We start from the raw sequence: 57,503 nt of genomic DNA, 5'->3' as shown, positions 1-57,503 counted from the left end.
ACCGAGCTGCACGTGTTTGACGAAATCATTGTGCGCGATGCCATTGCGCGGGAGCTGAAGCGCGGCGGGCAGGCCTTTTTCGTGCATAATCGCATCTCCGACATCGTAGAGATGGCTGCCACCATTGTGCGGCTGGTGCCCAATGCCCGCGTAACCGTGGCCCACGGCCAAATGGAAGGCGAAGAGCTGGAAAAACGCATGATGAAGTTTGTGGAAGGCGAGTATGACGTGCTGGTTTCGACGAACATCATCGAAAGCGGGCTGGATATCCCGAATGCTAACACCATCATTATCAACCGGGCGCACCTTACTGGCCTCAGCGACTTGCACCAAATGCGCGGCCGCGTGGGCCGCTCGAACCGCAAGGCCTATTGCTACCTACTAACGCCGCCCGTAGCCAACCTGCCCGCCGACGCTCGCAAGCGCCTCAACACCTTGGAGGAGTTTTCGGACCTAGGAGCCGGCTTCAACGTGGCCATGCGCGACCTCGACATCCGGGGTGCGGGCAACCTATTAGGCGGCGAGCAGTCGGGCTTTATCAACGACCTAGGGTACGAGGCGTATCACCAAGTGCTTGACGAGGCCGTGCAAGAATTGAAGGAAACTGAGTTCCGCGACTTGTTTTTGGGCGAGGGCATGGGTGGCACCAGCCAGCAGCGCCTTCAGGTGGCCGCTGGCGCCCTCAATAGCGGGCCTAAGGAAACGCAAATTGAGACGGACCTGCCGGTGCTCATTCCGGACACGTACGTGAACAACGTGTCGGAGCGCTTGCAGCTGTACGCCAAGCTCGACCGCGCCCAGAAGCCTGAGGAGTTGGCCAAGCTGGTGGCCAGCATGACCGACCGTTTTGGCCCGCTGCCCGAGCAGGTGCAGGTGCTGGTAGATGTGGTAAAGCTGCGCTGGCTCGCCAGCAAGCTGGGCATGGAGAAAGTGACTCTGAAGCGCGATACGTTGCGCGCCTACCTGCCAGCCGGCCCGGGCACCGAGGCCTACTTCCAGGGCGAGAAGTTTGGGCGCATTCTCAACTTCGTGCAGACCCACCCGCGCACGGCCCGCATGAAGGAGCAAAAAGACAAGCTGCAGGTGAGCATCGACGGCATCCGGAGCGTGCAAATGGCTCAGCAGCTGTTAGTAGAGCTGGGCGCCGAAGAGGCTGTGGCCGCCTAGGTTGCCCCCACTACTGCCTACAAGCAAAAGCCCTCCTCCGCAGTGCGGAGGAGGGCTTTTGTTATTTAAAACCGTAAGCCTACCGCTTAGGAGCTACGTAGATGGTGCCGGTGCCACGACCCGGCTCGCCGGTGAGGGTGAGCCCCTCGGCAGTGGCTTGGTAATTGCCGCTACCATCGGCGGTGTAGAAGGTAAATTCAGCCTCGCCTTTGGAATCCGTTTGCAGGCTGGGGTTCCAGTAAATGGTGAGGCGACGGGGGTCCGACTCGGGGGCATTGAGCACGGGCGCGCCGTAGCGGGGGCGGTAAAACTCGCGGGCATCATAGTACCCTGGTAGTTTCACGACTAATAGCCCAGAATTGGTGTTAGTACCTGGCCCAGTGGGAGCTTTATAGTTCTTGTTGGCGCGCTTGGTGTAGATGGCAATAGCCCCACCACTGCCGCCAAAGATGGCAGCTTCGTTGCCCTTGAACACTTCTACAGCCTCTACATCGGTCGAGTTAATCGTATTTATGACATCAGCCTCTACCCGCTGGCCATCCAGAATAAATAGGGGCGTACCCGAGTTACGAATCTGAACGCTCTGGTTGGGCGGGCTGCCACTGATGGTGAGGCCCGCCACCCGGCCTTGCAAGAGCGAGAAAATCGGAATACCCGACTGCGCGGCCGGCATATCGGCAAAGTTGATGACTGTGTTGGCGACCACACCCGGAATCAGGCGGCGGGTATCGTTGGCCGGAATTACACTGCGCTCGCGCTGGCCAGTCACGGCTACGTCGGCCAGGCGCACATTGCGCAGGCCATCGTCGGGCATGTTTTGGAGCTCGGTCACGCGCTGCTGGCGGCTACGCTTGAGGTAGTCGGCTACGGCGGGCGTGGGGGTCGCAATATTGGGCAGGCCCGGCAGGGGTATGCCCGTGGTGGGGGCCCCTAGGTCGGGGCGTACGGTAACATTGGTGCCGCCGCTAGTGCGCCGCCCTTGCAGTGTCACCACGGCCGTGTCTTTGCCATCGAAGCCGACGAAGCTAAAGCGGCCTTGTGCATCGGTGGTGCCGGTGAGGACCTGCCGCACTGGCTTGCTTTCAATAAACGTGAGTTGGCTATTCGGAATGGGGTTGTGGCCCATGCCCGTGACCACTCCGCGCAGAGCTAGCGCCTGCTCGTTCTCATACTGAGGCGCAGGCGTAGGGCCAGCTAGCAGGTCCTTCCACACAAAGCGGCGCCAGCCTTGGGTAAGCAGCAGGTCGTCGAGGGCGCGGGCGGTTTCGGAGGTAGGGTTATTGAAGTAGTAGCCAGGCGCCTCCACGTAGCCAGCCAGGTCGGAGGTCAGCAGCAAGTTGGAGGCAATGTTGTCGGCGGTGGGGTCGAGGGTGGCAGCGCCCTGCTCGGCCACAGCCACCGAAAAGCGCGTGGTTACGGGCTGGCCGCTGGCGTCGGTCACCTGGGCTTTCATGAGTACGCGCTCGTGAATACCGTAGGCAGCTTTGTCGGCCGTGAGGGTGATGCGTAGCGCGGCCGGGCCATTCTGCACAAAAGCCAGGCGCTCGGCCTGAGGCTGGCTTTGGGCATTGAAAAGGGTGAAGTGCGCAATACCGCTCGGGTACTTCGACTTCAGCACGTGCCAGCTCACGGGCTTGCCGTCGGAAGAAAGCGGGCGCGGGGCCAACCCAATGATGTAGCCGCGCACCTCGGTGAGCAGCAGCGCCGGGCCGGGCGGGGTGGTGCCCTGGTAGCGCGCTTCTACATCAAAGGCATCGCCGCTATCTACCACGTGCAGAGAGTAGCCGCTGGGCTGCACGGCGGGCAACGGGTAGTCGGCAGTGGTGCCATCGGCCAAGGTCACGCGGGCGTGGTAGCGCTGGCCGGCAGCGGGTGTAAAACTGAAGCGGCCCATGCCTAGGTGCTGGCTTTTGAAGGCCGCGCCCACGGGTTTATTTTGAGTGTCAAGCAGCTGTCCACTAATGGTGGCGCCGCGCCCAGTGGCCGCCTGCGCCTTAAACCCCACCACCGCCGGCAGCCCCACCACTAGGTTGCCACCTTCGGGGAAGAACTGCACATCGACCTTGCCAGTTACTGTTTTTTGGGCAGCGGCGGGCCGGGTAGTAACGGCCGGGGCTGCGCCCCCACCGGCAACGTCTTTGGGTGCGGCAGGCCACACTTGCAGTTGGCGCTGATAAAAGAAATTCGGCCCCTGGTTGCGCATCCAATTGGTGTAGGCCCGCAGCAAGTAGGTGCCAGCCCGCAGCGTATCATCGAGCTCAATGTCGCCATTGGTGAGGCCGCCGGGTGCCACGCGCAGCGTGCGGCGGGCCACCAACTGGCGCTGCGGCGAGAGTAGCTCTACATACAAAATCTTACTCAGCGAGTCGGGCCGATGGCGCAGGGCATCTACTAGGTAGGCATTAAACCAGATGGTTTCGCCAGTGCCGTACACTGGGCGGTCGAGGTGCAGGTACACCTTCTCGGGCTTAACGGTGGCATAGAACGTGGCCACGCGCTCGGCCAGCACTCGCACGGGGTTATCGTCGAGGGGTAGGCGGAAGGCCGCCAGGCCACCTAGGGCCAGCAGCGGCGCCAGCCAGCGCGCCGCCCGGGCTGCACCTCGTTTTTTTATAGTAGGGAAAAACCTCATCATAACTAAAAGCCAAAAGCGAAGCCACGTAGAAAACGCCCCGCCACCCAAAGCAAGCATACACTCGCTCGCGTGGCGAAGCTATGAAGCAGAACCCGCTTGCCGGCACGGGCCTAACTGAAAGTGGCTCGCTGCGAATAGCAACGAGCCACACAGGGTACCTAGGGTGCCGTAACTCAAATTTTATAGCCAGTCGGGTCGGCGGGCGGTCGTTAGTCGCAGCCGTCGGGGCCGCAGGCGGGGCCATCGACTAGCATGGTGGGTTGGGCTTTGGGGTGGGCTTCGTCCCAGACCTTGGCCAGCACTTCGGCAAATACCTCGCTGGGCTGGGCGCCCGACACGGCGTATTTGTCATCAAACACGAAGAACGGCACGCCACGCACGCCTATTTGCTGGGCCTCGTACTCGTCGCGGCGCACCTCGTTAGCGTAGGTACCGGCCTCCAGGGCCTGGCGCGCGGCGTCGGCATCGAGGCCGATTTCGGCGGCCAGCTTCACCAAGTTGTCGATGGTATTGATATCCTGGCCTTCGAGATAATAAGCTGCAAAGAGGCGCTCCTTCATGGCGCCTTGCTGGCCTTGGTGGGCAGCAAAGTGAATGAGCTGGTGCGCCAGGAAGGTATTGGCCGGAATGGTCTTGTCGAAGTCGTAATTCAGGCCTACTTCTTTGGCAATCAACGTCATTTGGTCACCCATACGGCGGCCTTCGGCTTCCGACACACCTTTCTTCTTAGCCAGCGAGGCGTGGATACTTTCACCGGGCACGGGCACAAAGTCAGGCGTGAGCTGGAAGCTCTTCCACTCCACCTGCACATCGGCTTGGTGGCCAAACTGACCTAGGGCATTCTCAAACTTGCGCTTGCCCACGTAGCAGAAGGGGCACACCACGTCGGACCAGATTTCAACTTTCATAAGGGTAGGAGCTGGGGAAATAACTGAAAAAACACGAAGCCGCGGGGGCGGCGAAATGTTTGCTTTTCACCTGCCTTAACACGCAGCTACCGCTCAGCGTTCGGGCCCGCGGCCACTGACCAGGGCGCAACCTTCAACCTAGCCAGCCGGTAAGCCTAGGTAGCAATTTTCTTTCAAGAACTTACTTAACTCATGGAATATCAGAAATTAGGCTCCTCCGATGTTAGCGTTTCGCGCATCACCTTTGGTAGCTGGGCCGCTGGCGGCTGGATGTGGGGCGGCACCGAGCAAAACGACGCGGTGGGCGCCATTCACGCCGCCTACGACCTAGGCGTGACCAGTATCGACACGGCCCCCATCTACGGCATGGGTTTGAGCGAGCAGATTGTGGGCGAGGCTATCAAGAGCCTGCCTCGCGATAAGGTACAAGTACTCACCAAGTTTGGCATGCGCTGGGACGATAGCAAAGGTGACTTTGCTATGAAGACCAAGAACAACGATGGCCAGGACGTGGACGTGTACAAGTATGCCAGCCGCGACAGCATCATCAAGGAGTGCGAGGACAGCCTCAAGCGCCTAGGTACCGATTACATTGACCTCTACCAGCAGCACTGGCCCGACGTGACCACCCCCATCGCCGAAACGATGGAAGCCGTGCAGCGCCTCATCGAGCAGGGCAAGGTGCGCGCCGCGGGCGTCAGCAACTACTCGGTGGCCCAAATGGAGGAAGCCGAGAAAACTATTAAGCTGGCCAGCAACCAAGTACCCTACAGCATGTTGCGCCGCGACATCGAAAAGGACGTGGTGCCCTACACGCAGCAGCACGACCTAGGCATTTTGGTGTACAGCCCCTTGCAACTGGGCCTACTCACCGGCAAGATGAAGCCCGGCCAACACTTCGACGCCAGCGACCTGCGCAGCACCAACCGCTTGTTCAAGCCCGAGGCCGTAACGGCCGTAAACGACTTCCTGAACAAGCTGCGCCCGATGGCCGAGAGCAAAAACGCCACCCTAGGGCAGCTCGTGCTGCGCTGGACACTGGCGCAACCCGGTATCACGGTGGCGCTGGTGGGTGCCCGCAACCCCGAGCAAGCCACCCAAAACGCCAAGGCGATGGACGTGCAGCTGAGCTTTGAGGAAGTTGATTTTATCAACAAGCAACTGGCGAGCTTGCAGTTGCCGGGCTAAACTAATGGCTTTCTAAGAACGGCTGTCATGCTGAGTTTGCGAAGCATCTTCTTACGTCAAGGGCAGTAACCCAACGTGAGAAAATGCTTCGCAAACTCAGCATGACAGCCGTTTTAGGTGTTTGGCGAGGAGGCGTTTCTATTTTTGCCCCATGCCCCTGCCCTACCGCCGCCTCGTTGTTAAAATCGGTTCTAACGTCCTCACCCAAGCCAATGGCCTGCCCGATGAGGACCGCATGGCCCAGCTGGTGAACCAGATAGTGGGCCTGAAAAGCCAGCGCTGCGAGGTCATTTTAGTATCGTCGGGCGCGGTGGCGGCGGGTCGCAGCCTCATCACGCTGCCGCCTAAAGCTGATGCTGTGCGCAGCCGCCAGCTGCTGGCCGCCGTGGGCCAGGTAAAGCTGCTGAGCCTCTATGCCGCGCTACTGGCCCCGCACGGGCTACTAGGCGCGCAGGTACTGGTGACCAAGGAGGACTTTCGCGACCGCCAGCACTACCAGAACATGCAGAACTGCTTTCAGGAGCTGTTGCAGCAAAATGTCATTCCCATTGTAAATGAGAATGATGTAATTTCGGTCACCGAGCTCATGTTTACCGATAACGATGAGCTGGCAGGATTAGTAGCGAGTATGCTAAATGCCGACGCGCTGCTCATTTTGAGCAACGTGGATGGCATTTTTGACGGCGACCCGTCGCGGCCGGGGGCGCAGGTTATTCGGCACATTGCGCCGGCCGACACGGGCTTTGCCGAGTTTGTGACGGCTACGCGCTCGCAGTTTGGGCGTGGCGGCATGCTCACCAAGTGCTCCATTGCGCACAAGGTGGCCCGCCTAGGTATCAGCGTGCACATTGCCAACGGTAAAACGCCCGACATTCTGCCCGGCATCTTGGCCGAAACGGCCATCAGCACTTGGTTTCAGCCCAGCAAGCGTGCCTCGGGCACTAAGAAGTGGCTGGCCCACGCCCAAACTGCCCAAGCTACTGTGCACGTAAACTCCGGCGCCCGCGCCGCCCTGCTGACTTCTGGTCAAGCTACCAGTCTGCTGCCGGTTGGTGTAGTACGCATTGATGGCGATTTCCAAAAAGGCGACCTCGTGCGCCTAGTCGATGAACAGAATCATGCCCTAGGGTTCGGCCTAGCCGAGTACGGCGCCGACAAGGCCCGCGAGCGGCTGGGCCAGCATGGCCAGCGCCCGCTGGTGCACTACGATTATCTCTTTCTGACTGCCGAGGGCTAGCCACCAGAGTTGACCTGCTGGGCCAGAAAATCAGTCAGTAAGCCGACCTAAGGCGCGGGGTTAGGCAGCAGCGCCGTACTTTGTGAAGCGCTTGTTTCATCGCCTCATGACTGATTATTCTGCCTTTTTCGATGCTACGCAGCAAGCTAGCCGTGCCTTAGTGGCCGTAGCACCCGCTACCATCGATGCCGTGCTGCGCGACCTAGCCGACGCCACGGTGGCGCATACCGACTTTTTGCTGGCCGAGAACGCCAAGGACTTGGCGCGTATGCCCGCCACCGACCCACGCCACGACCGCCTGCGCCTCACGCCCGAGCGCCTGCAAGGCATGGCTCAAGACCTGCGCAACGTAGCCGGCCTGCCCTCGCCCCTAGGTGCCACCCTCAGCGAACAAACGCTACCCAACGGCTTGCAGCTGACCAAGGTGCGCGTGCCACTCGGCGTGGTGGGCATCATCTACGAGGCGCGGCCCAACGTGACGTTTGACAGCCTGGCGCTGTGCCTCAAAACCGGTAACGCCTGCCTGCTCAAGGGCGGCTCCGATGCCGCCGACTCTAATGCTGCGCTGCTAGCGGTAGCGGGGCCAGTGCTGGCGCAGCACGGCGTGCCGCTGGCCGCCGTGACCCTACTGCCACCCGAGCGCGCCGCTACCGAGGCCCTTCTCACGGCGGTGGGCTACGTCGATGTGGTCATTCCGCGGGGCAGCCAGGGGCTCATTGACTTCGTGCGCAAGAATGCGCGGGTGCCAGTTATCGAAACCGGGGCCGGCGTGGTCCACACGTACTTCGACGAAACTGGTGACCTAGGCAAGGGCCGCGCCATTGTAGCCAACGCCAAAACCCGCCGCGTGAGCGTGTGCAACTCGCTTGATTGCTTGCTCCTGCATGAGAGCCGCCTGGCTGACCTACCGGCCCTGCTGGCACCGCTGATTGAGGCGCAGGTGCAGGTTTTTGCCGATGCACCGGCCTATGCTGCGCTCAGCGGCGCCTATCCCGCCGAGCTGCTGGCCGAGGCCACCGAGGCGCATTTTGGCACCGAGTTTTTAGATTACAAGCTAGCCGTAAAGACCGTGCCCGACCTAAGCGCGGCGCTCGACCACATTGCCCGCCACGGCTCGCGCCACAGCGAGGCCATTGTGAGCGAAGACGAGGCGCACATCGACCAGTTTTTGCGGCTGGTCGATGCCGCAGCCGTGTACGCCAATGCCTCCACGGCCTTCACCGATGGGGCGCAGTTTGGCTTAGGTGCCGAAATTGGCATCAGCACTCAGAAGCTGCACGCCCGCGGTCCCATGGGCCTGGCCGAGCTCACCAGCTACAAGTGGCTGGTGCGCGGCCAAGGGCAGGTGCGGCAAGGCTAAGCAACCTAGGAAGACAACTCAGGCTCATTTGCTCATGAAACTGCTATTGTACTTGCTACTCAGCCTGGCGGCGCTACCGGCCCTGGCCCAGCGCCCCCCCGACCGGCGCTTGCAGCACGAGCTGGATAGCATTCGGGGCGAAGACCTACGGTATCGCAAGCTCATGGCTCGATTTCGGAAGGGCAAGGCCGACTCGCTGGCGACCGTGTTGCAGGTGCCAAAGGCACAGGTGTCTAGCTACGTGCTGGCCGCTATGCACCGCACCGACAGCACCAACCTGCGCCGCGTGGAAGACATCATTTGGCGCTATGGCTACCCAGGCAAGAGCCTGGTGGGCAGCCCTACTAACGAAGCTGCATGGGCGGTGCTGCAACACTCTGACAAGATTCCGCAGTACCTCATTTGGGTGCAGGGTGCCGCCGAAGCCGGCGAAATTCCCTACCCTCTCTACGCCCAGATGCTCGACCGCAAGCTCATGGACGACGGCCAGGAGCAAGTGTACGGCACCCAAACCACTGGCTACACCGTGCTCGACCACGCCACTGGCCGGCAGCATACCATTGCCTTCGTGTGGCCCATCCAAGACTTAGCGCACGTAGACAAGCGCCGGCGCCAAGCGGGCTTCACCACCACACTGGCACAGAGCGCCGCAGCCAAGGGCTTCCCGGCCCAGCCCGCTACCCTTGAGTATGCCCTTTGGCTTCAGCAGGAAGCCGCGCAGCTGGCTGCACAGCTTCGTTAATTAGCAGTAGTATGAGTACTAACACCTTGCCCTCTGCTACTTTCCGGGCACTGCTCGAAGCTGGTGGCCCTAGCTTCATGCCTACGCAGATACTTGTGGTGCCCGAGGCGGCGTGGCTGGCCGTAGGCGGCAAGGCCACCAAGCGCGTGGTAGCCACCCTCAATGGCCACGCCGTGCGCCTGGGTTTGCTGCCGCTGGAGGGCGGCGGGCGCTACCTCATGCTGCGCAAAGATTTGTGCCAGCAGCTAGGCATTGCCATTGGGCAAGACGTAGACGTGAGCCTGACGCCCGACCCGGACCCGGACCACGTGGACCTTCCCGACGAGCTAGCCGAAGCCCTAGGTGCCTGGCCCGAGGCCGAAGCGGCGTTTGCGCGGCAGAATGGGGCCATGCGCCGGGCCATAGCCCGCAAAGTGGCCGATGCCAAGCGCCCCGAAACCCGTGCCCGCTACGCCGTAGAGCTGGCTGAGCGCCTAGCGCACGGCAGCCATCCCTTTCGGGCCTAAAAGTCGTTCCAGTCGTTGATAGTCACGACTTGGCCGGGCCCGGTCACCGTGAACTTGCACTCCTCGAAGCGCGGCGCCGAGAGGCGCGGCTTCACGTTGTTGGAGAAGGCAAAGGGCTCGGTAGGAATCCCTAGAAAGTTTTTGTCGAGCTTGTCGTTGTTGTTCAGGTCTTGCGACAAGGCCACAGCCCACTCGCCGGGTGCCAGCGCCACCGGAATCGACAGAGTGCTCTTGCCATCGGGCCGCACGACCATGCGAATGGCCATTTGCCCGTCTTTCAAGAACTTGTCGGGCGAGTTGTAGAAGTTCAGCTTCACAATGGAGCTGGTCGAGGCCAAGGATGATACCACCACCGTTACGGTTTCGGTAGCGGGGGCAGCGGGCGGGGCGGCCGGCACGGCAGACCCCAGCGCGAGGCTACCCAGCAGCAGCGAAACAAGCGGTAATGCGTTCATGAAGGGCAATTTAACAAGGCTAGAAGTTTCGTACTAACTTCCGCCCCCCTGCAATTCGTTCCGCCCACCGGGGCGGTTGTTGTCCCACTCTCCCCCACCCACCCACGCCCTAGGTCCTATGCAAGCTTATTTTCGGCGCTTCCAGCAAATTGCGGAGGCTGGCACCTACCACGAGCTATCTACTTTACCCGTTCCAAAGCCCGAATTTTTTAATTGGACGGCCGACATCCTAGAGGGCTTGCACGTGGCCACGCAACCCGCTAAAGCGGCCCTGGTGCTGGCCGACGACGCTGGCCACCAAGAAATAACTTACGCCGAGCTGGCCGCCCGCGCCAACCGCCTGCTCAACTTTTGGCGCGGGGCTGGCGTGCGCCCCCAAGAGGCCGTGCTACTGATGGTGCCCGTGTGCGCCGAGCTGTGGGACACTTACATGGCGGGCATCAAAGGCGGGCAGGTATTGATTCCGGCCGCCAGTATTCTCACCATCAAGGACCTAGAATATCGTTTTGGCCGCCTGCTGCCCGCCGTGGTAGTGGCCGACCTCGACAACGCCGCCAAAATCGACGCTGCCGAGCAGGCCCTAGGTCAGACCATTCGCCTCAAGATGCTGGTAGGCGGGCCGAGCGTGCAGCGCCCCGGCTGGGTAAGCTTTGCGGGCACCGCCGGGCTGCCCGCCCACGCCGAAGCTGCCCCCACTCGCGCCGACGACCCGCTGTTTTTGTTCTTCACCTCAGGCACCACAGGTCTGCCCAAGGTGGTGACGCATACGCACTTTTCGTATCCCGTAGGCCACCTCAGCACCGCCGCCTGGATAGGGCTGCGCCCCCAGGATAGGCACTGCAATATCTCGCAGTCGGGCTGGGCCAAGTTCGCCTGGAGTAGCTTCTTTGCGCCACTCAGCGTGGGGGCCACGCTGGTGGTGTACCAGGGCAGTGGGCGCTTTGCGGCCGAGCCGCTGCTGGCAGCGCTGGCGCGAGAGCAAGTCACCACATTTTGCGCGCCGCCCACGGTACTGCGCCTGCTGGTGCTAGGAGACCTAGGGAAGTATAAGTTCAGCTTTCGCGAGTGCGTAAGCGCAGGCGAACCGCTTAATCCCGAAGTGATTGAGGCGTGGCAGCGCGGCACGGGCCAGCTCATCCGCGACGGCTACGGGCAGTCGGAGAGCACGGCCATGGTTTACAACCTGCCCGGTGCCCCCGTGCGCCTAGGTAGCATGGGCCACCCCTCGTTTATGTACGATGTGGTGATAGCCGACGATGAGGGCCACCTCCTGCCCGACCTAGCCGAGGGCCACATTGCCGTGCGCACCGATACGGGCCGGCCCAACGGCTTATTCACCGGCTATTTTGGCGAGCCCGAGCGGGCGGCCAGCGTGTTTCGGCACGGCCTCTACTACACCGGCGACAAAGCCTACCGCGACCCTGACGGCTACCTCTGGTTTGTGGGCCGCGACGACGACGTTATTAAATCGAGCGACTACCGCATTGGGCCCTTCGAGGTCGAGAGCGTGCTCGTCGAGCACCCCGCCGTGGTAGAAGCCGCCGTGGTGGGCTCGCCTCATGCCATCAAAGGCCACGAAATCAAAGCTTTCGTCATCCTTCGCCCAGGTTTAGACTCATCGGCCGAGCTAGCGCAAGAACTATTTACTTACTGCCGCGAGCATCTCTCACCTTACAAAATGCCCCGCATCCTGGAGTTCGTGTCCGAGCTACCTAAGACCATTAGCGGTAAAATTCGGCGCGTAGAGTTGCGAGCGCAGGAAGCTCAGCAACGGCGCGGGGCCGCTGGCGCAAGTGAGTTCTTTTACGAGAAAGGCCGTGGTTAACTAGCAGCGGCCAACTAGCTCGTTAAGAATATCCTCCCTAATGAATGTTCGCTTATAAAAGTTAAGCGAATGCACTAGCTTGTACCCCTCCTTAAGCAATTTTTGCGATGATTTTTCAATGTTGCGAATTGCCAGAAACCGCGCAAACCCTCCCCGATGATGGAATTCGTCAAACTCTACTAATATAATTTTTACGTCTACTTTATTTACTAATACGTCTTCAATAACAGTGTATTCAGAGCCTTCAATCTCCAGCTTCAATAAGTCGAGTTGCGAGTGCCCTAGCTCGCGCATAATATTTACGAGTGTATCTACGGGGGCCTCTATATACTCTTCGGTCTTCTGTAGATTAGTAATGGAATGCCCGGCGTAGTTATCTCGGGCCGGCACATAGAACTTGACTTTCTTCTTCTCATTCCATACACCAGTTCCACAGTACTTTACGTCAGTAAGCGCTTCAGAACTTATCGTGTACGCGTACCCAGTTTTATCCCTATCAGCATAGAATTTCTTGCCTGCCTCTACACTCTTTACTAAATCAGTGAAATGAGCCAAGGCGTATGGCATAGGGTCAAACACAAATACCTGTGAGTTGAATTTGGACGCTAGCTCTGTATCCAAAGAGATATCTGTGCCGGCTCCTACACAATAGCACACCGAAGCGCTGGTTAAATAGCTAGCCGGAACGTGATAGCCGTGGTTGACTGAACCGAGATATATCAAATCCTTAAACGGAATTACTTGCCGCTGGGCTCTGCTGGCTAAAGCTGATTTAACTAGTGCTTTTAATGGGTTCATCAGTATCTATTTATATATCACGGCTGTGTATAAAAGGCCCTAGGTGCTATTCTAAGCAGCGCACAAAGGCAAAGGATTGCGCAGCGTTAGCTAGCTCACAGAAGCCTTGTTAGCAAAAACATTACATAATGCCACACAGGAAATAAGCCACTCAAAAGAGCAGCTTATACTGGATTCAAAATTAAGTATAAATTACTACTTATCATTATACTATATAAGCAATAATGTTGAGCATATTTTACTCTTACTACTTGCTGCACAATCAAAAGCGCTAGGCTGCTGAAGCAATCTTAGCCAGTGAGTCAATTTAATAGTTGATTTAGCTTATGAGCAACTGATTTTAAGACAACAAAAAAGGTCCGCAACTACAGTTGCGGACCTTTTTTGTTGTCTTAAGCTGGCATCCAGGTTAGCTTTTCTTTTCGGCTACCGGAAACTTTTCGAGGATATCCTTAGCATTTCTGCTGAATTCGCTACCTAGGCGGCCAGCGTCATCGACCGGGTCAGCTACCGAACCACGCCACACCAGATTATTAGTGCGGGCATCGATGAAGTCAATTACTAGCGTGCCTTCGCGATACTGCTCGGTGCGAGGCTGGCTATAGTAAGCAGGCGTGTACCAGTAGCCATAGTTAATGGGCAAAAACCGGCCGCGATAGCCCACTGAGTAAGGATACGCGTAGCCCGGGCCGCCGTAGGTGTCGTACACCGTGCGCTCGGCTTTCTCCACAAAGGTGTGCGTCGATACCAAGAAGTCAGGGTTGGTTTCTACTTGCCGCAAGCCGCGCTTGCTAAGCTCGCTCGCGATGGCTTGCTTGATGCGGTCTTGGGTGATGGAGCTGCGCAGCAATGGGTTGTTGTCGCCATCGGTTTTTACTTCGGTGTCGGCAAAGTCAAAGGTGCGGTAACGGCTGAAGTTAACGTTAGCACGCTGCTCCACGTTAACCTTCGGAGCGCAGGCTGAGAGGCCGGTTAGTAGGGCCAGCCCGACGGCCAAAAGAATGTTTTTCATAACTGTAGTGAGAATTTTTAGTACTTAGCTTACTCCATTCGCTTGCAGCGGGTTGCCGGAGGTTAGCCCGAGAAGTACGGCTAGCTTCTGTTTCTGTTCATCTACAGCCGGGCTGCCGGCACGCCCTACTTCTACGCTTTTTTATTTTTATGGAAGGACTTACGAAGATTGAAGACCTCGGCATGCCGCGCGTAGTTATTGTGGGCGGCGGCTTTGGCGGCCTCGAGCTAGCTAAGTCGCTGGCTAATGCGCCGGTGCAGGTGGTGCTTATCGACAAGCAGAATTACCACGGGTTTTGGCCGCTGCTCTACCAAGTGGCCACCGCGGGGCTCAACCCTGACAGCATCGTATCGCCGTTTCGCAAAATATTGGGTGAACAGCAAAATTTTTACTTCCGCCTAGCCGAAGTCGAGTCCATCGACGCTACGGCTCAGGTAGTTGAGACGTCTATCGGACTGCTCCGCTACGACTACCTGGTGCTGGCCACTGGCACTACCAGCAACTTCTTCGGCGACGAGCAGATGGCCCAACATGCCATTGCTCTCAAGAATGTGACCGACGCCATTGAGCTGCGCAACACATTGCTTTCGCACTTCGAGCAGGCCCTTCAAATCGGCGACCAGGAGCAGCTCAACAGCATGCTCGACTTTGTGATAGTGGGCGGCGGCCCCACCGGCGTGGAGATGGCGGGCGCCCTGGCCGAGCTGCGCGCCCACGTATTCCCGCGTGACTACCGCGAGCTCGACCTCAAGCAGATGGACATCTACGTGGTGCAAAGCGGCCCGGTGCTGCTCAAGGGCATGTCGGCCGAGGTATCGGAGAAGGCCCGGCAGTATTTACAGGACCTAGGCGTAGAAGTGCTACTTGAGGAGCGCGTGAAATCGTACGATGGCTACACCGTTACGCTCAACTCTGGCCGGCAGCTCATCACGCGCACGCTCATTTGGGCGGCGGGCGTCACGGGTGCCCCCATCAAGGGCCTGCAACCCGAGGCACTGCTTAAGTCGAACCGCTACAAGGTAAACGAAGTCAACCGGGTAGCGGGCTATGATACCGTGTTTGCCATCGGCGACATTGCCCAGATGGCCACCGAAAAGTACCCCGACGGCCACCCGCAGGTGGCGCAGCCAGCCATTCAGCAGGGCCGCCACCTCGGCGAAAACATCATGCGGGCAGTGTCGGGCCTGCCCATGCTGCCCTTCGACTACTACGACAAAGGCACGATGGCCACCGTGGGCCGCCACCGCGCCCTGGCCGATGTTCAGCTCTTTGGCAAGCAATACCACCTCACCGGCTGGATAGGCTGGCTAGCGTGGAGCTTTGTGCACGTGCTGGCCCTAGTGAGCTTCCGCAACCGCTTTGCCGTGTTCATTACCTGGGCTTGGAACTACGTGACCCAAGACAAAGGCATGCGCTACATCATCGGTAAGGTGAAGGCCCCACTCGAAGAGCGAGAGGTGGATAAAGCCATCGTGTAAGCCCTAACAGGCTCCTTCCTTACTCACCACGCTAATGCCCAGCCTCCTTGCTGGGCATTATTTTTTTTACGCAGGTATTAACTTTATCTTACCTAATTTTCCTTCTTATAGTCAAGCAGTTAATAAACAAGAACTACCCCCTTATTGCTCAATCCAATCTTGGTTTAATACCGCGGTTAGTGTTCCTGGCCGTGGCTTCACCATTCAACAATTCTCTTTTTTAAGAATACCCTTTTTTTATTGAATGAGTACTGTTACTACCTCCGATTCCAATTCCTCGGCTCTGCGCCGCAGCAATGTTACTATCACCGGCCAAGGTAGCCCGGCACCCGCCATCGTGTTTTTGCACGGCCTAGGGTCAGACCAAACCAGCTGGCGCCGACTGGCTCCCGCCTTTGAGGACCGCTACCAAGTGTTGCTGCTCGACTTAGTAGGAGCTGGCAGCTCAGACCTAGCAGCCTACGACTATGCCAAGTATGGCTCGCTGCACGCCCACGCCGATGACCTGCTAGCTGTACTGCACGAGCTTGATTTGTATAACGTTGTATTTGTGGGCCACTCTATCAGCTCCATGATTGGAGTGCTGGCGGCCATCAAGGAGCCCAAGCGGTTTGGGCGGCTGGTGCTGCTGGCGCCCTCGCCGCGCTTCGTCAATGCTGAGGGCTACAAAGGCGGCTTCGAGCAGAAGGATATCCAGGAGCTACTGGCCGCCATGGAGGGCAACTACCACGGCTGGTCACAGGGCATTGCCCCGGTAATGGTGGGAGCCGAAAACCCCGAGCTGGTGCTCGAGCTAACCAATAGCTTTTTGCAAACGCAACCGGCCATTGCCCAGCACTTTGCCCGGGTTACGTTCTTCAGCGACCACCGCGCCGACCTGCCTTTCCTCACTACCCCTACCCTAATACTGCAGTGCGCGCACGATGTAATCGCGCCGCTAGCCGTGGGCAATTATATCAACGAAACGCTGGCCGACAGCCAATTGGTTGTTATTGATACGCCTGGCCACAGCGCCCACCTCTCAGCTCCCGCAGAGACCCTGCAGGAAATTGAGAAGTTTTTGCAAGTCGCCCCAGTTTTCGCCTAGGGCGTCAATAAGGTGTTAACACAGAGCCCTAAGCAGCCAGAACACCTGGCTTGCTTAGGGCTCTGTGCGTTACAGCCGCACACTGAAAGCTAGTGGCTGCACCACCACGCGCCCTAGGTAGCTACTGTAGGCCACCCGCACGCCCGCCTCAATGGGCGTGCGCAGGTGGAAAACATTGAACAAGGCCAGTAGGTCGGCGCCCACATTGCGGAAATCTTGGGAGTACACCTGCGCGGGCGTTTGGTTTGTGGCGGGTAGGCGGAGGTTGCCCTCAGCTATATCAAGGAAGGCTGTGGCTCGGAAGCGCTGCACGTAAAGCACCCGCCCAAACGTGAGGTGCGTGAACGCCAGCGGTAAGCTATAGTCGAGGCTAGCGGCCGCGAGGTTATCAAAGCTGATGTAACTGGTTTCGGCCCTAGGGTACGAAATAGCGGCTGTGAAACTGTATTGGTCTTGCTGCTGGTACTGGTAGCCGCCGCGCAGCCGCACGCTGTGGTGCCGGGCCAACCCGGGCAAATAAACACCCGCCTGCACGCCTACTTGGCTGGCTTGCAAGTTGGTAGCAAAGGGCGTGGTGCGGTAGGTAGCCAGCAGCGTAGCCCCGCCGCGCGGGGCCACGTCGCGGGTGCTCTGCTTGAGCTGGGTAGCGTAGGCCAAGCTAGTTTGCAGCGCGTGCAGCGGCAGGTTGGGGCCGGTTTCACTGCGGCGGCGCACGGGCAGGTCGTAGCCATACACCTGCTCATTGAGGTAATAGGCACCTAGGGTCAGGCTTTGTAGGTATTTCGAGCGCGTGAGCACCAATGGCAAGCGGGCGCCGGCCAGCACCCGCGCCACCCGCCACTGGTCGCGCTGCACTCGGCCCCGCGCGTCCACGATGCTGGCATCGCGCCCGCCGTAGCTGCTCTCCACATCGAGCACCGGACCTAGGCCCTGGTAGCTGAGCGCGCCGGTGGCGGCAAAGGTTCGCTCAGTTTGGTCATAGGTGAGGCCCGCAAAGGCCTGGGTGGTGCTCAGAAAATCCTGCGAGCGCACACCCACGCTCACACTATTGCCGGCCGGGCTTTGCACCACGCCGTAGCTAAAAATGCGAAACGCGTGCGCCAGCGGCCGGTAACGCCGCACCCCATAGCGCGGCCCCGCTGAGTCGGGCGAGGCTAACAGCTGGGTTATTTGCTTGGCAGCGGGCTCGCCTGCGGCGAGGCGCTCAGCGTAGGGGTCTGCGGGAGCGCTACGCTGGGCTGGCGCTAGCATAGCAATTCCCATCTCGCCAGCGGCGTGAATAGCCTCGTTAGCTCGGCCTCCACCACCAGGAACTAACCAAGTAGCTGTATTGAGCGGTGTCTCCACCACCCGCGCGCCAGTAGCTCGATAGTCGTGAAAAGCTAGGTGACGCCCATCGGGAGCTACTGCTGCGTGATAAGCTCCGTATGGTCGATTAGTGACTTGATAGGTTCGTCCAGCTGCTATCTCAACGGCGTAAATATTATCTACTCCCGACTGCGGCGAGTTGTACAGCACATAGCCGTCCCACGGCTGTGGATTTGTTATATTGATGTTGGCTACCGGCAGCAAGTTGGTTGCCGCGCCAGTAGCCACATCAAGGGCTTGCAAGGTTTTGCCGCCGGCGCTGAGTGTCACGGCTACTACGCGGCCATCGGGCAGCCAGCGCGGCTGCTGGTAGAAGTCGTTGCGCGGGTTGGGCAGCGTGTGCAGTACTTGGCCAGTCGTGGCATCCAGCACCACCAGCGTGTGGTGGTAGCTGGCGTCGGTGCGCACGGCTACCAGGCGAGTACCATCGGGCGAGAGCGCGGCGGCCGCGTAGCGCGTGCCTAGGGCCAGGCGGCTCACCTGGCCGGTACCTAGGTCCAGTATTTTCAGCTCCGAGTACACCTTCTGCCCCCAGCGCGGCTGCTGCCGAAACTCGGGCCACACCACCTTATTGCCCCCCACCGACAGCATCTCTGGGATGTTAATCTGGCCGAGCGTAAATACGCGTTTCTCCTGCCCATGCCGACCTAGGAGCACCAGCTTGGCAATGTCGCCCAACCCACTCTTTAGCGCCAGCACCGTGCTATCGTTGACATATTGCGGATATTGGTACTGCGTAAATATGCGCGTGCCCGCCTGGCCGGCCAGCTCGCGCACCGTCGTGGGCGCGGGCCGCGCCGCCTGCTCGGCCCGCCAGGTCGAGTCTAGCTCGCGCATGGTGCGCGCATACAGGTCCTCCACGCGCAGGCCGGTGGTGCGCCGCAGGCTGTTAGAAAAGGAAAATGGGTAAAACGGAAACCGGTAGTACTGGTCGAGCACGCGGCCCCACACTGCGGGGCCGTAGTGCGCCTTGGCATACGAGGTGAGGTAGTAGCCCAGCACGTACCAGTCGGGCACTAGGTCGCGAAATGAGCCATTCACTGCCTTCTGGTACGAGTACTGCCGCCCGCTCAGTAAGTTGGCTCGCAGCCCCAGCCCGAAATACGGGATGCGTCCGCGTCCGCTACGCGTGAGGGCTGTTTCGCTGCCTACCGCGTCGCCCTCAAAAAACCACTGCGGCACGCCCACCGCCGCCACGCCTAGGCCACCCTCGCCGAGCAGCGGCACCAGCACCTTGCCGAAGCCCTGGCGCGCCTTGTCGAACTGATTCACGTGCCGAAACTCATGCACCACCAGCCCGTCGAGCCAATCTACGGTACCTAGGGTTTGCCCCTGCTCGGGAGTTGTAAAGAACTCGGCGTGGCGCGGCAAAAAGGTCACGAATCCATTGCTCACCGTCGTCTGGTTTTGGAGCACCACCGCAATGGGCGGGGCGCTCACGCCCAGTGTAGCGCCGTTGGGCGCGTGCACGGCCTCTAGCCGCTGGGCCGTGCGCTGAGCGGCCGTGTCGAGCCCCGCCGGGTATAGCACCCGAAAGTGCGGCGTACGCACCTCCTGCCAGCGCAGGCCAGGCGGATTTTGGGAGATGATGGGCAGGCTTTGAGCGAAAGCCTTGGTGGCGAGCAGGAGGAGGGCGGGAAGCAGACGGCGCATAGCAGCCAGCAAATTACACCTTATAGTAGAGATGCCACGCTCAGCAAAGCAGCGCTTGACTAAGCCGACTACATGCAACTACTTTGCCTTCCTCGTGCTCCTCTTCTCATAAGCTTTTTTTGCCCGCTCTTTCCTTCTCTACCCTATGCGCCGTCTGCTACTAGCTACTGGTTTATTGCTTTTTACGCTGCCTGGCTGCCACTCCAATGAAGCTACTCCAGCTTGCTACTCGGGCGTAGTACTCGGCGAATACTGCTGGGATGGCGTTCTTATTCAAGTTGATAGGCAGTATCCAATTGGTAAGTCTATCGTAGCTGGCGCCACTGACCCCGACAGCCTCGGCAGCACCAATGTCATCGCCGCCCTCAACTCCTTGGGCAGCCTAGCGAAGCGCGGGCAACGCATCTACTTCACCTACGAGGAGTATACCAACCAGCCAATAGTCAATCGCTTTTGCACGGCCGACCGGGCTCCGCTGGGCGTTCCGCACCTCGTGCTGACCAATACCTCGGCCACGCCCTGCAATGCCTCTTTAGCTTCAGGGCATTAGTTTTCACCTGCTCGCTCCGCAGCCGGCCGCAGGTCGGGCGTGAAATACAAGCTTAGCTGCCCGGTGTGGTTGCGCTCAAAGACCACGCCGTCGTCGTGCTGCACAATCTGGTTGAGATAGCTGACCTCGACCGTCAGCGCATCGGTGAATTGAAAGCCTAGGCCGCCGTACAGACGGTTTTGGTTGAAGATATTGGCCTGCACATTCTTTCCGTAGCTCATAAACAGTTCGTCCGACGCCAGCGCATACAGCGCTCCGGGTTCGAGTTTAGTCCGGTTCAGCGCCAGCTTCAGCTGCGCCCGGTAGCGCGAGCGGTTCTCAAACAAGTATCGGTCTTCCCCTTCCATCCGCAGCCAGCGCTGGTCCTGAATAAAGCGGTGCGTGAGGCTGAGCCGGCCAAACTGCTGCCCCAGCGATACGAGCTGGTAGATGCGCCGCTCGAAAGTGCGCCCCACGTCGGGGTAGTCGCCGTAGGGCAACGAAAGCAGGTACGCCCCACCTAGGGTCACCAGCACTCGCTGGGGCAGGTAGTAGTTCACGCCCGCGCGGTAGAAATACTGCATCGGGTCGCTCAGGCCATTGGTGCGGCGGTACTGAAACTCGGTGTGCAGGCCCCAGCGCCCCGCTAAGCGGGCATCGCCGAAGTAGCATAGCCAGACATTGTGGTTAGTATCCCAAATGCGGGGCGCCGGGCCAGTGGTTTGCGCGTGCGCCGCAGAGCTTGCCAGCAGGCCACCTAGGGCCAAGTACCAATGCTTCATGGTGCCGCCTACGCCGTGCGCTTCAGCCCGATAATGCCGACCAAGATGCAGCCGATGTAGAAGACGTGCGCCCACTGAAAAGCCTCTTTCAGCACTAGCGTATCTACTACTTTGATGCCGACCAGGGCCATGCCCATCCAAATGGCGAAGGCCGTAGACGCAGGAATGACGTTGAGCGCCTTGGAGAAGAAAATGACGTTGCCGACACCAAAAGCCACGTAGCAAATGGCAGGCAACAACGCCAGGATACCCGCCGAGCCCGCAAAGAATTGCGACCAGTTGATGGCTTTAATATCCGCGATTTTCGTGTACTTAAGACTGTAGTTCCAGCATACTTCCATCACGGAAGCCAGCAACAGATACAGCCAAGCGGGGTTGAAATTAAAGCTCAAGAGACGGGGGTAGCAACGGGGCGGGAAGAATCGGCAGTAGCGGCCACAACGGGAGTACTGGGCTCGGGGTTGCCGCCGGGGCGCGGGGCGGGCACCGTTTCATGGGCCTCTTCAGGCACCTCCCAGCCTTGCAGCACCTTGGCGCCGGGCACCCGGTCGCCGAGCCAGCCTAGCACCCGCCAGCGCACACCGTGGTAGGTTCGGAATATGGCCGACTTCTCAGCCAAGGCTTTCTCATCGAAGCGCACCACTGAAAAAGCGTGCTGGCCAAAGTAATCCTTCGGAAATGCATAGGGCAGGCCCCAGCGCTGCGGCTTGCGGTTTTCGGGCAAGAAAGCGGTGCCAAAAATCCAGTCCCAAAAAGCAAATTTGGTCGAGAAGTTGGCGTAGTACACCTCCTCGTGGTCGGCGTGGTGCCAGAGGTGCATTTCGGGCCCGTTGATAACGTATTGAAGCTTACCCGATTTCACGTCGATGTTGGCATGAATGTACATGCCCCACACCGCGTCGATGAGCGCTTTGATGGGAACCACTATCGGGTTGGCACCTAGGAGCACGATGGGTGCAAACTCAATGGTTTGGTTGATAATGATTTCGACGATGTGCGAGCGCGAGCCCGCCAGCCAGTCTACGTGCTTGCCTGAGTGGTGCGCCTCGTGAGTGCGCCAGAAGAAGGCGCTGTTGTGCTGAAATCGGTGAAACCAGTAGATATAGAAGTCGTGGGTAATCACGAAAAACGCTACCTGGGCCACCACCGGCCAGTTGCTCACCACGTGAAACCGCGCCCCAAAGCGCGCCGCCAGTGGCGCGATGATGAAGCCGAAAATCAAGATTTGTAGAAAGTAGCTCTGTACCAATGTGTACCAGAACAAGTCTACAAATAGCCCTTCGCGGAAAAACGGCAGCCCCTTGCGATACGGGAACTTGCGCTCGAGCACCAGCAGCACCACTACCGCCAGCAGCAGGATGGGCGTGGTAATCATGGTGGTTCGCCCCACCGCGTCGAGGCTTTGGTAAAACTTGTTTATCGGCTCCAGCATAGCGTATGCGATAACGTAGTAACTCTGCCCCTAACTGCCTGCAGCAGGCGAATGTTCGCTTAGTTGCGAAAGGAACAGGATTTATACCTGATAAAAATACACAACGCCTGCCATGCTGAGCTTACGAAGCATCTTCTCATGTTTGACTTTGTAGTTCGAACGTGAGAAGATGCTTCGCAAGCTCAGCATGACAGGCGTTGTGGTAGCACTTCGATTAGGGCGCTACCTAGGCGGCCGTTACCTCGCGGCGCAGGCGGCGCAGGGGTTCCTTCTCGCTTTCGTACACCACTTTCACGCCGTCGCCGAGGCCGGCTTCGGTGTCGCGGATGTCGCGCACGAGCTTGGCCATGCCACCGGGCTCTACGCTAGCAGCGTGGTCCGAGCCCCACATGGCGCGGTCGAGGGTGAAGTGGCGCTCCACGAACGTGGCACCTAGGGCCACGGCCGTTACGGTGGTGCTCAGGCCAGTTTCGTGGCCCGAGTAGCCGATGGGCGTGCCGGGGAATTGGGCTTGCAGTGTCTGCACCATGCGCAGGTTCAGCTCGGCGGGCGGGCAGGGGTAGGCCGAGGTCGAGTGCGCAATCATCAGGTTGTCGAGGCCCACGTAGGCCACGGCATCCGTGATTTCCTGCTGGGTGCTCATGCCGGTGCTCAGCATCAGGGGGCGGCCGGTGGCGCGCACGCGGTCGAGCAGGGGCTTGTCGGTGAGCGAAGCCGAAGCCATTTTGTAGAGCACGGGCTGAAACTGCTCCATGAAGTCTACCGACGGCTCATCCCAGCACGAGGCAAACCAGTCGATGCCTTTGGCCTTACAGTAGTCGTCAATCACGGTGTATTCGGCTTGCCCAAACTCCGTTTTGCGCTTGTAGTCGATGTAGCTCATGCGGCCCCAGGGGGTGTCGCGCATTTTCTCCCACTGGTCTTTGGGCACGCACAGCTCGGGGGTGCGCTTCTGAAACTTCACCGCGTCGCAGCCCGCAGTCACGGCCGCGTCGATAAGCTGCTTGGCAATGTCGAGCGAGCCGTTGTGGTTGATGCCAATCTCGGCAATGATGTAGCACGGCTGGCCGGGGCCAATGGCGCGGTTCTTCTTGATTTGAACGACAGACATAAAAAGGTGGGGAGCAAAAAAGGTGGGGTGGTACTGAACAGAAAAGCAACCTAACAGCGCAAAGGTCTGGTAGTTTTGAGCCTCTACCCCGCACTGACGAAGTTGCCTATATTTTATTTTAATGCGCGGCTATTCCGAGCCGCGGTCCGGCACGGGCGCGCCGCCTTGGCAGCTGATAATGAGCTCGGCCAGCTCGCGAAACGCGCCCTGCCCGCCAAAAGCCTGGCAGCGGTAGTCAGCTGCCTCGCGAGCAAAAATGGTGGCATCGCCGGGGCAAGCCGCCAGCCCTACTAGGCCCAGAATGGCCACATCGTTGGTGTCGTCGCCAATAAAGGCTACCTGCTCGGCCGTGAGGCCTAGGCGGTTCAAAATCTCGGCCAGCAGCGGCGCCTTATCCTTGATGCCGAGGTGCAGCTCCGTGATTTTGAGCTTTTCGGCGCGCTTACTCACCGAGGGCGAGCGCTCGCCGGTCACAATGCCGGTTTCCACGCCCACGGCGCGCAGGCGCTCCACGCCCATGCCATCGCGGATGTTGAAGCGCTTGAGCACTTCGCCGCTTTCGCCGTAGTAAACGCCGCCGTCGGTGAGCACCCCATCGCAATCGGTGAGGACGAGCTTGATGCGGCGGGCTTTAGCTACTAAGTCAGCGTGCTTCATATAAAAACAGTCAAGTTAAATCTAGTTTAAAGGTAGTACCCGATAGGCAATGCGCTCGTAGCGCGAGCGTTGCAACGCCCGTATCACCCACCTAGGTAGCTTGTCAAAAAGCGAACCAAGCGGCACACCCACCGCCGAGTATCCGGTTTAAATAGCCGTCCAGCCGCCGTCTACCACGAGGTTAGCGCCCGTCATGTAGCCCGATGCATCAGAGGCCAGAAATACCACCGCGCCTTGGTAGTCGGTGGGCGCTGCCATGCGACCTAGGGGCGTTTTAGCGCTGTACTGCTTCACGAAGAAGGCATCTTGGCTGTTCTCAACGCCGCCTGGCGAGAGCGTATTCACGCGCACGCCCTTGTTGCCCCAGTAGGCAGCCAGGTAGCGGGTGAAGTTCACCACGGCACCCTTGCTCACTGGATAAGATGGTGATTTATAAAATGTTTGCTCGCCCGCTTCGTTGCGGTAGATGTTTTGGTCGGGCCCCACGATGCCGTAGGTGCTGGCCACGTTGATGATAGAGCCCGAGCCCTGCTCGGCCATGGGCGTGCCAAATACCTGCGCCGCCAAGAAGATACCCGTCACGTTCACATCGAGCACCTGCCGAAAGGTAGCGAGCGGGAAGTTCTCAAACTTGCTGAGGTCGGCCGCCATCGCCGGGTTCTCAAACATGTCGTTGATGGCCGCATTGTTCACCAACACGTCGATGTGCCCAAAATGGGTAATAATTTCATCACGCGCTGCGGCCAACGACTCGGGCGACGTGACATCCACTGCCAGCGGCAGGTGAATACTACCGGGCAGCCCAGCGGCCACCTCACGGGCCTTCTCGATGTGCAAGTCAGCTACAACTACGTTGGCGCCGGCTATGGCCAGTGCCTCGCAGTGCTTCTGGCCGATGAGGCCGCACGCGCCGGTAACGATGGCCGTTTTGTTGGTTAAGTCGAAGAAATTCATGGCAGTATCTTACCTAACGTATCGCCTCCCCCTAACCACTCTTTGGTAAGGGTAGAGAAGAGCTTAGTATGAGAAGTAAAGCTTATCTAAACAGTTATTATATCGCCCGGACTAGCCGCTTTAATTTTAGCAATAAGCTCTTCCCCATGCTCAATAGAATTGACCGTTACAATTAGCTTATTGGGCGCATTCTTTATGTCATTCATAACAGCTAAGTTGCCAGCCATCATTCTGCTTATTTTCAATGTCCCTAAAATTTTGGGTCTTGTGATTTGCATAAGATTTTGCTATTTCACTTAACGCTTGAATCGAAGCCAAAAGCTAGCTCCCTTCCCTAAGGCGAGGGAGCTAGGGGTGAGCTTTGCGTAGAATAAATTACTTCGCCTTCACCGGCGCAGCGTTCGTCACCTTTCGGAACACAGCCTCTACCGGCTCGCCTTCGAGGCGGCTGGCTACGTCGCCTTTTTCGATGGCGTCTTTCAGCAGCGGCAGCACGGCACGGTAGGCGTCTAGGGTCTTGGCCACGTCTTCGTCGGTGTGCGAGAAGCTCATGTTGTGGAAGCCGCCCCACAAGATGCCCTGCTTGAATAGCTCCTGCTGCACGAAGGCTTTCACTTCCAGCGGGTTGCCGGCACTGGCATCGAAAGTCACGATGCTGCGGCAGTCGTAGCCGTAGCACTTAGTGTAGCTGCTCAGGCCTAGGTCGGCGGCAATTTGGTTGTAGCCTTCCTTCAGCTTGTTGCCCTGGCTGGCCAGGAACGCGGGCACATTCTTCTCGCGCATCTCGCTGATAGTAGCGATGGTGGCTGCCAAGCTCAGTGCTTCACCGCCGAAGGTGGTGAAGAAGAATACGTCTTGCTCAAACAGTTGCAGCACGTCTTTGCGGCCGGTCAGCAGCGCGATGGGCATGCCATTGGCGCACGCCTTTGAGTACACCGCTAGGTCGGGCGTGATGCCGAAGTACTCCTGCGCGCCGCCGATGGCGATGCGGAAGCCGGTCCACATCTCGTCAAAAATCAGCAGCGTGCCGTTCTCTTTGCAGAGGCGGGCTACTTCGTGCAGGAAGTTGTCCTTAGGCGCGTCGAAGATGAAGGGCTCTAGGATAACGCAGGCCACGTCTTCGGTCAGCAATTCCTTGAACGAATCGAGGTTGTTGTATTCAAACGCGCTTACGAGGTCCTTGCTTTCCTGTGGAATACCCTTGTCGCGGCTCGTGGTGCCGATGTACCAATCGTGCCAGCCGTGGTAGCCGCAGCACAACACGTGGGGGCGGCCCGTGAAGGCGCGGCTCACGCGCACCGCTGCCGAACACACATCAGCCCCAGTTTTGGAGATGCGGATGCTCTCGGCGTTGGGAATAATCTCATGAATCAGCTCCGCTACCTCTACTTCCAGCTCGTGCATCATCGAGAACGTGATGCCGTCTTCGAGCTGCGCCTTGATGGCCTCATCGACCCTAGGGTAAGCGTAGCCCAGGCTTAAGGGACCGATACCCATTTGGTAGTCAATGTATTCGTTGCCATCGACGTCCCACACGTGCGCACCTTTGCCGCGCTTCACGTACTTGGGCGACGCGCCTTTGGTGTACTGACCCGGGCCCTTGGCCAGGGTCTGGGTTACGGGCGTCATGATTTTCTGCGCCCGAGCGTAGAGGTCGTCAGATTTGGGGAAATTCATAAAATTAGCAGATCAGCTAGAACGTTAAGAAACAACAACGTCTGTCATGCTGAGCTTGCGAAGCATCTATCACGTTTGGCTTTATACCTGACCGTGATAAGATGCTTCGCAAGCTCAGCATGACAGACGGGGGAGATACTATTCGGCAAACTGGTTTTCGATTACCTCAGTCCGCTCGTTGAAGGCGTTCGCCTTATCGCCCAGCTTCTCGCCAATGCGACGAGCAATGTGCTGGCCCGTAAAGCCTTCGTATTCGAGCACTTCGCTCAGGCGGCCTGGCTTGTACCACTTTTCCTTGAGTGCCAGCGGCAGCACTTTGGCAGTCAGCTCGTTTTCGAGCAGCAGCTCGGCCACGATGGAGTAGAGGCCACCAGTCTGAAAGTGGTCTTCTAGGGTCACAACGAGGCCGCCAGTTTTCACCACGTTCAGCACGGCGGCCGAGTCGAGCGGCTTGAGGCTGCGCAGGTTCACGAGGCCCACCGAGTAGCCGGCTTCGGTCAGCAAGTCTTTGGCGATGAGCGCTTGCTCGAACAGCATGCCGTAGGTGAGGATGGTTACGTCGTAGCCTTCGCTCACGATTTCGGCCTTGCCGATTTCAAACGGCGCGTGCTGGTAAGTGGCCGGGCGGGTGTTGACACGCACGTAGGCCGGGCTGGGCGAAGCCCAGATGGCGGGCAGCATGGCCAGCATGTCCTGCTCGTCGGCGGCGGCAAAAACAGTCATGCCGGGGATGCCGCGCATCAGCGAAATATCCTCGATGGCTTGGTGCGTCGGCCCGTTGCCATCGGATAAAAAGCCGGGCACAAACGAACTGATTTTCACCGGTAAGTTGGCAATACCCACGTCGGTGCGGATAAATTCAAACGCCCGCAGCGTGAGAAAGGTAGCCAGCGCGTGTACCACCGGCACGCGGCCGCGTAGGGCCAGGCCGGCCGCCGCACCTATCATAGTTTGCTCGGTGATGCCCGTGTCGATAAAGCGCTGCCCCAGCGGCCCCGGCAGGTTGCGGATAAGGGCGCGGTTTTCGGCTGTCATCACGATGAGCCGCTCATCGGCCAGCGCGGTTTCGTGGATAAGCTGTTCGTAATTCATATGGTATGTCATGCTGAGCCTGCGAAGCATCTTATCACGTTCACAGTGCTCGGTTACTAGCTAATTCTGGCGAAGGCAGCCGTGATAAGATGCTTCCTTCGTCAGCATGACAGAATGATAATTAACGGACGGTGAGGGTTTCGCTGGTGAGCGTGGTGGCTTCTTGGCTGTGCAGTTCCTTCAGGAGTTCCACTACCTCGTCGCTGCTGAAATTGCAGAACCAGCGGTCGGCGCGGCGCTCGATGCTGGGCAGGCCCTTGCCGCGCACCGTGTCGCAGATGATAACCGACGGCTTGGTGTCGCTGAAAGGCAGCGCTTGGAAGGCCTCTTCCAGTGCCACGAAGTCGTGGCCGTCGATGCGGCGCACTTCAGCACCAAACGCCTCGAATTTGGGGGCCAGCGGCTCCAGCGGAATCAGCTCCTCGGTGGCAATGTTGGCCTGGAAGTGGTTGCGGTCAACCACGAACGTCAGGTTGTTGAGCTTGTGGGCGCTGGCTACTAGTACAGCTTCCCAGCAGGTGCCCTCGTTCAGCTCGCCATCGCCAGTTATCACGATAACTTTCTGGTCTTGGCCGCGCAGGCGCGCATCGAGGGCTACGCCCATCGCCACGCTCGGCAAGTGACCTAGGGAGCCGCTGTGAAACTCCACACCCGGCACGTTCCGGTTGGGGTGCCAGTAGATGCTGTCGCTGGTCTTCAAGTGATTGTCCAGCCGCTCCTTAGGTATGAAACCTAGCTCGGCAAACACTCCGTAAAGCGCCGGCACGTCGTGGCCCTTGCTCAGGAAGAGGTAGTCGCGCTCGGGGTCTTGCAGGTTGTCGGGCCGCACATTCAGGAAGTCGGCGTAGAGATACACCAGCAGGTCGGCGCAGCTTAGCGAAGCGCCGGTGAAGCAGCCGCCATCGGTGCTGAGGCGCACAATGTGCTCGCGCACGCGCAGGGCGAGTTCTTTTAGCTCGTTTTGTTTTTCAGAAGTCATATCGCCTTTTCGCGTTTGTCATGCTGAGCTTGCGAAGCATCTTATCACATTCGCGGCGCTCGGATGGGTAACTAATTTCTGACGCTGGCAGCCGTGATAAGAGGCTACCAGTGTCAGCATGACAGGTGGTTTAGAGTTGCTTCGTATTGGCCGCGTCCACGGTTTTCAACTCACCTAGGTGGTTGCGGTACCAGTTCACGCCGGCCAGGTCGGCATTTAAGGCGTAAATGTCCGGCCTTTGTTTTAATAAAGTCAGCATGTCGTCCATCCCGAACCTAGGATTGGCAGGGTAAAGCGCTTCGTACACGGCTTTTATGAAGTCATAGTCGGCCGGATAATCGATGGTGAAGCGGTGCGACATGGAGTAGTCCAGCCCCGTTTCCCAAGTCACGTTGGCCAGCCGAAAGCGGTCGGGGTTTTCCCAAAAGAACGGCGTGGTGTGCTCGCGCTCCAACGGGCGCTGGGCCTCGCGCCACGCCGTTTCGAGGGCGGCGAAGGTCATTACTTCCACGTCGTTGCCGTCGGGGTACGTGGCGGGGTGCAGGTTGCTCACGAAGTCATACTGCCCCTTGGTGTCTTCATACACCCCTAGGACCTTGTCAATAATGGCGGGGTCGATGAGCGGGCAGTCGCTCGGAATTTTCACCACGGCCTCGGTCTCGCCAAAGTGCAGCGCAGCTTGGTAGTGGCGGTCGAGCAGGTCGAGGGCCGAGCCCCGGAACACCTCAATGCCGTGCTGCTCGCACAGCGCGGCGAGTGGGTCGTCGCTCGCTTCGTCGGTCGTAATCACGGCTACACGGCCGGCGCGGCTGGCCTGTTGCACCCGCTCTACCTGGCGCACGAGCAGCGGCTGGCCCACGAGGTCAAGGCTTACTTTGTCGGGCAGACGGGAAGAGCCACGACGGGCCTGAATTAGCGTGAGCATAGGCTATAGTATAAAACGTAACATAATTGGTACAAAGCGTAACGCGCACCGTTTATGGGTTCCTACCTAGGTGGTGGAGGCGGCTACGAGCTTAGGTTGGGCATTAGTGGGTTGGTATTGCCGCACAAACTCGGGACCGGTGCCTGCAAACTGACCGAACTGCCGGCAAATGTCGGCGATGCGCCGGGCGCTGGCCCCCCCATTTTGGATGGGTAGCTTGCGCTTAAGGTCCTCTACATCGAAGTAAGAATGCACCGGGATACCTAGGGCCAAGCCCACGTAGGCTACTGTGCTATACTGCGTTATGAGCTCTACCGAGTTGGCTATCATCTCCTCCGTATTACCACTAGTAAAGATGAGCGTGCCGGGCGGCGCGTACTTCTTTACTTCGGCGGTGGCGCGCTCCATGTTTTCGTTGGGGTGAAACTTGAAAATCATGGGCCGGCCGGCCGCGATGCGCGTGGCGTGCTTGATAAACTTCTTGCGGTTGTCGGGCCGGAAGGTTTCGCGCATGTCGGTGGTGGCCACGAGTACATAGCCCCGATGCGGAAACGAATTGTGGCGCAACTTCTCAATATCGTCGAAGTTGGGAATCCCCGTCACGATGAGCTTGTCCTTATCGACCCCGATTTTGGCGAAGTGCTCGGCGTAGCCAGGCGAGGCCACGCAGTACACGTCGCAGATATTATTCATCCCATTCAGCGCAGTGCTGATGGTGAGAATGGGAAAGTTGGTGAACTTCTTGACCAGCCGTGCCCACAGGTTGAGCGGGTCAGTCATGCCCTCCTGCACAAATACCGACTTGGTTTTAGCTAGCAAGTTCCAGGGCACGATGATGTCGGAGCAGCACACGATGAGGTCGTAGTCGTGGCCAAACACCCGGTTTTCAAAATCATTGCGCAGGCCGTGCTGGGCTAGGTATTTGTCGGCCTTCTCCTTGATGTGGCCCTGCACGATGGTCGTTTTCAGCAGCTCGTTGCGAATCAGCCATTCGTAGAAGCCGCGCATCCAGCCGTCGTAGTAGAGCTGGCTGAAGTACGGCTCGTACTCATCTTCGAGTAGCTGGGCCACGCCGTGCATCTGCGTGGTTTGGTTGGGCGAGCCAATTAAGTAAAGCGCTTTCTTCACTGAAAATTACGTAAAAGCAACGCAAAAGTACAACGCACCCCGCCCCCTTGGGCAGGGTGCCTAGTATAGGGTAGCCCTAGGTCTCTTCGCCAGTTATTGGGTGCGGTAAGTGATATTTCCCTTCAGCAGGCCAGCTGTTTTCACTAGCTCTTCCCAGGCCTTCGAGGCCCGGTCGGGGCGGCCTTCGCCGGGGTACACGATGGGCGTGGAGCGCCGGCTCGTCACCTCCGGCGCGAAGGCCCCAGTGAGCACAAACTGCCGGCCCTGCACGGCCCCCTCCACTATCACAGCGCCCACCTCCGACACGGGGCGGGGCTCGGTGCGCACGGTCAGCTGCTCGCGGTTGACATCCTTAATAGTATAGCCGCGGTTGACGAGGCCCTGCATGAGGGCGGTGAGGGCCACAAGACCACTATCGCGGCGCTGGATGAGAATGGCGTTAGCCTTTTTGGGAGGCAGCACAACGGGAACCTTGGCAGCGGGCGCAGCAGGCGCGGCCGGCGCCTGCTGCGCAAAGCCGACCACTGGCAATAGTAGCCAGCCAAGAATGAATAGGGATTTCATAACAACTAAGATAACGAAGGAAAGTAAGCTGGAGCGTAAGATAGAAACCGAAAGTTAGCTGGCTTGGCAGTTTAAAATTTGGCGCCTTACCTTTGTCACATCAATTCCTCATATTCTGAAGGATTGTTTTTATAAAGAGGCGTGGAGAGACTGGCTCGACGAAACGCCGGCAACCTCTAGCAGCGTGCTAGAACGGTGCCAATTCCTGGTCATATAAAAACAAGTTGCTTGCCGTGCGCCCTACCTCCTACCTCCGCTCGTCCCATGCCCACGCTGCTGCTTCGCTGCAGGCGTGTTGTTGTATGTCGGTCCTGGGCGTCTGTATGGCGGGCGGCGTAGCTGGGTGTTGAGGCAAACCTTTTCGTTTTTAGCGGGTTTACCACCTTCCCTAGTTGCGGCCGGCCCACCGGCGAGCAGCGCGGCAGCCTAATAGGCTTGCTGTAGCGCCGGGCTGGCGCTCCCGCTCTTTCCGCTGCCTTAGGCCAAGCGCCCGGCAGCCCTCCTATAGCCTTACTAGTATGGAATTAGCTATCCAGGAGCAGGTCGAGGACCTGCGCCGCTTTGTACCTGAGCATACAGTGCCCGAAACACTGGCCTTGCTGGCCGAGCGCTTTGCGGGCGCCGTATCGTTCTCAACGTCTTTTGGGTTAGAAGACCAGATACTTACGCATTTTATTTTTGAGAATAACCTGCCCATTCGCGTTTTCACGCTTGACACGGGCCGTAATTTTCAAGAGACGTATTCGACTTGGAATAAGACGCTGCTGCGCTACGATAAGCCCATTGAAGTAGTATTTCCACAAACGGCCAGCGTGGAAAAGTTGATGCGTGAAAAAGGCCCCAATAGCTTCTACGAGAGCATAGCAAACCGTAAGGAGTGCTGCTATATCCGCAAGGTAGAGCCCCTAGGTAGGGCTCTGGCTGGTCAGCAGGCCTGGATAACGGGCATCCGCGCTGAGCAGTCGGCAAACCGCCAAACTATGGACCCTGCCGAGTGGGATGCGGGCCACAACCTCATAAAAGTGCACCCGCTGCACGATTGGACGTGGGAGCAGTGCGTGGCTTTTGCCCAAGCCAATGGCATACCCGTCAATCCGTTGCACGCCAAGGGCTTCGTTAGTATCGGCTGCGCGCCCTGCACTCGCGCCATTAAGCCGGGTGAGGACTTCCGGGCCGGCCGCTGGTGGTGGGAGGAAGCTGCTGCCAAAGAGTGTGGCCTACACGCTACTACTGGTGAGCACCAAGGCTTTGACCCGGTGGTAGAGGCGATAAAAGAATAAACACCAATCATACCGTTTGTCGTGCTTCGCTACGCGCCGCATGACAAACGGCTTTATATACGCAAAGTGTTTTAATCCAATGGATTATTTAGATAGATTAGAAGCCGAAGCCATTCACATTATGCGCGAAGTGGCGGGCCAGTTTGAGCGGCCGGCGCTGCTGTTTTCGGGCGGCAAAGACTCGATTGCCCTCACGCGGCTAGCTGAGAAGGCCTTCCGGCCGGGCAAGTTTCCGTTTCCGCTAGTGCACGTGGACACGGGGCACAATTTCCCCGAAGTGCTGGCTTTCCGAGACAAGCTGGCGGCCGACCTAGGCGAAAAGCTGATTGTGCGCAAGGTGGAAGACACCATTCGGGAGCGCGGCTTAGTAGAGCCGGGAGGCAAATACCCAAGCCGCAACCCGCTGCAAACGTACACGTTGCTCGACGTGATTGAGGAATTTGAGTTTGATGCCTGCATCGGCGGCGCACGGCGCGACGAAGAAAAGGCGCGCGCCAAGGAGCGCATCTTTTCGGTGCGCGACGACTTTGGGCAGTGGGACCCCAAGCGCCAGCGCCCCGAGCTGTGGAATATCTACAACGGCCGCATCCGCAAGGGCGAAAACGTGCGCGTGTTCCCCATCTCGAACTGGACCGAGCTGGACGTGTGGAACTACATCCAGCGCGAGAACATTGCCCTGCCCAACATCTACTTCACCCACGAGCGCGAGTGCGTGGTACTGCCCAGCGGCCAGCTCCTAGGTCTGAGCGAGCACATCACGATTGACGAAGACGACGAAATAGTGACCCGCAATGTGCGCTTCCGCACCGTGGGCGACTCGACCTGCACCGCCGCCGTGGAAAGCGACGCCGCCACGATTGACGACATCATCCAAGACATTCTGGTCGCTAAGGTGAGCGAGCGCGGCGCCACCCGCCTCGATGACAACCTGTCGGAAACGGGCATGGAAGACCGCAAGCGCAACGGATATTTTTAGAAAGCGGCTGTCATGCAGCGCGCAGCGAAGCATGACAGATTATAATCAGATACAATGGACTTACTACGATTTATCACCTGCGGCAGCGTTGACGACGGCAAGAGCACGCTCATTGGCCGGTTGCTCTACGACAGCGACTCGGTATCGCTCGACGTACTGGCGACGCTCGAAAAGAAGCGCAATGCTACCAACAGCGACTCGGTAGACCTAGCGCTGCTCACCGACGGCCTAAAGGCCGAGCGCGAGCAGGGTATCACGATTGATGTGGCACACAAGTACTTCACTACGCCGCGCCGCAAGTTTATCATTACCGACGCGCCGGGCCACGTGCAGTACACCCGCAACATGGTGACGGGTGCCAGCAACGCTGACCTAGCCATTGTGCTGGTCGATGCCCGCCAAGGCGTGATAGAGCAGACGCGGCGGCACACGCTGCTGGCCTCGCTACTGGGCATTCGGTACTTCGTGCTGGCCGTGAATAAAATGGACCTAGTAGGCAATGACGAGGCCGTTTTCCAAAAGATAAAAACTGACTACGACGCCATTGCGCAGCAACTGCGGCTACCGCACGTTATTGCCATTCCGCTGAGCGCATTGAATGGCGACAACGTGGTGCGCCCTTCGCGCAACCTAGGTTGGTACGGTGGCCCTAGCCTGCTTCAGCACTTAGAGAGCGTGCCTACCGTGGCCGATGCCAACCCGCACGAGCCGCGCTTTCAGGTGCAGTATGTTATCCGACCCCAAACCGAGGAACTGCCCGATTACCGCGGCTACGCGGGCCGCATTCAGAGCGGCGTATATAAGGTAGGCGACAAGGTACGGATTCAGCCTTCGGGCCTAGAAACCAGCATCGAAGCTATCGAGGTAAACCAGAAAGAAGTGCCCAGCGCCGAAGCGCCGCAAGGCGTAATTCTGCGCCTACGCGACGATATCGATATCAGCCGAGGCGATTCTATCGTGCCGGTCCACACGCACCCGGCTGTGGTGCGCGAGTTTGAGGCCACGCTCTGCTGGATGGACGAGCGGCCCCTCAAAGCTGGCCGCAAGCTGCTGGTGCAACACCATTCGGCAGTGGTGAAGGCGTCAGTAGCCGCCATCCTGCAAAAGACCAACATTGAGACCTTCGAGAGCGTGGGCACCGACGAGGCCAAGCTAAACGATATCGTGCGGGTACGCCTCAAAACGGCCGTGCCGCTAGTGGTTGACGAGTACCGCTCGAACCGCCAGACCGGTGCGTTCATCTTGGTAGATGAGCAAACGGGTAGCACGCTGGCCGCTGGGCTGGTAACAGCGACTGATGCAGAATACTTTACGCAAGAACTGGCGATTGAGCCAGCGTTCTCTATCTAGTGCTTAGTTGTTAGGGTTTGGTGCTTAGCAGAATATTCCCAAGCACCAAGCCCTGACAACTAAATACCAACAACTACTCACTAAGCCCTAATAACTAAGCACTATCATGCTCCCTACCCTACCCGCCAACCTCGACGAAGCGGCGTTGCAGAAACTCACGGCGGGCCTCTCGCCGCAGCAGCTCGTGTGGCTGAGCGGCTACCTCTACGGCCAAGCCACGAGCGCGGGCGACGGAGTAGCGGCCCCAGCCGCAACGGCGGCCCCGGCAGCCGCCCCAGCTGTAGAGAAGCTGACCATTCTCTACGGCTCGCACACCGGCAACGGCAAAAAAATAGCCCAGCAAGCCGCTGAGGCCGCCGCCGCCAAAGGCCTCAAGGCCGAGGTGCGCGACATGAACGACTACCCCACCCGGCAGCTGGCGCAGGAGCAAAACCTACTCGTGATAGTGAGCACGCACGGCGAGGGCGAGCCGCCCATGTCGGCCGAGGAGCTGCACACCTTCATCAATGGACCTAGGGCGCCCAAATTGCCTAAGCTGCACTATGCCGTGCTGGCCCTAGGTGATAAAAGCTACCTGCAATACTGCCAAACGGGCAAAGACTTTGACCAGAAGCTGGCCGACCTAGGCGGCACCCGCCTGCTCGACCGCCGCGACGTGGATGTGGCCTTCAAAGCCCCTGCCACGCAGTGGATTGAGGACGTGCTGCAACTGCTAACAGCAGGCGCGGCCCCGGCAGATGCAGCTACTGCTGGCGCCACGGCCGCCGTGGTGGCCGAAGTAGTCACCGAGTACACCGCCGAAAATCCCTGGCCAGCCAAGGTGCTCGAAAGCATTCAGCTCAACGGCCGCGGCTCGGACAAAGAGACGTATCACATCGAGTTGGACCTGGCTGGCTCGGGCCTGCACTACGTGCCCGGCGATGCCCTAGCTGTGGTGCCCGCCAATCACTTGCCACTGGTGGAGGAAGTGCTGCTGGCCGCCCGCCTCAGCGATACTACCGCCGTGCAAGTGGAGGGCGAAAGCCTACCGCTGGCCGCTGCCCTGGCTACCCACCGCGAGCTAACCGTGCTAACCCGCGACGTACTGGAGCGCTACGCCACCCTAGCCCCGCATGCGGGATTGCAAGAGCTGCTGGCCGACTCGAACCGCTTGCAACCCTACCTCTACGGCCGCGATGTGGCCGACTTGCTCACCGAGTTTCCGAGCGAGCAGCTCACCGCGCAGGCCCTGGCCGATGTGCTGCGTCCGCTGCCCAGCCGGGCATACTCCATTGCGAGCAGCCTGCTGGCGCACCCCGAGGAGGTGCACCTCACGGTGGGCGCGGTGCGCTACGAAGCGTTTGGGCGGCAGAAGCACGGCGTGTGCTCGTCTTTCTTGGCCGACCGCGTAGCGGTGGGCGATACAACACGGGTGTACGTGCAGCAGAACGAGTACTTCCGCCTGCCGCAGAACGGTGAAACGGACATCATCATGATTGGCGCGGGCACGGGCATTGCGCCGTTCCGCGCCTTTGTGGAGGAGCGCACCGAGCTCGGTGCGGCTGGTCGCAACTGGCTGCTATTTGGCAACCCGCACTTCACCACCGACTTTCTTTACCAGGCCGAGTGGCTCCAGCACCTCAAAAAAGGCACCCTGAGCCGCCTCGACGTGGCCTTCTCGCGCGACCAGGCCAAGAAAATCTATGTGCAGGACCGCCTGCTCGAAGCTAGCCGCGACGTATTTGGCTGGCTCGAAAACGGCGCGCAGCTCTACGTGTGCGGCGATAAAAACCGCCTAGGTGGCGCCGTGCAAACCGCTCTCACCCAAGTGGTGCAGAAAGAAGCCGGCCTCTCGGCCGACGATGCCGCCGCCTACGTGAAGAACCTGCGCAAGCAGCGCCGCTACCTCGAAGACGTGTACTAATTATCTGTTGTGCAGTGCGGAGCGAAGCACCTCGCATGCTATGCTTCGCTCCGCGCTGCATGGCTAGCGACACGCCTACGCCACTCTCTCCCTACCCATCTCCCACCCACTCTAACTCATCCCTCAACGACGGGCGGGAACCGACCCCGCACCCCATCTCATGCAACCCGTTTTCCTACTGAATCTACTTGCCACTTGCTGCCTTACCGGGAGCTGTTGTTGTTGAAGGCCGCTGCCTGCCTCACGTTTAGGTGGGGCTACTCAACTCAATTAGTGCAAGTTACTTCCGTATGAAACTAAGTTATTCTACTTTTTGGCTGCCCGTGGTGGTGGCCGCCGCCAGCGCTACGCCGGTGTTTGCCCAAACCGAATTGATTGCCATTAGCGGCGTAGTGCGCGAAAAAGGCAGCCAGGAAGGGCTACCGGGCGTGAGTGTTAGCGTGAAGGGCGGCAGTGTGGGCACCCAAAGCGATGTCGATGGCAAGTTTGCTTTCAAGGCCAAGCTGCGCTACCCATTTGTGCTGGTGTTCAACGCTATCGGGCACGACACGCAGGAAATAGAAATTGCCAGCGCGCAGCAGCCAATTTCGGTGGCGCTGGAGTCGAAAGGTGTGCTCACGAATGAGGTCGTGGTATCGGCCTCGCGGGTGGAGGAAAGCCGGCTGAAATCGCCGGTGGCGATTGAGAAACTCGACATTCGGGCCATCAAGGAGACACCCGCGCCGAGCTTTTACGACGCGCTCGAAAGTGTAAAGGGCGTACAGATGCTCACCAGCAGCCTCACCTTTAAAGTACCGAATACTAGGGGTTTTAATATCCCTAACAACTTCCGCTTTATGCAGCTCGTGGATGGCGTGGACATGCAGGCGGCCACCCTAGGGGTGCCGCTGGGCAATGCCATTGGGCCGACCGAGCTCGACATTGCGAGCGTGGAAATCACGCCCGGTGCGGCCTCGGCCTTGTATGGCATGAACGCCATCAACGGCATGGCCAACCTCACTACCAAGAGTCCCTTTACTTACCAGGGTCTCAGCGTGTACCAGAAAGTGGGCGTGAACCACGTAGACGGCCGCGACCGCGACCCGAGCGTGCTCACTGAAACTGCTATTCGCTGGGCGCAGACCCTAGGTACCGATAAGCGCTGGGCCTACAAGGTGAACCTCGACTACCTGCGCGGCACCGACTGGCTGGCCAACACCCAAACCGACCAGAACACGGCGGCTAACCCCGCCTTCCCTGAGCTATCGGGCGCGTTCAATCCCGCCGCCGACCTCTGGAACCGCTACGGCGACGATGGCAACTCGGCCCTAAACGTGACGGCACAATACCAGGGTAGAAGCCAGCGCTTTGTGGTCACGCGCACGGGCTACTACGAGCGCGATTTGGTGAATCCTATCGTGCGCAACATCAAGGCCGACGCTAGCCTGCACTACAAGCTCACCGACGACCTAGAGCTGAGCTACGGCTATCGCTTTGGGTTGATGGATGGGGTGTTCCAGCGCGGCAATAAGATTCAGCTCGATGGCGTGACGGTACAAAACCACAAGCTGGAGCTGCGCGGCAAGGACTTCACGGTGCGGGCCTACACCCTGCTGGAGAATACGGGCAACTCGTACAACCTTAACCCGCTGGCGCTAAACCTAGACCTCGAAAACGGTACCAATACCGTGTGGGGCAACAAGTTTGGGGCCGCGCTGCAAAGCCAACTGAATGCCGGTACGGCACTCGCCCCGGCGATGGCAGCTGCCCGCGAGGCAGCCGACGCTGGCCGTGCTGTGCCAGGCACGCAGGCTTTTAATGACTTGAAGGCCAAAATTATCAGCACCAACAACTGGGATAGCGGGCGCACCATCACGGGTGCGCCTATACCGGGCGGGGCGGCCCTTTCGCAGCACAGCCGCACCTACCACACCGACGCCGTGTGGAACCTAGGCGACCGCATCAAGTTCTTGAACGTGCTGGTGGGTGCCGATGCGCGCATCTACCAGATTATTCCGGATGGCAACAACTTCGTAGACTTTAGCCTGCCGCTGGCCGAGCGCAATCAGCCCGGCGGCAATTATGTGTACTACAAGAAGTTTGGGGCTTTCGCGCAGGGCACCAAGCTACTGCTAGAAGACAAGCTAAAGCTGACCGCCTCGGTGCGCGTGGATTACAACCCCGAGTTTACGGCCAAGGTCAACCCGCGCCTAGCCGCCGTGTACACGGTGGCCGAGAAGCACAATTTCCGCGCCTCGTACCAGAATGGCTGGCGTTTCCCATCGCTGTTTGAGGCGCTGTCGTTCGTGAATAATGGCAACGTGCGCCGCGTGGGCGGTCTGGCCCGTGTGAACGAAGGCCTGAACTACCTCCAAAACTCGTACACCCGCACTAGCATCGACCGCTTCAACACGGCCGTAAACGCTTACGTGGCGGCCAACCCGACACCGGGCCTCACTACCATCCAGGCCGCGAGCGCGGCGGCCGTGCGCCCCGAAATTCGCGGCATCCTACAAGTGGCCAACTTAGCAGTAGAGCAACCCGAGCAAATCAATGCCTTTGAAGTTGGCTATCGCAGCGTATTGTTTGACAACCGGTTATCTATTGATGCCGATGCTTACTACAATATCTATTCTGGCTTCTTAGGTCAGGTCGAAGTGAGCGTACCTAAGGATGGCAGCAACAACCAAGTGGCCGTGGGCACCGATGCTGCCGCAGTGGCGGCCTTGCTTGACTATCGCTCGGCCCGCCAGGACCGCTATCGCGTGTATACCAACTCGCGCCAGAACTACAACAGCTACGGCTCGACCCTAGGCCTGACCTACAACTTCTTCCAGAAATACACCGTTGGCGGCAACGTCAATTACAACGCTCTTTCCAAGAACACCGAACCGGACGTGTTCGTGACCGGTTTTAACACGCCCAAGTGGGCGGGCAGCGCCTCTTTTGGCAATCGTGAAATTGTGCGTAACCTAGGCTTCAACGTGGTGTACCACTGGCAAACCAGCTTCCTCTGGGAAAGCCCACTAGCTAATGGCATTGTGCCGGCTTTCAATACTTTAGATGCTCAAGTAAACCTGCGTGTGCCGACCTTGAAAACGACTATTAAGCTCGGCGCGACAGATATTTTCAACCGGCGCTACGTGCAATATGCGGCTGGGCCGACCTTGGGGGGATTGTATTACGTGACCCTGACGTTTGACAATACCGTGCTGCACTAGCCTGTAACCCCACCTCGCTTCTTACGCGATATCCTTCGGGAGAGGGAGAGCCGAACTTCTTCGATTAGAATATTTATAAGCAGTTTATTTTCAAATCATAAATCTCAAAAAACCTTATTCGCGTCAGGCTGCCCCTCTCCCGGAGGGGAGGGGCCGGGAGTGGGGTCCATCGTTACTATGTCTTCTATTCCATCCAACCACTCCGAAGTAGAGCACGTCAAGATAGCCAGCCGCTACCTGCGCGGCACGCTCGCCGACAGCCTGCGCAACGGCATCACGGGCGCGCTCAACCCCGACGACACGCACCTCATCAAGTTTCACGGCTCATACCAGCAGACGGACCGCGACCTCGAAAGCGAGCGCAAGCGCCAGAAGCTAGAGCCGCTGTACTCGTTTATGATTCGGGTGCGGGTGCCCGGCGGCGTGGCCTCGGCCCGGCAGTGGGCGCGTATGAATGAGCTGAGCGATAGCTACGGCAACGGCACCCTGAAGCTGACCACGCGCCAAACCTTCCAGCTGCACGGCATCTTGAAGCGCAACTTGCCGGCTGCTATTCAAGGCTTTAATGAGGTGACGATGGACAGCATTGCGGGCTGCGGCGACGTGAACCGCAACGTGATGTGCAACACCAATCCGCACGAGTCGGCGGTGCACCAGCAGGTGTACGACACGGCCGTGGCCATCAGCGCGCACCTCACGCCGCGCACGTCGGCCTACCGCGAAATCTGGCTCGATGGCAACCTGCAGGAAACTACCGAGGCCGTGGACGACGAGCCGGTGTATGGCAAAACATACCTGCCGCGCAAGTTTAAAATCGCGCTGGCCGTGCCGCCTCACAACGATACTGACATCTATGCCAACGACATCGGCCTCATTGCCATTGAAGAAGACGGCCAGCTCGTGGGCTACAACGTGGCCATCGGCGGCGGCCTCGGTATGACGTTTGGCATGCCCGAAACCTACCCGCGCCTGGCCGACCTCATCGGCTTTGTGGCGGCAGACGATGTGGTGGAGGTCTGCGAAAAGCTCGTGACCATTCAGCGCGACTGGGGCAACCGCGAAAACCGCAAGTTCTCGCGCTTTAAGTACACCATCGACCGTGTGGGCCTGCCCGCCGTGGTGGCCGAGATGCACCAGCGCCTAGGCTACGCCCTGGCCCCGGCGCGCCCCTACCGCTTCACCAGTTCTAGCGATTCCTTTGGGTGGTCGGGCGCGCCCGATGGGCTGTCGCACCTGACTTTGTTTGTGGAAGGCGGGCGCGTACTCGACCGGCCGGGCTACGGCCTGAAATCGGCGCTGGCCGAAATCGCGAGCTTCCACACCGGCGATTTCCGCCTGACCGGCAATCAGAATCTTATCATTGGCAATATCGAGCCGGCGCACCGCTTGCGCGTGCAGGAAGTGCTCGAAAAGCACGGCGCCGCCCCCAAAGCCGAGCAGCTCACGGCCATTCGGCGCGACGCGCTGGCTTGCGTAGCCCTCAATACTTGCTCGCTGGCCTTCGCCGAGGCGGAGCGCTATCTGCCCACGCTGCTCGACAAGCTCGACACGGTTATCCGCGCCCACGGCTTGGCCGAGGACAGCATTTTGATTCGCATGACGGGCTGCCCCAACGGCTGCGCCCGTCCCTACCTCGGCGAAATTGCCCTGATAGGCCGCTCGCTGGGCCGCTATAATCTCTACCTAGGGGCCAGCCACCACGGCGACCGCCTCAACAAGCTCTACCGCGAAATGCTCGACGAAGACGGTATCCTGCGCGAGCTCACGCCGCTCATCGCCGCCTATGCCACTGACCGTGAAACGGGCGAATCGTTCGGCGACTTCGTAGTGCGCACCGGCGTGGTGAAGGCCACCGTGGTCGGCCTGGATTTCCATGCTTAACTAAGTAATCTGTCATGCTAAGCGCAGCAAAGTGGTAGAGATACTTCAACTCCGCTATGCTGCGCTCAGCATGACATACTATTTAAATTTCTGCATCTTACTTATCAAATTAAGAGCTACTTATGCCAACCGACCTGCTTACGCCCGCCCCAGCTATTGCTGAAGCTGCTGCCCCCGCAGGCGCGGCCGTGCCGATATTTCTTGACCTCGACCAGCGGCGCGTGCTACTGGTCGGTGGTGGCGCCGAGGCGCTCGCCCAGCTCAGCACCGTACTCAGCGACCACCCCACAGCCTGTGTGACGGTGGTGGCCCCCAAACTACTACCCGACCTGCAAGCCCTTACCCAGCGCCACCCCCAGGTACAGGTGCTGCGCCGCACCTTTGAGCCCACCGACCTAGCCGGGCACGACTTGGTACTGGTAGCTACCCCCGATGCCGAGCTACACGGCCGCGTGAGAGCTGGCGCAGCCGCCCGCCGCCTGCACGCCGTGGCTGCCCTAGGTCCCGCCGAGGAGGCCGAAGCCACTACCTACTGGCGGCGCGTGGCCACGTGGGCGCTATTAGCCTTTGCGGGATTTCTGGTGCTCAATATCCTGTCGTATTACTTCACCTGGCAGCAAGCCTGGGAAGTGGCGCGCAGCTCGGGCACTTTCTATACGTTTGTGGCAGTGGGCTTTATCGCTCAGATGATAGACGGCATGCTGGGCATGGGCTACGGCATCGTGTCGGCCATCAGCCTGATGACGCTGGGGCTAAACCCAGCATCGGTGAGCGCCAGCATTCACACGGCCGAGATGTTTGCCAGTGGCGCCTCGGGCTATAATCACTACCGTTTCGGCAATGTCAACAAGAAGTTATTCAAGGTCTTGGTGCTTCCTGGCGTGGCCGGCTCCGTGGCCGGGGCGCTGCTACTGGCCCGCCTAGGTGAGCAGCACGTAGCTTACCTCAAACCGGTGTTGGCGCTGTACCTGCTCATTCTGGGCGTGCGCATCATCAGCAAAGCCATTAAGAAGCAGACGCAAGAGCGCAAGAAGGTTAAGAATGCTGGCTGGCTGGCCAGCGCGGGGGGCTTCCTCGACTCGTTTGGTGGGGGTGGCTGGGGGCCGCTGGTCACGAGCACGCTCATCGCCAATGGCCGCACGCCCAATTATGTTATCGGCACCGTGAGCTTGGTCGAGTTTTTCGTGACCTTTGCCAGTGCCATCACCTTCTTCTCTGTCTTAGGCTTCAAGCACTGGCAAATCGTGCTAGGTCTCATTGTGGGCGGCGTAGCCGCTGCACCGCTAGCTGCCCGCCTCGCCGGCCGCCTACCCACCCGCTGGATGTTTATCGGCGTGGGCGCCATGGTCATCTTCTGGAGCCTCTGGACGCTACGCAAGCTGCTGTAGCTTTATAACAACTTACTACTAATTAGCACCGGCCACTCATAGCCGCACTACCCTGGCTATCTGCCGCTGCGCTCCTTGCTGCACTTGCACAAAGTATAAGCCAGGCGCCCACTGCGCAGACTCGGGCAGCCCGATAGTGCTGGTGCCGGCGGGCAAGGCGAGTGCCCGCTGCCCTAGGCTGTGCCCTAGCACGTCGGTGATGCGAAGCTGGGCTGGGCCAGCAGTAGCCGCGCGCACCACCAAGCTTAGTGCCTGGCCAGCAGGCCCAGCCGTTGGCAAAGCGGTGACGACCAAGTCTACGGCGGGCACCATGAGCACCCGCACGGCTGAAAGCACGCTAACACCATCGGCATCGACCTGCCGCAGGCGGTAGTAGACCTGTGCGGCGGCATAGCGGGCTAGGTTAGCATCACGAAACTGGTAGGTGTGCCGCTCAGAGCTGGTGCCGGCGCTTGCCGCCCGGCCTAGCGCGGTGAAAGTGCGGCCATCTGGGCTACTTTCTACTTGAAAGTAAGCGCTCTGTTGCTCCGAGGCTGTCGTCCATCGCAGTAAGCCATCGCCGCCCTCTAGCTGGGCGGTAAAGTCTGTTAGTGTCACGGGCAGGGGCGCTGCCGATTCAAAAACCAACGAAAACCGAGTGCTTGTGGAATACGTCCCGCCTGTATTGGCGGCGGTCAGCGATAAGGAATAGGTGGTGCCAGCAGCCAGTAGCTGGCGCGTTTGCTGCTCGGCATCAACTAGATATATTTTGGCAAAACTGAAATTTTCCAGCCGGCCCACCAGCAGCGTGTAAGGCCCGTACTGCGGCACGCCAACAAACAAGTTGACTACCTGCGAAGCCGTGAGCGCGGCATAGGGCAACCCATTAACTGTTAAGCGTCGCCCATTTTGGGTAAGGCTGTTTAGGTTTAGGCCGTTGCCGCTAGGTGGCGTTGCATCGTATTCGTCGTCAAAGCCTGTCGTTGCTCCTTCCTGCGCATAAATGTAGGCCTGGGCCGGAACCCGGCTGCTAGCGTCTTGCAAATCGAGGCGCAGCAGCGGCGCTTGCGCCCGGGCGGCCAGCGCCAGCAGGCTCAGCAACACCGCCCACAGTTGAGCGCTTCCTCGGATATTTCGCATACTCGTTGGGCTTCTTGCTGACACCGACCTAGGCTCCCCGCAGGCCGGGCCAGCGCAGTAGCGGCACCAGCACCATCACAGGCAGCGGCGACAAAAGCCCATGCAACAACCGACTAGCCAGGGCCGTGAGCAGCGGTAACCCGCCCACGTGGCCCAATAGCAGCAAAGCCACGCTTGCCACTCCGATACCCCCGTACAGCCGAAACCCCCACCGCCATCCCTCGCCCGCTGGCAGCAGCGCTACCAGCAAAGCTAGGCTTAGGGCTACGTAGCCAGCGGCAAACAGCAGTGCGGAAACCACGCTATGGGGCTGCTCCATGAGCGCGCGCATGCTGCTGCCGGCCACTTTATCTAGGTACGTAGTGGCGGGCAACATTTGGTTGACCCACCGCCAGCCAGCATCCAGCCACGTGTAAAGCGCTTCCTCATACAGGCGGCTGCTCAGCAGCAAGGCCAGCAAAACAGCGCTCACCGCCAGCCGCGCCGCCGACAGCCCCCCTAGGGCGTGGGCGAGCCCGGACCCAGGGGCTGGGGGCGGGCTAAGCTGCTGCATACGTACTTGCTGGCAGGCGGCTACTGGTAGCGCCGCGCGTGGCCCACCACATCCAAAGGGCAAAAATGCCGGCGTAGACTACCGCCGTGAATGTGTAGTGATGGTTGAAATCGGCCGATTGATAGTGGTAGTACTTGTTGAGGCTCAGCGCGATAATACGCAGCACATTCAAGCTGTAAATCAGTAGCAAACCTAGCGGTACGAACCATAGCTTGCGCCTGGCCGGCCCCGGAAATGCCACGATAAACCCGCTAAATAAGGCGTAGAGCACCAGCCCATTGCATGGATGCCAGATAAACACTACCGGTTGCCCAGCCAAACTGATAAGCGGCTGCACCCCGCCCGACAACGTGGCTGCATAGCCCAGCAGCCGCAGTCCAGCCACGCTCACGGTAGCTAGGTTGTGAGTGAGCGCCGCATCGAGGCGGCCGTCGGCCGCCAAGTAGTGCTCGTAGCCCAAGAACCAGAGCAAATAGAGCCCACTAGCCAGCATCGCAAAGCGAAGCAGTGGCGAAGAGGTGCGGGACGAGGAAGGCGGCAGAGTCGGTGACATGTGCAGAAAGGACCGCGGCACCCGGGGTCACAGCCAGTTGAACAAGCAAATAGCCGAGTAGCTAGCCACCAGTGCGGCAGCTAGTTACTCGGCGAAAATGAGAAAGCTAGGCGCGGCGACGCAACCGGCGCACCGCATACATCGCACCGCCAGCCAGCAGCACCGATAGGCCGCCATCGATAGGCGCCCCGGTGGGGGTAGGGCCGCCTGACCCAGGCTGAGCATGGCTAACCAATGCAAACAGAAGCAGTGCGACTAGGGGTACAAAGCGGAGCATGGCAGTTGTTTTAAGAAGGTGAAGATGAGAATGTAAATAAAGCAATAAAAAATGATAAAAAATGCGCGGTAACTATTCGGTAACGAGTTCTTTATTGCTTCCGCTTCTTATGGCATGCTCGTGCTTACTCACTTAGTATTATTGAAGGGGCGCAGGCGGTTGATGCAAGAGGGCGAGACAAGTTGCAGCGGCCACCGCAACTTGTCTCGCCCTCTTGTAAAATGGATTAAATAGCTAATTACGTGCTCAAAGAGAAGCCCTAGGCATCATCTTTTGGGCAGGGCATCCAGCACCAGCACTACTTCCTGCCTAGGTGCTAGAGGCTGGGCGGGTAGCGTGAGGCGCTGATTTTGGGCAGTAAAGTCGCCGAGTTTCACAAATTGCTGGCGGCCGGGCGCGAACGTCTGGACCCGCAGCTTTTGGGCGGTGGCAACGCCAAACGAGATGGGCGCGCGGGTGGCCGTGGGGCTGTCGTTGAGCAGGTAAATGAAGTATTTATTACCGCAGCGCATGCCGAAGCTTTGCACCACGCCGGCCTGCACCGCGAAGGGCTGGAACTGCCCCCGGCTAGCGGCCAGCATTTGGTCGCTGATGGTACGGACGGCCCGGAAGTAGGGCGTCATCTTTTGGTCGTCGAAGAGTTCCCACCACCATGTCATGGGCAGCACGGGCGTGGCGCTGAAGAGGCCGTACCAGAGTCCGCGCCGGTAGTCGTAATTGAAATCGGTGGCGTAGGTGGGGTCGGCGTCTTCCCACCGAAAGCCGAACTCGCCTACCACGTAGGGTTTGCCGAAGTTCTGGATGTAGTCGGGGTAGATGGCCGGAATCTTCTCGGTGTGCTTGTAGATGTGCTTCTGGTTGAAGTCGAGGTAGGGTATCGAATTCATCCCTAGGATATCGCGGTGCGAAATACTGGTCGTGACCAAGTGTTGGTACGGGTCGATGTCCTTGAGGTAACGGCTCATTTCGGCATGCCAGAGCGTGACGGCGGCGTGCGGAATCAGTAGGCTGTCCTGCTGCGTAAATACCGCATTATCAACCTCATTGAAGAACTCCCAGGCGGCAATGTTGGTGCTGTAGCCCCAGCGCGCCACCACGTAGCGCAGCTTGTTCTTGTATTTCTGCTGGGCGGCGGGCAACGTGAAAAACTCGGTGGGCGTGCGCGCCGGGCCGCCGTTGGCTTGGTTGTAGGAGCTATTGCGCCAGCCGCCCTGCTCCATGAGGTGGCCGTGCCAGTCGAGGGTGAGCATGAAATACAACCCTAGGGAGTCAGTGAGGTGCACCAGCTCGTCCATGCGCCGGATGGCGCCGGGGTGGAAGTAGTCGGTGGAGTTGACGTAGCGCTTGGTCGAACTCACCTTTTGCCACTCCAGCGGTAGGTTCCAGTAGCACATCCAGGTGCGGAAGAAGTTGGCGCCATTCTTCGCCAGCGTCGGCAGCAGGTACTCATAGGTAAACTTTTGGTTTTCAAACGAACGTGCTTCCCAGCCCACGTTCTCCCCCACGCCCCGAAACAGCTGCCCGTTATCAAAGCGGAAAGTGTACAGGTCGTTTTTGTGCAGAAACCCTGGCCGCTGGCTGGCCGCCACCACGAAGCGCGTAGGAGCCGACTCCTGGGTGCCGGCCTTGCGCGTGAGGCGGAAGCGGCCGGTGTAGGCGCCCGTTTGGCGGGGCGCAAAGCGTACTTTCCACCGCGAGCCGGTGCCTTCGTTGTGGTCGAAGTAGCCGGGCACCACCACCGGCTGGCCGTTGGGAGCGGTCAATACCAAATCCAAGGTCACCTCCTGCTGGTTGTAGGGCTGCTTATACTGCTCGCTGAGGGCAATGTCCCATTCGGTTTTAACGTATTCGCGCGGGGTTGGCGTGGCGAGGCTGATAGCGCCGAATGGTTGCTGCGCATAGCTCGCCCCGGCCGCTAGCAGCAGCCCGAGCAGGGTGGCCCATTTTTTCATGGTTATAGTAGTTGAGTTAAGGGCTCATCGCTCGCAGGACCCCACCCCCGGCCCCTCCCCTCCGGGAGAGGGGCCGGGGGTGGGGTCCTATGCCTAACCAGCTACCACTTCGGCAGCTCGTCGCGCGTCAGCACCCTAGGGTCGTTATAAATGCGGCGGATGGTTTCGACCGAGTTTTTCTCCTGCACCAGCTCGGCCCAATCCATGAAAAATACCCAGCGCGGCTGCTGGGCCAGTATTTCTGGTGTGGGCAGCACGGCGCACTCGCCAATGGCCATCGGCTTCTGGCCCACAATGGGCCGGATGTAGTCGTACCACGACTGGTCGTAGCCTTTGTCGTAGACGTCAAAGGCGAACACATCCCAGTACTTCTCGCCGGGGTTATACTGGGCAAAGTCACGGCTCATGTCCTGCATGTCCCAGACCCAGATAAGGTTAGTGAGACCTTTGGTCTTGGCGAGATAGTCGTGGGTGATTTGGTAGAGGCGCGCCGTGCCCTGCGGGCCCGGGCGCCCGCCCCACCAAAACTTGCCCTGGTTCATCTCGTGCAGGGGCCTGAACAGCACCTCTACTTTCTTGTCCTTCAGGTACTGCAAGTACACGGCGATATCATCCATGCGCGACTTCCAGGTCTTGTTCAATGGGGTGCCATCGGTGATAAGCTCTTGCCACTGCGCATCGGTGAGCAGTTGGTTGAGCAGGCCGGGGTCCCAGCCGCAGGGCTCGCCCGAGGCGGGCGGGCAGGCGTGCCACATGATATTCACGGCCGCCCCCTGCCGGTACTGGCGCTCGGCTTCCTTCACCATCTTCCAGCGGTTGTCGATGTTTTCTTGCTGAAACAAGAAATCGCCGCTCCACAGTGCGGGGTACTTGCCAGTGGTGCGATAGATATAGTCGGTCCACTTCGTGGGCTCGGCGTTGGGCTCCTTGTTGTGCTGGCCCGCCAAGGTTTTGGTGCCCGAAATGCGCTGGAGATAAGGCAGTACCTTGGTCGATTGGGCGAAGGCCCTAGGTGCCGTTAGCAGCGCGGCGCTCAGCAAAGCGAGGTGAAGAGGTCGAAACATAAAAGGAGAAAAAGGGCGACCTAAGGGGCTATCTCAAGCAATTAAAGACGTTTGTCATTGCGAGCGTAGCGAAGCAATTGCATCCGAATGGCGCGGCCGAACAAGTGCGATTGCTTCGCTGCGCTCGCAGTGACAAACGTTTTCAGACGGGTGAAAAGTAGCGCGGCCCAGAAGTCCGCGCTACGGCCACATAGGCTACTTCTGCAACGTATACCAGAAGAACTTAGCGCCGCCCAGCTCCTGCTTAGCGCCGCTGCCGTTCCAGTCGATGTCGTAGGGCTGCACGTTGAACGAGAGCTTGAGCTGCGACTTATCAGCATTGAACTCCAGCGGAATGGTCTTGCTCTGGCCGGTGCCAGGGTTGAAGGTCAGCGTATTATCGGTGAAGTCGCGCAGGAACGTACCGGAGCTTTTAGGTAGCCGGCGAAACTTGTAGTTGAAGTCGCTGCCACTGGCCTGCTTAAAGTCGCCAAATGCGGCATCGGTGCCCGCGTTGTTGGTGAAAGTACCCGTCAGGTTGCCGGTGGCGGTGACGCCCGTCACGGCGAAGGTGAGGGTGTTATCTAACTCTTTGGCAGCGTCGGGCATATTACTGGCGGCGCTTTTGGTGCCGTTCCAGCCCCAGCTCTGGCCCTCGCCGATGAAATACTGGAACATCAGGCTGCTCACCTTCCAGGTGCCGTCTAGGTCCGACTGGTAGTCCTTGACCTGCACCACCCAAGGCCGCGTTTCGCCCGATTCGGAGGTGACCATATACACCGCCCGGTTGCGGCCGGCTGCGAAATTGGTGATGCTACCCGAGCCCGGCGACACGGTGGCCTTGTACGAGGTTTCGATGGTCGGCGTCACCTTCGAGAGGTCGGTGCCTTTCACCACATACACCGTCACCTTGCTGGTGTCGGCGGTAGTTCGCGCAATTTCAGCCACCCCAATCTGACCCTTATCAAGGGTGAAGGACGTGATAGCGCGCTCGTGGCTCTGGATGCCGTCAAACGGGTCTTGCTTGCAGCTACCCAGCAGGCCCAGGCTCGCTAGCGCCCCCAGGCTTAGGAGTTTAAAGTTCTGATTCATATACCTAGGGATGCAGTTAGAGGAGAGAATTCAGGTCAACTTCGCGGCTCGGGATGGGGAAGTAGTAGGCGTCGCCAGTGATGGTCTTGCCGTACTTCTGCACCAGTACCGATTCCATTTTGTGGCTGCGGCGCAGGTCGAAGAGGCGGTTGCCCTCGAAGCACAGCTCCCAGGCGCGCTCCTGTATCACGGCGTCGAAGAAGGCCGCGGCGCTGAGCCCCGGCGTGAGGGCACCTAAGCCCGCCCGGGCCCGCACCCGGTTGATGGCCGCGTAGCCCTCGGTGGTGGGGCCGCTGGCCTCGGCCAGCAGCAGCAGCACGTCGGCGTAGCGCAGCACGGGGGTGTTGGCGCTGGTTTGCTCGCCCACCTGGCCGGGGTCGATAAACTTGCGGGTGAAGGGCCGGCTGTAGTCGTTGATACCTAGGGTGGTCGTTTTGTTGTTTACCGTTACCTGGTTGGGTATCAGGTCGGTCTTGCGCTTGTCGGCCGGGTCAAAGCTGTTGTAAAGCGCTGGCTCGGTGATGAAGTGGTTGTAGCCTGACTTCAGCGCCGTGCCATCATTGAGGGTGAATACCGCCCCGTCGATGTAGGGAATGAACATCAGCGGCAGCTTCGAGAAGTTGCCCTCGGTGAGGCCGCTGCGGTCGGTGGCTACGTCAAAAATGTGCTCGGGCCCGCTCTTTTTGGTCACGTCAAACACGGCTTTCAAGTCCGAGTCGAGGCCGTAGCTGGTGTTGGTCGTCACGTTGGTGGCCATGGTTTTGGCCTCGGCGTAGAGAGCAGCGGCGTCGGTCACAAACTCGTAGCCCGGCACGCCGGTGTTCTTGCCCGAGGCCAGGGTGGCATCTACTTTGGCGAGCAGACCCCAGGCGGCCACTTTGTTGGCGCGGCCATCGCGGCGGGTCACGTCGGTCATGGCGATGGCCTTCTTCAGGTCATCGGTGATGAGCGCGTAAATCTCCTGCATGGTGCCCTTGGCCGCATTGGTCTGGCTGAGCGAGGTGACGGGCGTGGTGTGCAGCGGCGCGGCCCCAAACAGGCGCACCACATTGAAGTAGTGCAGCGCCCGCAAGAAATACGCCTCGCCCACCAGCTGGTCGCGGTTGGCCTGGGCCATGGCCGTGATGCTCGGTACGTTGCCAATCACGGCATTAGCGCGATTGATGCCGATGTAGGCGTAGCGCCAAGTGGTGGTCAGGTCTACGTTGTCGGCCCGCACGGCCAGGCGGTCAAACTCGAAGTTGCTGGCGCCGGCGTCGGGCTTGAGGGTGATATCCTCGGTGGGCAGCTCGGTGATGGTGATGAAGCCGCGCGAGTAGTACTCGATTTCGGGCAAGATGGCGTAGGCATACACCAGCGCCGCGTTGGCGTCCGACTCGGTTTTGTAGAAGTTGGTTTGCGAGATGAAGCCGTAGGGCTCCTCCTTGAGCGAGCAGGCGGTGGCGAGCCCGGTGAGGGCCACGGCCAGACCTAGGGTTTTGAGAAATTGCATAGCGCGAGGGTGGGAAAAGCCGTTGGATTAGATACCGATGTTGACGCCCAGCGACAGGGCCCGCGGGCGGGGATAGGCGCCACCGGCCTGGCCGTTGGCTTGCACCTCGGGGTCGTAGCCGGTGTGGAAGCCCGTGAAGGTGTAGAGGTTATTGCCCGAGAAGTACACTCGCAGCGTCTGCACCCCCTTGATAATGTTCGACTTGAAGTTGTAGCCGATAGTCACGTTTTGCACCCGCAGGAACGAGCCGCTGGTCACGAACCAATCGGAGCCGTAGTAGGCGCGGTTAGAGTTCACGCTCGGGAAGGCGTTGGTGGGGTTGTCGGGCGTCCAGCGCTGGAGCTGGCGGCTGGGCGAGAACTTGTTGAAGTCAAACACGTCGTTGCCGTACACCCCGTAGAGCTGGGCCCCTAGGTCGAAGCCCTTGAACCGCAGGCTGGTATTGAAGCTGTAGAGAAACTTGGGGTTGGGGTTGCCGATGATGGTGCGGTCGGCTTCCGTGATTTTGCCGTCGCCGTTCAGGTCCACGTAGCGCAGCTCGCCGGGCTTAGCCATGTCGCCGGTCAGGCCCGAGGCGCTGCCCTCATTGGTGTTCTGAATCACACCGTTGGTGCGGTAGCCGTAGAACACGTTGACGGGCTGGCCCACGATGTAGGCATTGAGGGGCGAGCGCAGCATCTCGATGGTGGCGCCGTTCCACACGAAGTTGTCGGCCCCTAGGCTCACCAGCTTGTTGCGGTTCAGGGTGAAGTTGCCGCCCACGCTCCACTGCACCGGCCCGTTCAGGATTTCAGCGTTCAAGCCCAGTTCTACGCCCTGGTTTTCAATCACGCCGTCGTTCACCCACACCCGGTCGTAGCCCGACGAAGGCGTGATGTAGCTCTGGCGCAGCAGGTCGCGGGTGCGCTTGTAGTAGTAGTCGAGGCTCACCGTAAAGCGCTGGTTGGCAAAGCCTAGGTCGAGGCCGGCGTCGATTTGCGAGGTCGTTTCCCACTTCAAGTCGGGGTTGGGCACGCCCTCCCAAATTTTGTTGTAACCATCGTAGGCAAACACGCCGGGGCCGTAGCCCGTCTGGAAGGCGCCGCCGGTGTAGTAGCGGGCCAAACCCAAGCGGTCGAGCGTCTGGTAGGGGCTGATGCCCTGGTTGCCGGTGAGGCCGTAGCTTACGCGCAGCTTGGCTTCCGAAATGCTCGGAATGGCTTTGATAAATTCTTCTTCCTGCATTTTCCAGGCCAGCGCGGCCGAGGGGAAGAAGGCCCACTTGTTGTTGGCGCCGAACTTAGACGAGCCGTCGGCGCGGCCGGTGAAGGTGAACAGGTAGCGGTCGCGCAGCGAGTAGTTGAGGCGACCTAGGAAGGAGTTGAGCAGCGACTTATTGCCGCCGTTGTTGATGACCTGGGTGGTGGCCGAGTTCAGGTTTTCGTTGCCCAGCACGTCGCTGATAAAGCCGCGGCCTTCGAGCGCCGAGGTGCGCACATTGAACGACTGCGTGGTGAAGCCCGCCACGGCGTTGAAGCCGTGAATACCTACTTGCTTGTTGAGCGTGAAGTAGTTCTCATTGAGAATTTCGTTGTTGTTAAAGTTGTTTATCGTACCGAAACCGTTGAACTGGTAGCCGGTGTAGGTGATGTTACGCGGCTGGTAGTTGTCGTCTACCGAGTTGCCGTAGCGGTCGCTAATCTGGGTGCGGAAATTCAGCCACTTGGTCAGGTCCCAGCTCACGAACAGCGTGCCCAGCACGTCAAAGCCGCGGCTCTTGTTGGTCACGTTTTCGGCAATGCCGATGGGGTTGCCGTAGTCGAGCGGCCCGATGCGGAAGTACGAGCCATCGGTATTGTAGACCGGGAAGATGGACGAGCGCCCGGCTCCTAGGCCGCCCCCCGTGCGCTGGGTATGCGTCAGGATAAGGTTGACGCCCGCCGTCACGTTGTCAAACAGCTTTTGCTCTAGGTTCAGGCGGCCGTTGTAGCGGTCGTAGGCGTTCTTGATGGCCAAGCCTTCCTCGCGGTAGTAGTTGCCTGACACCGAAAACTTGGTGCGCTCGGTGCCGCCGTTGGCCGTGAGAGTATAGCTCTGCGAGAAGGGGTTGCGGTACACCAAATCGGGCCAGTAGGTGCTGTAGGGCCACTGCGGCTTGTTGGGGTCGGTGCCGCGCAGCTCGGCCAGCGAGGGGTAGTAGGTCCCTAGGTAGTCTTGGCCGATGTAGAGCGGCGCAAGCCCTGCATTGCTGCGCGCCTCGTTGCTGATGGTAGCCTCGTCGATGGGGTTGCCCCACACATCGAGCTTGCTGGGCAGGGTCGAGAGCGTATTGAGGGTACTCAGCGTGAGGCTGGTTTTGCCAACCTTGCCGCGCTTGGTGGTCACTAGAATCACGCCGTTGGCACCCCGCGAGCCGTAGATGGCCGCCGACGAGGCATCCTTTAGCACCTCAATGCTAGCGATGTCGTCGGGGTTAATCTGCTTGAGGTTGCCCGCGTCGCCCCACGGAAAACCGTCTACCACCAGCAGCGGACTGTTCGAGCCGTTGAGCGAGCTAGAGCCCCGGATGCGCACCGTGGCGCCCGCGCCCGGCTCGCCCGAGGGCACAATCACCTGTACACCCGCTACCTTACCTTGCAGCAATTGGTCAACCGACGAAGCGGGCGTTTTATTTAACTCACTGCCTTTCAGCACGCCCACCGAGCCGGTGAGGTCGCTCTTGGCCACGGTGCCGTAGCCCACGACTACCACGTCGTCGAGCTGCTTGGTATCGGCTTTTAGGTTGATGTCCTTGGTGCCGCCCTCAGTCACGGGCAGCTCCTGGGCCAGGTAGCCCACGTAGGAAAACACCAGCGTGGCGCCCCCGGCGGGGATACCAACGGAGTACGAGCCATCGGCATTGGAGGCCGTACCCTGGGTGGTGCCCTTCACGAGCACCGTCACGCTGGGGAGGGGTTCGCCAGTCACGGCGTCTTTCACCACGCCCCGCACGGTGGCGGCGGCTTGGGCCCAGGCCAGCGCTGGGGCCAGCAACAGGCAGAGCAGGAAAATGAAGTACCGTTGTCTCATCAGAGTAACACGGAAAGAAGGGTGGGAAATAGAAACGTGGCAGCAACGAGCCGCGCGCTTTGCATAATGCAATTCAGGCGCAAGTCAGCTCGTAAGTCTTTTGCCAAGCTGGTGGCCTAGAAGCTAGCCATCCAGCGCAAAAATGAAGCAAGCAATCGCGTAGCAATCGTCATTGATTCAGCGATTTACTTAATGCAAAGTTAATCTAACGACTTACCGGGAAATGATACTTTTTTAACAAAGAGTTGACCTAGACAAGCAATTTCTTATCGTTTAAAACTAGAATAAGCCGGTACAGCGCGTGTTAGCACGCAGCCTTTGACAAGTACTTTCCTGCACTGACTTGAGTAGTTGGCCGACCTACCTATCGCAGAAGCTCACGCGGGCCGGGTTAGCGCTCGGCAGCGGTGCAACACTTCCAGGCAGGCGCGGGCATTGTGGTACGGGCATTTCCAAAATCCAATTTTGTCTTGCCCGCGCATGGGCTGATAATCGGCCTCTACGCCCCAGCGCCACTCTCCTAGGTCGGTGTCGAGTAGGTACCGCTGCGCAAACTGCCAGGCTTGGTACGAGCGGCGCAACAGGGCCTCGTCGTGGGTTTGGGCGTAGCCGTCGAGGAAGCCCACCATGGCCTCGGCACTCACCCACCACTCGCGGTGCTGGTCGAGGTGGCCGGTGGCGCGGTCGAGTTCATGAGGCAGGCTACCATCGGGGAGTTGGGCGGCGGCCGTGGACTGCACTAGCCGGGCAGCGGCGGCATTTACCTGGGTTAGCAGAGCCGCATCGCCCAGCACTTCGGCGGCTTCGCGCAGCAGCCAGGCCGTCTCAATGTCGTGGCCGTAGGAGACGAGGTCGGCCACCGGCTGCCATTCTAGGTCGAAAAACAGCTGCAAGTGGCCGGTGCGTGCGTCAATGATGCGCGCCAGAAACGTGCGCAGCAAGCCACCTAGGCGCTCGGCTAGGCGGGCGTCGGGCCAGCAGCGATAGAGGTTGGCGTAGGCCTCTAGCACGTGTAGGTGGGTATTCATAGTCTTAGGCGCGGGGCGGTCCTTCTCGCTCAAGCGTGGGTCGGCCAGCGGCTCGCCGGTGCGGCCCACGGCCTCTAGGTAGCCTCCATGCGCGGGGTCGTAGCTACGCGCCTCTATCCACTCAAACAGCACTTGGCCAGCCGTCAGCGCCCGCGCATCGCCAGTGGCTAGGTGGTACTCGCTGAGCCCGTAGATAGCAAAAGCCAGCGCGTACATCTGCTTGCGCGTATTTACTACGTGCCCTTGCGCATCGAGCAGCCAATACACACCACCGTGCTCGCTATCAACAAAATGGCTAAGAAAATAGTCGAAGGCGCGGGTAGCTGCCGCTAGGTGCTCGGGCTGCTGGGTATACCGGTAGGCGGCCGCAAACGTCCACAAGATGCGGGCGTTGAGGATGGCGCCTTTAGCAGCATTGGCTACCACTTGGCCGCTCTCATCCATCTGGCCGATAAAGCCACCGTGCACCTCGTCTACGGCGTGGCGCAGCCAGAAATCGGTGATGCGCGTGAGCTCGGCGGCCATCTCGGCTTGGTAGGTGGCGAGCAGTGCGGGGGCACCTAGGGCAGTAGGCTGGTTGAGGGCGAGGGCACTCATACGCCGACGCCGTTGCTGGCAAACTTGGGAACTGGCTGCTGCGCCGCCTCGTGAGCCTGGTTGCGGTCAATCAGCTCGTTGATGCTGCGCACCGAGGCGGCCGAGGTAAACTCGTCGGCGGGGGTGTGCTGCACATAATCGAGCAGCTGCTCGACGGTGGAAGTAGCCACGTGCATGCGCGTATCCGACGAGGCATAGTAGATGCACACGCGGCCGTCGTCGTCGAGCACCCAGCCATTGCTGAACAAGACGTTCGAGACGTCGCCGATGCGCTCGGGGCCTTCCGGCGCCAGGAAGTAGCCGCCGGGCTTATGCGTAACCTGGGCTGGGTTATGTAAGTCGGTCAGAAACAAGTAGAGTACATAGCGCAAACCAGCCGCCGTGTGGCGCACGCCGTGGGCGAGGTGCAGCCAACCGAACGGGGTTTTGAGGGGTGCGGGACCCTGGCCATTCTTGGCCTCGTACACGGTGTGGTAGTGCTTGGCATCCACTATTTGCTCGTGCGTCACCACCGCGTGCTCCATCGAGTCGGCTAGACCGAAGCCGATGCCACCGCCCGCGCCAGCCTCAATAAAGCTGTCTTGGGGGCGGGTGTAGAGGGCGTATTTGCCTTGCACAAACTCTGGGTGCAACACCACGTTGCGCTGCTGGGCCGAGGCGGTTTGCAGGTCGGGCAGGCGCTCCCAGGTTATGAGGTCGTGGGTGCGGGCAATGCCGCACTGCGCCACGGCGGCCGACTCGTCGCCGGGCCGGGCGGCGGGGTCCTTGCGCTCGGTGCAAAACAGGCCATAAATCCAGCCATCCTCGTGCTGGGTCAGGCGCATGTCGTACACGTTCGTGTCAGGCTCGCCCAGCTCAGGCATCGTAATGGGCCGCTCCCAAAAACGGAAGTTATCGACCCCATTGGGGCTTTCGGCCACCGCAAAAAATGACTTGCGGTCCAGCCCCTCTACGCGCGCCACCAGCAGGTAACGCCCCTCAAGCCGAATGGCACCCGCGTTGAAAGCCGCATTGACCCCTAGGCGCTCCATCAGGTACGGGTTGGTGCTGGGGTTCAAGTCGTAGCGCCAGGCCAGAGGCACGTGCTGGGCTGTGAGCACCGGGTGCTGATAGCGCTCGATGATGCCGTTGCCAAGCGGCTGCGCGGGGTTGGGGCGGGCCACCAGGGCGGCGTGCTGGTGCTGCAAGTCGTGCAGGCGCTGCTGAAAAAGATGCTTCATTGGAAATGCCTTTTTAATCAACCAATTGATAATGATATTTTTATTGTAATTCTCGGCGGATGTGAGACCCCACCCCCGGCCCCTCCCCTCTCCCGGAGGGGAGGGGCCGGGGGTGGGGTCCTGCGCCTGAGCTTACCCTAGGTGCCCCCTATGCTACTAATACTCAGAAAGCCGGTCCCACCAAGTCTTTTTCAGAATCGACCCGGTTACTACCAGAATGCCAATGGTGACGAGCAGCGGCAGCGTTTGCGACAGCAGCAGATACATGGGCAGAATGGTGAGGCAGAGCTGCGCGATGATGC

48 protein-coding genes and 1 riboswitch (2 of these 49 only partly in view) are annotated in these 57,503 nt (G+C 59.5%); of the genes, 17 read left to right on the top strand and 31 right to left on the bottom strand.

From position 1 onward, the window contains the following. On the top strand, positions 1 to 1,167 hold the 3' portion of the coding sequence (mfd, locus tag FNT36_RS12075) for a transcription-repair coupling factor (RefSeq protein WP_144847913.1). It extends 2,310 nt beyond the left edge of the window; only the last 1,167 of its 3,477 coding nucleotides appear in the window; its start codon lies off the left edge, out of view; the stop codon is at positions 1,165 to 1,167. A gap of 79 nt (positions 1,168 to 1,246) precedes the next feature. On the opposite strand, the gene FNT36_RS12070 is transcribed toward mfd, so the two are convergent. Both FNT36_RS12070 and FNT36_RS12065 read right to left on the bottom strand, forming a co-directional pair. Further along, positions 1,247 to 3,802 (bottom strand): TonB-dependent receptor plug domain-containing protein, encoded by a 2,556-nt coding sequence (locus FNT36_RS12070; RefSeq protein ID WP_233635866.1) that lies wholly within the window; start codon positions 3,800 to 3,802, stop codon positions 1,247 to 1,249. A gap of 209 nt (positions 3,803 to 4,011) precedes the next feature. Continuing rightward, entirely contained in the window at positions 4,012 to 4,710 is a 699-nt protein-coding gene (locus FNT36_RS12065) for a DsbA family oxidoreductase (protein ID WP_144847909.1), read from the bottom strand. Positions 4,711 to 4,902: 192 nt separating this feature from the next. Between FNT36_RS12065 and FNT36_RS12060 the strand changes: the two genes are divergently transcribed. The 5 genes from FNT36_RS12060 (at position 4,903) to FNT36_RS12040 (ending at position 9,743) form a co-directional block, all read left to right on the top strand. Beyond that, a complete protein-coding gene (locus FNT36_RS12060; RefSeq protein ID WP_144847907.1) occupies positions 4,903 to 5,898 on the top strand; it encodes an aldo/keto reductase in 996 nt (331 codons plus the stop codon). A gap of 151 nt (positions 5,899 to 6,049) precedes the next feature. After that, the gene (proB, locus tag FNT36_RS12055; RefSeq protein ID WP_144847905.1) at positions 6,050 to 7,135 is read left to right on the top strand and encodes a glutamate 5-kinase; all 1,086 of its coding nucleotides are present in this window, start codon (positions 6,050 to 6,052) and stop codon (positions 7,133 to 7,135) included. A gap of 106 nt (positions 7,136 to 7,241) precedes the next feature. After that, complete coding sequence (locus FNT36_RS12050) at positions 7,242 to 8,495, top strand: glutamate-5-semialdehyde dehydrogenase (protein WP_144847903.1); 1,254 nt, start codon at positions 7,242 to 7,244, stop codon at positions 8,493 to 8,495. A 34-nt stretch (positions 8,496 to 8,529) separates the two neighbouring features. After that, on the top strand, positions 8,530 to 9,237 hold the full coding sequence (locus FNT36_RS12045; RefSeq protein ID WP_144847901.1) for a DUF6624 domain-containing protein: 708 nt from the start codon (positions 8,530 to 8,532) through the stop codon (positions 9,235 to 9,237). Positions 9,238 to 9,248: 11 nt separating this feature from the next. Further along, positions 9,249 to 9,743 (top strand): YdeI/OmpD-associated family protein, encoded by a 495-nt coding sequence (locus FNT36_RS12040; RefSeq protein WP_144847898.1) that lies wholly within the window; start codon positions 9,249 to 9,251, stop codon positions 9,741 to 9,743. Here FNT36_RS12040 and FNT36_RS12035 read toward each other — a convergent pair. After that, the gene (locus FNT36_RS12035; RefSeq protein ID WP_144847896.1) at positions 9,740 to 10,198 is read right to left on the bottom strand and encodes a DUF2141 domain-containing protein; all 459 of its coding nucleotides are present in this window, start codon (positions 10,196 to 10,198) and stop codon (positions 9,740 to 9,742) included. The two genes, FNT36_RS12040 and FNT36_RS12035, sit on opposite strands and share 4 nt — an antisense overlap. Positions 10,199 to 10,277: 79 nt before the next feature. Here FNT36_RS12035 and FNT36_RS12030 point away from each other — a divergent pair, with 79 nt between their 5' ends. After that, positions 10,278 to 12,023: an acyl-CoA synthetase gene (locus FNT36_RS12030; RefSeq protein WP_233635865.1), complete on the top strand. Its 1,746-nt coding sequence runs from the start codon at positions 10,278 to 10,280 to the stop codon at positions 12,021 to 12,023. Here FNT36_RS12030 and FNT36_RS12025 read toward each other — a convergent pair whose 3' ends face one another. Both FNT36_RS12025 and FNT36_RS12020 read right to left on the bottom strand, forming a co-directional pair. Beyond that, a complete protein-coding gene (locus FNT36_RS12025; protein ID WP_144847894.1) occupies positions 12,024 to 12,821 on the bottom strand; it encodes an FkbM family methyltransferase in 798 nt (265 codons plus the stop codon). A gap of 409 nt (positions 12,822 to 13,230) precedes the next feature. After that, a complete protein-coding gene (locus FNT36_RS12020) occupies positions 13,231 to 13,833 on the bottom strand; it encodes a DUF4136 domain-containing protein (protein WP_144847892.1) in 603 nt (200 codons plus the stop codon). 149 nt (positions 13,834 to 13,982) lie between these two features. Between FNT36_RS12020 and FNT36_RS12015 the strand changes: the two genes are divergently transcribed. Both FNT36_RS12015 and FNT36_RS12010 read left to right on the top strand, forming a co-directional pair. Then, a complete protein-coding gene (locus FNT36_RS12015) occupies positions 13,983 to 15,311 on the top strand; it encodes an NAD(P)/FAD-dependent oxidoreductase (RefSeq protein ID WP_144847890.1) in 1,329 nt (442 codons plus the stop codon). Positions 15,312 to 15,555: 244 nt separating this feature from the next. After that, entirely contained in the window at positions 15,556 to 16,398 is an 843-nt protein-coding gene (locus tag FNT36_RS12010; RefSeq protein WP_144847888.1) for an alpha/beta fold hydrolase, read from the top strand. A 69-nt stretch (positions 16,399 to 16,467) separates the two neighbouring features. Here the strand turns inward: FNT36_RS12010 and FNT36_RS12005 are convergent, their stop codons facing one another. After that, on the bottom strand, positions 16,468 to 19,419 hold the full coding sequence (locus FNT36_RS12005; protein ID WP_144847886.1) for a hypothetical protein: 2,952 nt from the start codon (positions 19,417 to 19,419) through the stop codon (positions 16,468 to 16,470). A gap of 145 nt (positions 19,420 to 19,564) precedes the next feature. Here FNT36_RS12005 and FNT36_RS12000 point away from each other — a divergent pair, with 145 nt between their 5' ends. Then, positions 19,565 to 19,969: a hypothetical protein gene (locus FNT36_RS12000; protein ID WP_144847884.1), complete on the top strand. Its 405-nt coding sequence runs from the start codon at positions 19,565 to 19,567 to the stop codon at positions 19,967 to 19,969. On the opposite strand, the gene FNT36_RS11995 is transcribed toward FNT36_RS12000, so the two are convergent. The 13 genes from FNT36_RS11995 to FNT36_RS11935 form a co-directional block, all read right to left on the bottom strand. Further along, positions 19,966 to 20,730 (bottom strand): DUF2490 domain-containing protein, encoded by a 765-nt coding sequence (locus FNT36_RS11995; protein ID WP_144847882.1) that lies wholly within the window; start codon positions 20,728 to 20,730, stop codon positions 19,966 to 19,968. The two genes, FNT36_RS12000 and FNT36_RS11995, sit on opposite strands and share 4 nt — an antisense overlap. Positions 20,731 to 20,738: 8 nt before the next feature. After that, entirely contained in the window at positions 20,739 to 21,122 is a 384-nt protein-coding gene (locus tag FNT36_RS11990; protein WP_144847880.1) for a DMT family transporter, read from the bottom strand. Continuing rightward, complete coding sequence (locus tag FNT36_RS11985) at positions 21,119 to 22,162, bottom strand: sterol desaturase family protein (protein ID WP_144847878.1); 1,044 nt, start codon at positions 22,160 to 22,162, stop codon at positions 21,119 to 21,121. The genes FNT36_RS11990 and FNT36_RS11985 overlap by 4 nt, the downstream gene beginning before the upstream one ends. Positions 22,163 to 22,388: 226 nt before the next feature. After that, positions 22,389 to 23,273, bottom strand: coding sequence for an N-acetylneuraminate synthase family protein (locus FNT36_RS11980; RefSeq protein WP_144847876.1), 885 nt, complete (start codon positions 23,271 to 23,273; stop codon positions 22,389 to 22,391). 129 nt (positions 23,274 to 23,402) lie between these two features. Next, a complete protein-coding gene (locus tag FNT36_RS11975) occupies positions 23,403 to 23,930 on the bottom strand; it encodes a KdsC family phosphatase (RefSeq protein ID WP_144847874.1) in 528 nt (175 codons plus the stop codon). A 147-nt stretch (positions 23,931 to 24,077) separates the two neighbouring features. After that, positions 24,078 to 24,884 carry an SDR family oxidoreductase gene (locus tag FNT36_RS11970; protein WP_144847872.1) on the bottom strand — a complete coding sequence of 269 codons (807 nt, stop codon included), beginning with the start codon at positions 24,882 to 24,884 and terminating at the stop codon, positions 24,078 to 24,080. 86 nt (positions 24,885 to 24,970) lie between these two features. After that, positions 24,971 to 25,162: a hypothetical protein gene (locus tag FNT36_RS11965; RefSeq protein ID WP_144847870.1), complete on the bottom strand. Its 192-nt coding sequence runs from the start codon at positions 25,160 to 25,162 to the stop codon at positions 24,971 to 24,973. 97 nt (positions 25,163 to 25,259) lie between these two features. Then, complete coding sequence (locus FNT36_RS11960; RefSeq protein WP_144847868.1) at positions 25,260 to 26,561, bottom strand: aminotransferase class III-fold pyridoxal phosphate-dependent enzyme; 1,302 nt, start codon at positions 26,559 to 26,561, stop codon at positions 25,260 to 25,262. Between the two features lie 138 nt (positions 26,562 to 26,699). Further along, a complete protein-coding gene (locus FNT36_RS11955) occupies positions 26,700 to 27,653 on the bottom strand; it encodes a transketolase family protein (protein ID WP_144847866.1) in 954 nt (317 codons plus the stop codon). A 121-nt stretch (positions 27,654 to 27,774) separates the two neighbouring features. Beyond that, positions 27,775 to 28,632: a transketolase gene (locus FNT36_RS11950; RefSeq protein WP_144847864.1), complete on the bottom strand. Its 858-nt coding sequence runs from the start codon at positions 28,630 to 28,632 to the stop codon at positions 27,775 to 27,777. Positions 28,633 to 28,762: 130 nt separating this feature from the next. Next, complete coding sequence (locus tag FNT36_RS11945) at positions 28,763 to 29,557, bottom strand: cytidylyltransferase domain-containing protein (RefSeq protein WP_144847862.1); 795 nt, start codon at positions 29,555 to 29,557, stop codon at positions 28,763 to 28,765. A 66-nt stretch (positions 29,558 to 29,623) separates the two neighbouring features. After that, a complete protein-coding gene (locus FNT36_RS11940) occupies positions 29,624 to 30,685 on the bottom strand; it encodes a hypothetical protein (RefSeq protein ID WP_233635864.1) in 1,062 nt (353 codons plus the stop codon). Between the two features lie 93 nt (positions 30,686 to 30,778). After that, positions 30,779 to 31,249: a hypothetical protein gene (locus tag FNT36_RS11935; protein ID WP_144847860.1), complete on the bottom strand. Its 471-nt coding sequence runs from the start codon at positions 31,247 to 31,249 to the stop codon at positions 30,779 to 30,781. A 126-nt stretch (positions 31,250 to 31,375) separates the two neighbouring features. Next, positions 31,376 to 31,469: riboswitch (SAM riboswitch) on the top strand. Between the two features lie 298 nt (positions 31,470 to 31,767). On the opposite strand from FNT36_RS11935, the gene FNT36_RS11930 reads away from it, so the two are divergent. From FNT36_RS11930 to FNT36_RS11900, 7 genes are all read left to right on the top strand, one after another. Beyond that, entirely contained in the window at positions 31,768 to 32,529 is a 762-nt protein-coding gene (locus tag FNT36_RS11930) for a phosphoadenylyl-sulfate reductase (RefSeq protein WP_144847858.1), read from the top strand. A 79-nt stretch (positions 32,530 to 32,608) separates the two neighbouring features. Beyond that, positions 32,609 to 33,505, top strand: a complete 897-nt coding sequence (gene cysD / locus FNT36_RS11925; protein WP_144847856.1) for a sulfate adenylyltransferase subunit CysD — start codon at positions 32,609 to 32,611, stop codon at positions 33,503 to 33,505. Positions 33,506 to 33,559: 54 nt separating this feature from the next. Beyond that, positions 33,560 to 34,855 carry a sulfate adenylyltransferase subunit 1 gene (locus tag FNT36_RS11920; RefSeq protein WP_144847854.1) on the top strand — a complete coding sequence of 432 codons (1,296 nt, stop codon included), beginning with the start codon at positions 33,560 to 33,562 and terminating at the stop codon, positions 34,853 to 34,855. Between the two features lie 106 nt (positions 34,856 to 34,961). Continuing rightward, complete coding sequence (locus FNT36_RS11915; RefSeq protein WP_144847852.1) at positions 34,962 to 36,758, top strand: assimilatory sulfite reductase (NADPH) flavoprotein subunit; 1,797 nt, start codon at positions 34,962 to 34,964, stop codon at positions 36,756 to 36,758. A gap of 290 nt (positions 36,759 to 37,048) precedes the next feature. Then, positions 37,049 to 39,958 (top strand): TonB-dependent receptor, encoded by a 2,910-nt coding sequence (locus FNT36_RS11910; protein WP_144847850.1) that lies wholly within the window; start codon positions 37,049 to 37,051, stop codon positions 39,956 to 39,958. A gap of 177 nt (positions 39,959 to 40,135) precedes the next feature. Beyond that, complete coding sequence (locus tag FNT36_RS11905) at positions 40,136 to 41,839, top strand: NADPH-dependent assimilatory sulfite reductase hemoprotein subunit (protein ID WP_144847848.1); 1,704 nt, start codon at positions 40,136 to 40,138, stop codon at positions 41,837 to 41,839. A gap of 122 nt (positions 41,840 to 41,961) precedes the next feature. Further along, the gene (locus FNT36_RS11900) at positions 41,962 to 43,227 is read left to right on the top strand and encodes a TSUP family transporter (protein WP_144847846.1); all 1,266 of its coding nucleotides are present in this window, start codon (positions 41,962 to 41,964) and stop codon (positions 43,225 to 43,227) included. Positions 43,228 to 43,263: 36 nt separating this feature from the next. Here the strand turns inward: FNT36_RS11900 and FNT36_RS11895 are convergent, their stop codons facing one another. The 12 genes from FNT36_RS11895 to FNT36_RS11845 all read right to left on the bottom strand — a co-directional run. Beyond that, positions 43,264 to 44,346 (bottom strand): T9SS type A sorting domain-containing protein, encoded by a 1,083-nt coding sequence (locus FNT36_RS11895; protein ID WP_144847844.1) that lies wholly within the window; start codon positions 44,344 to 44,346, stop codon positions 43,264 to 43,266. Positions 44,347 to 44,374: 28 nt separating this feature from the next. Then, on the bottom strand, positions 44,375 to 44,899 hold the full coding sequence (locus FNT36_RS11890; protein WP_144847842.1) for an XrtX-associated membrane protein: 525 nt from the start codon (positions 44,897 to 44,899) through the stop codon (positions 44,375 to 44,377). After that, positions 44,886 to 45,452, bottom strand: a complete 567-nt coding sequence (gene xrtX / locus FNT36_RS11885) for an exosortase X (protein ID WP_144847841.1) — start codon at positions 45,450 to 45,452, stop codon at positions 44,886 to 44,888. The genes FNT36_RS11890 and xrtX overlap by 14 nt, the downstream gene beginning before the upstream one ends. Positions 45,453 to 45,558: 106 nt before the next feature. After that, positions 45,559 to 45,729, bottom strand: a complete 171-nt coding sequence (locus FNT36_RS25455) for a PID-CTERM protein-sorting domain-containing protein (protein WP_233635863.1) — start codon at positions 45,727 to 45,729, stop codon at positions 45,559 to 45,561. Positions 45,730 to 45,995: 266 nt separating this feature from the next. After that, positions 45,996 to 47,681, bottom strand: coding sequence for a DUF5060 domain-containing protein (locus tag FNT36_RS11880; protein WP_144847839.1), 1,686 nt, complete (start codon positions 47,679 to 47,681; stop codon positions 45,996 to 45,998). 101 nt (positions 47,682 to 47,782) lie between these two features. After that, complete coding sequence (locus FNT36_RS11875) at positions 47,783 to 48,745, bottom strand: glycoside hydrolase family 26 protein (RefSeq protein WP_144847837.1); 963 nt, start codon at positions 48,743 to 48,745, stop codon at positions 47,783 to 47,785. A 195-nt stretch (positions 48,746 to 48,940) separates the two neighbouring features. Further along, on the bottom strand, positions 48,941 to 49,816 hold the full coding sequence (locus FNT36_RS11870; protein ID WP_144847835.1) for a DUF5018 domain-containing protein: 876 nt from the start codon (positions 49,814 to 49,816) through the stop codon (positions 48,941 to 48,943). Between the two features lie 16 nt (positions 49,817 to 49,832). Beyond that, positions 49,833 to 51,308, bottom strand: coding sequence for a RagB/SusD family nutrient uptake outer membrane protein (locus FNT36_RS11865; RefSeq protein ID WP_144847833.1), 1,476 nt, complete (start codon positions 51,306 to 51,308; stop codon positions 49,833 to 49,835). A gap of 27 nt (positions 51,309 to 51,335) precedes the next feature. Further along, a complete protein-coding gene (locus tag FNT36_RS11860) occupies positions 51,336 to 54,356 on the bottom strand; it encodes a SusC/RagA family TonB-linked outer membrane protein (protein WP_144847831.1) in 3,021 nt (1,006 codons plus the stop codon). Positions 54,357 to 54,733: 377 nt separating this feature from the next. Beyond that, positions 54,734 to 55,981, bottom strand: a complete 1,248-nt coding sequence (locus FNT36_RS11855) for an AGE family epimerase/isomerase (RefSeq protein ID WP_144847829.1) — start codon at positions 55,979 to 55,981, stop codon at positions 54,734 to 54,736. Beyond that, positions 55,978 to 57,201, bottom strand: a complete 1,224-nt coding sequence (locus FNT36_RS11850) for a glycoside hydrolase family 130 protein (protein WP_144847827.1) — start codon at positions 57,199 to 57,201, stop codon at positions 55,978 to 55,980. Before FNT36_RS11850 ends, FNT36_RS11855 begins: the two co-directional genes overlap by 4 nt. Before the next feature lie 156 nt (positions 57,202 to 57,357). After that, positions 57,358 to 57,503, bottom strand: the 3' portion of a protein-coding gene (locus FNT36_RS11845; RefSeq protein ID WP_144847825.1) for a sodium:solute symporter family protein. Its footprint extends 1,687 nt past the window's final position; only the last 146 of its 1,833 coding nucleotides appear in the window; its start codon lies beyond the right edge, outside the window — the gene reads right to left on this strand; it ends in the stop codon at positions 57,358 to 57,360.

The organism is Hymenobacter setariae (genome assembly GCF_007713685.1).
GTDB classification, from domain to species: Bacteria; Bacteroidota; Bacteroidia; order Cytophagales; family Hymenobacteraceae; genus Hymenobacter; species Hymenobacter setariae.
This window is presented reverse-complemented; position numbering and strand designations above follow the sequence as displayed.

What these genes read in the sequence shown, in the direction of transcription:
- FNT36_RS12070 (WP_233635866.1), bottom strand. Translation starts at nt 3,802, where the DNA reads ATGATGAGGTTTTTCCCTACTATAAAAAAACGAGGTGCAGCCCGGGCG.
- FNT36_RS12065 (WP_144847909.1), bottom strand. Translation starts at nt 4,710, where the DNA reads ATGAAAGTTGAAATCTGGTCCGACGTGGTGTGCCCCTTCTGCTACGTG.
- FNT36_RS12060 (WP_144847907.1), top strand. Translation starts at nt 4,903, where the DNA reads ATGGAATATCAGAAATTAGGCTCCTCCGATGTTAGCGTTTCGCGCATC.
- proB (WP_144847905.1), top strand. Translation starts at nt 6,050, where the DNA reads ATGCCCCTGCCCTACCGCCGCCTCGTTGTTAAAATCGGTTCTAACGTC.
- FNT36_RS12050 (WP_144847903.1), top strand. Translation starts at nt 7,242, where the DNA reads ATGACTGATTATTCTGCCTTTTTCGATGCTACGCAGCAAGCTAGCCGT.
- FNT36_RS12045 (WP_144847901.1), top strand. Translation starts at nt 8,530, where the DNA reads ATGAAACTGCTATTGTACTTGCTACTCAGCCTGGCGGCGCTACCGGCC.
- FNT36_RS12040 (WP_144847898.1), top strand. Translation starts at nt 9,249, where the DNA reads ATGAGTACTAACACCTTGCCCTCTGCTACTTTCCGGGCACTGCTCGAA.
- FNT36_RS12035 (WP_144847896.1), bottom strand. Translation starts at nt 10,198, where the DNA reads ATGAACGCATTACCGCTTGTTTCGCTGCTGCTGGGTAGCCTCGCGCTG.
- FNT36_RS12025 (WP_144847894.1), bottom strand. Translation starts at nt 12,821, where the DNA reads ATGAACCCATTAAAAGCACTAGTTAAATCAGCTTTAGCCAGCAGAGCC.
- FNT36_RS12020 (WP_144847892.1), bottom strand. Translation starts at nt 13,833, where the DNA reads ATGAAAAACATTCTTTTGGCCGTCGGGCTGGCCCTACTAACCGGCCTC.
- FNT36_RS12015 (WP_144847890.1), top strand. Translation starts at nt 13,983, where the DNA reads ATGGAAGGACTTACGAAGATTGAAGACCTCGGCATGCCGCGCGTAGTT.
- FNT36_RS12010 (WP_144847888.1), top strand. Translation starts at nt 15,556, where the DNA reads ATGAGTACTGTTACTACCTCCGATTCCAATTCCTCGGCTCTGCGCCGC.
- FNT36_RS12005 (WP_144847886.1), bottom strand. Translation starts at nt 19,419, where the DNA reads ATGCGCCGTCTGCTTCCCGCCCTCCTCCTGCTCGCCACCAAGGCTTTC.
- FNT36_RS12000 (WP_144847884.1), top strand. Translation starts at nt 19,565, where the DNA reads ATGCGCCGTCTGCTACTAGCTACTGGTTTATTGCTTTTTACGCTGCCT.
- FNT36_RS11995 (WP_144847882.1), bottom strand. Translation starts at nt 20,730, where the DNA reads ATGAAGCATTGGTACTTGGCCCTAGGTGGCCTGCTGGCAAGCTCTGCG.
- FNT36_RS11985 (WP_144847878.1), bottom strand. Translation starts at nt 22,162, where the DNA reads ATGCTGGAGCCGATAAACAAGTTTTACCAAAGCCTCGACGCGGTGGGG.
- FNT36_RS11980 (WP_144847876.1), bottom strand. Translation starts at nt 23,273, where the DNA reads ATGTCTGTCGTTCAAATCAAGAAGAACCGCGCCATTGGCCCCGGCCAG.
- FNT36_RS11975 (WP_144847874.1), bottom strand. Translation starts at nt 23,930, where the DNA reads ATGAAGCACGCTGACTTAGTAGCTAAAGCCCGCCGCATCAAGCTCGTC.
- FNT36_RS11970 (WP_144847872.1), bottom strand. Translation starts at nt 24,884, where the DNA reads ATGAATTTCTTCGACTTAACCAACAAAACGGCCATCGTTACCGGCGCG.
- FNT36_RS11965 (WP_144847870.1), bottom strand. Translation starts at nt 25,162, where the DNA reads ATGCAAATCACAAGACCCAAAATTTTAGGGACATTGAAAATAAGCAGA.
- FNT36_RS11960 (WP_144847868.1), bottom strand. Translation starts at nt 26,561, where the DNA reads ATGAATTTCCCCAAATCTGACGACCTCTACGCTCGGGCGCAGAAAATC.
- FNT36_RS11955 (WP_144847866.1), bottom strand. Translation starts at nt 27,653, where the DNA reads ATGAATTACGAACAGCTTATCCACGAAACCGCGCTGGCCGATGAGCGG.
- FNT36_RS11950 (WP_144847864.1), bottom strand. Translation starts at nt 28,632, where the DNA reads ATGACTTCTGAAAAACAAAACGAGCTAAAAGAACTCGCCCTGCGCGTG.
- FNT36_RS11945 (WP_144847862.1), bottom strand. Translation starts at nt 29,557, where the DNA reads ATGCTCACGCTAATTCAGGCCCGTCGTGGCTCTTCCCGTCTGCCCGAC.
- FNT36_RS11935 (WP_144847860.1), bottom strand. Translation starts at nt 31,249, where the DNA reads ATGAAATCCCTATTCATTCTTGGCTGGCTACTATTGCCAGTGGTCGGC.
- FNT36_RS11930 (WP_144847858.1), top strand. Translation starts at nt 31,768, where the DNA reads ATGGAATTAGCTATCCAGGAGCAGGTCGAGGACCTGCGCCGCTTTGTA.
- cysD (WP_144847856.1), top strand. Translation starts at nt 32,609, where the DNA reads ATGGATTATTTAGATAGATTAGAAGCCGAAGCCATTCACATTATGCGC.
- FNT36_RS11920 (WP_144847854.1), top strand. Translation starts at nt 33,560, where the DNA reads ATGGACTTACTACGATTTATCACCTGCGGCAGCGTTGACGACGGCAAG.
- FNT36_RS11915 (WP_144847852.1), top strand. Translation starts at nt 34,962, where the DNA reads ATGCTCCCTACCCTACCCGCCAACCTCGACGAAGCGGCGTTGCAGAAA.
- FNT36_RS11910 (WP_144847850.1), top strand. Translation starts at nt 37,049, where the DNA reads ATGAAACTAAGTTATTCTACTTTTTGGCTGCCCGTGGTGGTGGCCGCC.
- FNT36_RS11905 (WP_144847848.1), top strand. Translation starts at nt 40,136, where the DNA reads ATGTCTTCTATTCCATCCAACCACTCCGAAGTAGAGCACGTCAAGATA.
- FNT36_RS11900 (WP_144847846.1), top strand. Translation starts at nt 41,962, where the DNA reads ATGCCAACCGACCTGCTTACGCCCGCCCCAGCTATTGCTGAAGCTGCT.
- FNT36_RS11895 (WP_144847844.1), bottom strand. Translation starts at nt 44,346, where the DNA reads ATGCGAAATATCCGAGGAAGCGCTCAACTGTGGGCGGTGTTGCTGAGC.
- FNT36_RS11890 (WP_144847842.1), bottom strand. Translation starts at nt 44,899, where the DNA reads ATGCAGCAGCTTAGCCCGCCCCCAGCCCCTGGGTCCGGGCTCGCCCAC.
- xrtX (WP_144847841.1), bottom strand. Translation starts at nt 45,452, where the DNA reads ATGTCACCGACTCTGCCGCCTTCCTCGTCCCGCACCTCTTCGCCACTG.
- FNT36_RS25455 (WP_233635863.1), bottom strand. Translation starts at nt 45,729, where the DNA reads ATGCTCCGCTTTGTACCCCTAGTCGCACTGCTTCTGTTTGCATTGGTT.
- FNT36_RS11880 (WP_144847839.1), bottom strand. Translation starts at nt 47,681, where the DNA reads ATGAAAAAATGGGCCACCCTGCTCGGGCTGCTGCTAGCGGCCGGGGCG.
- FNT36_RS11875 (WP_144847837.1), bottom strand. Translation starts at nt 48,745, where the DNA reads ATGTTTCGACCTCTTCACCTCGCTTTGCTGAGCGCCGCGCTGCTAACG.
- FNT36_RS11870 (WP_144847835.1), bottom strand. Translation starts at nt 49,816, where the DNA reads ATGAATCAGAACTTTAAACTCCTAAGCCTGGGGGCGCTAGCGAGCCTG.
- FNT36_RS11865 (WP_144847833.1), bottom strand. Translation starts at nt 51,308, where the DNA reads ATGCAATTTCTCAAAACCCTAGGTCTGGCCGTGGCCCTCACCGGGCTC.
- FNT36_RS11860 (WP_144847831.1), bottom strand. Translation starts at nt 54,356, where the DNA reads ATGAGACAACGGTACTTCATTTTCCTGCTCTGCCTGTTGCTGGCCCCA.
- FNT36_RS11855 (WP_144847829.1), bottom strand. Translation starts at nt 55,981, where the DNA reads ATGAGTGCCCTCGCCCTCAACCAGCCTACTGCCCTAGGTGCCCCCGCA.
- FNT36_RS11850 (WP_144847827.1), bottom strand. Translation starts at nt 57,201, where the DNA reads ATGAAGCATCTTTTTCAGCAGCGCCTGCACGACTTGCAGCACCAGCAC.